This window comes from Colwellia sp. BRX8-4 (assembly GCF_014077345.1).
Taxonomy (GTDB): Bacteria; Pseudomonadota; Gammaproteobacteria; order Enterobacterales; family Alteromonadaceae; genus Colwellia_A.
Genome location: NZ_JACGVS010000003.1, coordinates 230,686 through 288,356, shown reverse-complemented (window position 1 = coordinate 288,356; position 57,671 = coordinate 230,686). Strand labels below are relative to the sequence as shown.

Here is a 57,671-nt window from a genome sequence, read left to right as displayed (position 1 = left end):
AGCAAGTTCGACTTTAGCGTGTTCACGTAGCTCAATAATTTTTAACATGCCAATTTTATATGCGGTTGCTTGTGACGGCATAACAACATGGCGCTCTACCATTTTTACAGCGTCAGACTTAGCATTTGGCGTATTTGCTACATAATATTCAATACCTTGAGCTCGCGTCCATTTTTGTGTATGGATACCGGTGTCAACCACTAAACGACAAGCTCTCCATAACTCCATAGCTAAACGACCAAAATCAGAATAAGGGTCTTGGTATAAACCAATTTCCTTCGGGATCATTTCTGAGTACAAACCCCAACCTTCGGTGTGTGCGGTATAACCACCAAATTTACGAAATTTTGGAATATTTGTTAGCTCTTGTTTTATCGCTATTTGCATATGATGACCAGGGATCCCTTCGTGATACGCAAGCGCTGCCATTTGATAAGTTGGCATCGCTTGCATATCGTAAAGGTTAGCGTAATAAACTCCTGGACGAGAGCCATCAGGTGCAGGCTGTTGATAAAAAGCTTTACCTGAAGATTGTTCTCTAAAAGCTTCAACCGCTTTAACCTTTAGCTTAGCTTTAGGTTTGGTTAAAAATAAACTGTCTAAACGTCCTTCCATATCATCAATTAAAGCAACAGCTTCATCTAAGTAACGTTGTTTACCCGCGTCATCAGCAGCGTAATAAAATTGTTTGTCATTTCGCATGAATTCAAAAAACTCACCAAGTTCGCCTTCAAAGCCAACCTTTTCCATAATTACGCGCATTTCACCGTGAATTCGAGCCACCTCACTTAAGCCAGTTTGGTGAATTTGGTTAGCGGTTAAATCTGTTGTGGTGGTGCGTTGTAATGCATTATTAAAGAATGCTTCACCTTCTGGAAATTTCCATGCGCCATCTCTATTGTCTGCTTTTTTTTCTAGCGTTTCTAAATAATTGACTAATTGTTGATAGCCAGGCTTTATGCTGGTTATTAATGCGGTATTAACCTCTGCTAAGAGCGTGCTTTTTTCAGCGGTACTGATCTCAAGTTTATTCACCTTTTTAGTGAAGTCAGCTAAAATCGTACTGTCTTTTCCGTCTTCAAATGGAGCACCTGCAAGAATATTTTGTGAGTCACGAATAACGTGAGGAAAAACAAACTTAGGGGCGATAATACCTAAGTCTTCACGCAATTTTAGTTGTGTCGTTAATTGTTCTAAAAGTACTTTAGCACCCTGCACTCGAGCAATATAATCTTGTGCTTCTTTGACATTGCTAATGGAATGCTGATTAATTAAAAATGCAGGTAAACTCGAGTGTAAGCCACGCATTTGATTTACAGGATAGTTATGAAAACGCCACTTATGGTCAGCAATTGTATTTTCTAATTTTTGTACCAATAAGTGATAGCTGATCATTGTCTGCTCATCGAGTTTTTGACTATCGATGGCTTTAACACGTTGGAGGTTTTCATGAGTAATCGCTAATTCTTTTAGCGTGTTTTCTTCTGAAATATCATCCCATTTATCATAATCTGTTTTTATGCCTAAATAAGTTTGCATCATCGGACTTCGTGCAACACCTTCATCAAAAATAGCATCAAATATTTGGTTAGCTTTTTCTGATTCAGACAGTGCTTTAATCGCACTTTTTTTCTCAGCTTCCTTTGAGCTTGTTTGTGGTGTATCAATACCTTTTTGTTCTGTGCAAGCGGCAAGTAATGAGCTAGAAATAGCCACTACCAGTAATGTACTTTTGAAAGTCATAAGTATCTCTTTTTATAGGAATATATAGTTACATTACAATAACTGTAAATGTTCTGAATTTAAAATGCTTTTATCTAGTCTTGATCAAAAATGATAGTGTTGGCAATAGCTGTTCGACAAATCGCATTGTAATTACGATAAAAGGAACTTTACCTTTTTTATTTTTTATAAGACATAAAAAAGAGCTTATACCGAGGTAAAAGCTCTTTTCAATTAGAGTAGAATTTATATTTTTATGATTAACAAAGGAAAATTTATTCTCAAGAATTACTGAATATAAATAACCACGCCTAAAACCTAATTTTTATAAATATCTGAAGGCTTAAGTTTTAACACTGTTCTTTTAGGTTTATCATCGTTATCTGTTGCTTTAGTGGCATTGGGGTTTATGTATATTTTGCTCACTTTAGGCTTAGCTGTTTGATAGTCTTTTTTTGGTAACTCAGGTTTTTTTACCGTTTCAACTTCACGCTTTGGGGTGAATTTTTCAGGTCGATTAACATGATATTTGGTATCAATGGCTTGAATAAAGTTTCTCAAAAACTGATCTTTACACTCGCGGTAATGTTTGTGATCGGGCTTACGAAAAAATGCACTTAATTCAGGTTTAGTCATACGTATACCTGAGGTAGACATCATATCGAGAACATCTTCTGCGCGCAGCGCTAATGCTATTTTTAATTTGTTGAGCACAAGATTGTTATTCATTCGTTTTTCAGCTGGCGGTGTTTCACCATCACGGGCGCCACGTTTGTCAATAATTAAACCGTTCAAAAAAGTTGCTAGCTGAACATCGGTGCAGTTAACAACTTGTGGATCATCTTCTTTTTTCAACCAATAACTGATTTGTTCACGACTTACCGTTAACTTTGCTAAATTAAATAGGTCGATCATCTTTTGATCATTAAAATTAAAGGTATATCTTAAACGACGTAAAACATCATTATTGGTCACGAAACTCTCCAAAAAACACAGCAGGCTCTACCCAATGTAAAGCTGGGCCTTATTATATCACTATAGTTTTTTAAACAAAAAAGTATTTACTCGTTCTTAAAATTTAACCATAACTCATGTTAAGATAATGCGCTGTTTTAGACGCCTTATTAACAATCATTATTTGATAGAGAAATCATGAGTAAAACTGCTAGCTTATTTGAACCTGTATTAACTAAACGTCGTGGCAAACATGCTGATAAAAAGCATTGGACTAATTTACTAGGTAGTAGTGACACGCTAGCTATATACCATGGCGCCCTCAATGCCGACGCTCCGATGTTGTTATTAACCAATGACACCCAGTCAGCATTGCGTTTCGAGCAAGAATTAAAAAGTTTAAATAAAAAGCGGCAACTGCCTATTTGCTTATTTCCTGATTGGGAAACATTGCCCTATGATACCTTTTCACCGCATCAAGATATTATTTCCCAGCGACTAGCAACGCTTTACCAATTATCAAATATGAAAAGTGGCATTATTATTGTGCCGGTTTCAACATTATTACAACGCCTTGCGCCAACGCAGTATTTGCGTACGAATAGTTTGATCGTAAAAGTAGGTGATAAAAAAGACTTACATCAAATGCGACAAAATCTTGAAGCCAGTGGTTATCGCTGCGTAGAACAAGTAATGGAGCATGGTGAATTCTCGGCACGTGGTGCAATTCTCGACATATTCCCTATGGGCTGTAAAACTCCGTTTCGCTTAGATTTTTTTGATGATGAAATTGATGACATTCGCTTGTTCGATCCTGAAAACCAGCGTTCAAGTGATAAAATAGATGAAATAAATTTATTACCCGCACACGAATTTCCGACCGACGAAGCAGCAATAAATTTATTTCGTCGTCAATACCGAGAAGAATTTCCTAACACCATTCATAAAGAGTCAATATATCATCAGGTCAGTGATGGTATTTTGCCGGCAGGTATTGAATATTACCTCCCCTTGTTCTTTGAAGAAACGAGCACTTTGTGTGACTATTTAGGCGAAAACACACGGATAATGCTCAGTGGCGATATTGATAAAGCTATTGAACAGTACTGGCTTGATATTGATTACCGATTTGAAGAACGTCGTTATGATCTGACTCGGCCATTATTACCCCCCAAGAAACTCTTTTTAAATAGTGAAGAGTTTTATCGTGCCTTAAAACCTTTTGACCGAATTTCAATAGAAAAAGTGCCGGTAATAAACGCGTTACAAGAAACTGACAGTGACGACATTGAAAAGTCAAAAGCCGGTCATATCCGTTTTGATGTCACTCCCTTACCTGATGTTACGGTTAATCATCAACTGAAACAGCCTTTTGAATTAATCAATAATTTTATTCGCGACAAAGAAACCCCAGATAAGATTTTATTTGTTGCCGAAAGCCAAGGCCGTCGAGAAAGCGTTTTAGAGTTATTAGAGCGTAACCATATCAAGCCACAATATTTTGACGATATTGAAAGCTTTGTCGCAAGCCCGGACAAACTTGGCATCACAGTGAATACCCTCAACAGTGGTTTTATCTTTCAAAGTAAAGGCACCGCTAAGAAAAATGCGATAGCCCTAATCACCGAAGATGAACTTTTAGGAGAGCGGATAAAACAAAGTCGCCGCCGTACCAAACAACAAACTATTCAAGCGGATGCTATTTTTAAAAACTTAGCCGAGCTTTCAATGGGACAACCTGTTGTCCATTTTGAGCATGGTATTGGTCGCTACATGGGCTTACAAACCATTGAAAACAGTGGCATAACCACTGAGTTTCTAGTTTTAATTTACGCAGGTGAATCAAAGCTTTATGTACCGGTTGGCTCATTGCATTTAATTAGCCGTTATTCGGGCGCCGACGCAGAAAGTGCACCGTTACATAAATTAGGTAACGATACTTGGAGTAAAGCAAAACAAAAGGCCGCTGAAAAAGTGCGTGACGTGGCGGCTGAACTACTCGATATATACGCCAGCAGAGCCAGTAATAAAGGTTATCAATTCAAACGTGACAAAGCTGAGTATCAAGCTTTTTCAGACAGTTTCCCGTTTGAAGAAACCTTTGATCAAGAGCAAGCCATTAAAGCAGTAGTGTCTGATATGCTCAGCGATAAGGCCATGGACAGACTCGTTTGTGGAGATGTCGGTTTTGGTAAAACTGAAGTTGCGATGCGTGCCGCTTTTGTTGCCGTTAACGACGGCAAGCAAGTGGCTATCTTAGTGCCAACAACCTTGCTTGCCCAACAACATTATGAAAACTTTCGCGACCGTTTTGCTAATTTACCGGTTGCTATAGAAGTATTATCACGTTTTAAAACAGCCAAAGAGCAAAACGTTGTTATTGCCGATGTTGAATCAGGCCAAATAGACATTCTGATCGGCACCCATAAGTTATTGCAAAATAGTATTAAATATAAAGACCTAGGTTTATTAGTGGTCGATGAAGAACATAGATTTGGTGTAAAGCAAAAAGAAAAAATCAAACAATTACGCAGCAATGTTGATATTTTAACATTGACCGCAACCCCTATTCCACGGACCTTGAATATGGCGATGGGCGGCATGCGCGATTTATCGATTATTGCCACACCGCCGGCAAAACGCTTAGCGGTAAAAACCTTTGTTCGCGAACGTGACGACGCCCTTATTCGTGAATCTATTTTACGTGAAATCCTTCGTGGTGGTCAGGTTTACTTTTTACATAACAACGTTGATACTATCGATAAAACCGCTGCAGATATTCAAAAACTGCTGCCAGAAGCAAAAGTAACCACCGCCCATGGGCAAATGCGCGAACGTGAACTTGAACGCATTATGGGCGACTTTTATCACCAACGTTACAATGTATTAGTTTGTACAACGATTATAGAAACAGGTATCGATGTGCCAACAGCTAATACCATTATTATGGACAGAGCCGACCATTTAGGTCTAGCGCAACTCCATCAATTACGAGGCCGAGTGGGTCGTTCACATCATCAAGCTTATGCTTATTTATTAACACCACATGTTAAACGTATTACTAAAGATGCGAAGAAACGTCTTGAAGCTATTGCGTCTCTTGAAGATTTAGGCGCTGGTTTTACCTTGGCCACACACGATCTCGAAATTCGTGGCGCAGGTGAATTATTAGGTGAGGGACAAAGTGGTTCGATGAGCCAAATCGGCTTTACCCTTTATATGGAAATGCTCGATCAAGCTGTTTCAGCGTTGAAGCAAGGCAAACAGCTTTCGCTTGAAAATATGACCGCTAAGCAAACTGAAATTGAATTGCGGGTACCGGCGTTACTACCAGACGATTATATTTTTGATGTCAGCTTACGGTTAAGTATTTATAAACGTATCGCCAGTTGCGGCAATAAAAATGAACTTGACGAAATTCAAGTAGAATTAATTGACCGTTTTGGCTTATTACCGCAGGCTGCTAAAAATCTAGTCCATATTGCGAAGTTACGTTTAAAGGCCCAAAAAATAGGGGTTTCTCGTATCGAAGCAGGTCCAGCAGGTGGCTCTATTGAGTTTAGCGATGAGACAAAAGTTGATCCTATGCTTATTATTGGTCTTATTCAGCAACAGCCAAAAGTTTATAAATTAGTTGGCGCTAATAAACTCCAATTTAAAATTGCCACTGAAGACAGTAAATCACGCTTTATTTTAGTGACATCTATGTTAAATGATTTAGTAAAAACAAAAAAATAACCGTAAGATAACAGAGTAGACTCAATGCCTTAGTTTACAATAACAAGGCAGGTTATAACTCTTTGGATGATTAATGAATTTAAAACATTTAGCGCTGCTCTGTGCAGCCTTAATATTTTCACAACAAACCAGTGCCGCTGATAAAGATAATGACGACCGCTGGTTTGAAGTGGAAGTGATCCTGTTTAGTCAACTGGGCGATAAAGCGCAATTAAAAGAGAAGTTTCCAAATAATACGCTTTTACCCCAATACCGAAATATTATTGACTTGTTAGGCCCCTACCTTAACCCTGATATCGCCAGCTTAAAACAGCAATTACCCCGTTGTGATAATCCTACTTATGCTCAATCACTCCTTGAGCAAGCTATAACGGCCATAAAAGAACAGCCTTACTATGTTGCTAAAAGCTTAGCTGAATTACAAACGCTTTCAGCCCAAACGATAGACGAGTCGTTAACCGATCCATCAATATCAAAATTTAGCGATGGCACACATAGACAAGTGGCTTTAGACAATATCGATGATAGCCCAGCGTCGATAAATAATTCATTAAAAGCGGATGACAACAGCAGCTTAGCTATGCCATTACCAAAACAAGTGATGAGTGAAAAAGAATTAACGCAACGCTTAATGTTACTTGAGCAAGCAGCGGCTGAATTTTCAACTTTGCCCTTAACTTATACCAACGAAACTGCCTCATTTACCGACGGTATTTGTACTATTTCTGTAGAGGAATTTCAGCACTTTAATCAATCAACCGATGCTTATGCTTATCAAAGTTATAACGCTTTTAATATTGAGCAAGTACCGCCTACTATTAATAATATTGAAAATATCTATAGTGATGAAGACTACTTACTTAATAAAGAATCATTACAACTTGACGATATTGTTAAAGAAATAGCCCGCAGTCGAAATTTCAAACCATTACTGCATTTTGGCTGGCGTCAAAAGACAAAAACTAAACAATTAGCTGTGCCACTGAAAGTTATTGCCGGTGAAAATTTTGCTGAACAATACCAAAAAGAATTGCAACAATTTCAACAGCAACGCAAACAAGCACAAAGGCAAGAAGAGACCCTGCATAGCGTATTATACAAAGATACTTCGGCCCAAATAGAAGGGTCAGATGAAACAGTAAAAGAAAAAATAATGGCAGAACGTTTACAAGAGCTGCTGATAAAGCTACCCAATTTACCTACTGAGACAAAAAGTTTACTCGCTGAAATAGAGCAAGATATAAACGACACAGCGGTAATATTGAATACTAACACAATGCAGGCAGCCCCAATAAAGCCTCCTCAAAATTGGACAGTAGAGGGTTTTATCAAGGTAGAAGTTGACTTTTATTTACATATTACCGCTGATCTTAATGTAATGAATATGTCGTTAGCCGAACAAGCAACGCAAAAGTTATTACCTGGTGATAAACAAAAGTCATCGGCAATTTTAAAAACGATAAACTTTAAACAAGACAGACGAGTCAGAAGCACAGAAATACACTATTTTGATCATCCTTATATCGGTATGATTATTCGTATTCTGCCTTATGACAAACCCACTAAGGAAGTTGAACAGTCAACTCCACTTAACTAAATAAAGAGATGAATATGGACAAAGAAATAGAAATACAAGCTGCTGTTTTTCGTCGATTACTGGCTCACTTAGACAGTAGAAAAGATGTACAAAATATTGAGTTAATGAATTTAGCGAGTTTTTGTCGTAATTGTTTTTCTAAATGGACCGTTGCTGAGGCTGAGAAGTTAGGTGTTGAAGTAGATATCGAGACCGCTCGTCAGCAAATTTATGGTATGCCCTATAGCGAATGGAAAGAAAAACATCAATTGCCAGCAACAGCAGAGCAAATGGAAAAATTTAATCAGTTACAAAAGAAGTAAACAATTTAGCGCAATTAAATTTTCACTGATATTGCATATTGAGTCGTTCGGCGATCATTTCTGTCGCGTGACTCTAACCAACGTCCGCGTTTATTTTTTAAATGACGTCGATCAGCAGATGAGCGGCGTTCAGGTCCTGTCCAAAGCACTTTTTTTATTCCCACTCCATTTTTCACATCATCTGCTACATCGGGCAGACTTGCTGCTGAGTTCATTTGACGATTATATTTATTAGCTTGGCGCTTATCTTTTTTTGATTGAGCGATTTTTACTTGATTGGCCGCAGGCAATAAATCTATCAGTACATCCACTTTACTTGTCCGTTCATCAGTAATTGTCTTGTTGTACATTTAATCGGCAACTAAGAATAAAAGTTTAATCTTTTATATAAATAGTACTGCTAGGCTAACTGACGATTATTTTCAGCCATGGTTTTGATACAAATCAAATAGATGTTCTTCAGCAAGCCATTTAAAAATATGCTCAGGTAAAATGCTGTTATCGTTATAAATAAGTAAAGACTCAGTATTATGGATAAAGCCACGCCATCAATAAAAAAATGGTTAGCATTTGGTTGGTCAAGTTTCATCAAAACTAAAACCATCAGTATAGTATTTAGCAGCTTTTTTTGCATTATCGCCGGTCTACTCTATTGGTTATTATTACGCATTGGTGCCGATTTAGTTATCTTTCCTTTTATCGCCGGTTTTTTCATTGTTGCTCCTATTCTTATTATTGGTTTTCAGCAAGTTGCAGGTCTATTAGAAAAAAATAAAATACCTACATTTAAAGACTTAATTGCGATTAAGGGACAAAAAGATAAAGGCATTTGGTTTTTAATCTTTATTCTATCCTTGTGTTATTTTATTTGGATAACCGATGCTTTAGTGATTTACGGACTGTATTTTGGCATAGAGCCCTTACCTTTAGACCACACTTTCATTACTGATCCAGCGTTAAGAGAATCATTACTTTGGTTTTTACTTTACAGCGGTTTAATCGGCTGGGTAACTGCAGTGATTGGCTTTTTACTCGGTGTGTTTTCTATACCCTTGATTATTCACCAACAGTTAAATTTTGTTGATGCGGTAAGTATCAGTGTTAAAACCGTATTTAAACATAAAAAATTAATGTTTAAATGGGCGCTAACCTTAGTCATGATAACGTCTTTAACTTTAGTGGTAGCACTACCGCTAGTAATTATTGTCTTTCCTGTGTTGGGTTATGCAAGTTATGCGGTTTATGCTGACTTGTTAATCAACAAGGATAATAGCCCGTAATATTGTCAACACTCGAAAACAATACCTTGATAATTCAAGTAAAGCTATTTACCTCAGCATTCGCTAAATAGCGCCACTTGCCCACTTCAATACTCAATTAATTTTACCTGTTAATTGACGAACTAAACCAACCCCTTTATTAGCAACACCGGCAAATATTTGTTTAAGCTAATGGTGTTTACCTTCGGTGATAGTCGTTAATACTTATTTTTCATTTCCCCTTTATAGCTCGACATCTAAGTTAGTTGCTCATGTTTTTCAAGAGGCTTCAAGGTAAAGTGGTTAATTGGCTAAGCTGACTTGTCTGACCATATGGCCTTACGTAAATTGTTTGTCTTATAGTGAATAAGTAAAATAACGATGCTGCAGTTAATTGTTGATGCTAGGATATATGACACCCCATCAGAATTGTTTAATATAAAATAAAAATTCATAAAAATTAAATATTTTAAGTGTTTATTATGAAAGACTTAAAATTGTGTCTATACTTCTCAGGACATTAACTAACGGCGCGGTAATATCACTTGAGTCTCCTATCAAAGAATAAGAATCAAACTCATATTTTAATTATTCTCATTCTTATCTTCGTTGCCATTGGCTTTACCCAATTTTTAATTATGCAGTTCTTGCCTTGGATACAAACCTTATTTCCATTTTTACCTGAAGCGTTATTGAACGCTATATTACTGAGCCTATCGATTACACCGATTATTTATTTATTAATTAGAAAGCATATTATCGATGTATCATCTGACGAATCAAACATTCGTAAAAAGCTTATAATTTCTGCCGGCTTACCTCTTATTATTGCTATTACATTAATGCTAAATATTGTTCACAATAAACAACAAGATATTTCAATTTTACACAATACTGAAAGCATAATAGCGTTGGATAGTAATATTGCTAAGCTCATTGATGCCCTCAACAAAGAATTAGAACTCAGTGCGCTTTTTTTAATTAGTCTTGATGAAAAATCAGCAAAAATTTCGTCAAATACTCGATCACTAGATGACTTGAAAGTACTCCGTATCGCTGTTGATACATTGCTGTTGTCAATAAAGAAAAGCATGACATCTGAAGACATTGTTGTTGGCGAATTTAATCAACAATATGTTGCTGAGCTAAAGTCAGCGTTAATAACTCTTAGAGAAGGGATTGATGCTAACAATATATCTTGGCAGCAAATCATTGATTTTCATATTGATTGGAAAAATGATTTTTTATCAAAATTACAATCATTTTCAGATCAAATAAGAAATAAAAATATTGCAAAGATGCACAGTAATTTCCTTATTTTATTGAAGTTGAAATCTTTAAACCTGCTCAATAGTACTATTTTAACAGTGACCCTTGAAAATGAAGAAACAAATGATAATACCATTGACATACGTCCACTTAAGCTAAGTATCCGCCAACAAAATAGTCAAGAAAGACTGTATAATAATATATTTATCTCTTCACTATTTAAAGACAACGAAAGCCATGTAATTCAATTACTTGATAATAAAACAATAAGTGAAGCTAATCGACTTCAAAATGTTTTGCTCGAACGGAATACTGAGGAGCTTGTCGCTCAACTAAAAACTTCTATAGGCTATAATGGACTGATACATCAATTTAAAAATTATCTACTGCGTGATGATGAAAAATATCGAATCGCTTTTTTAACGCTTCATAGTGATGTAGAACAACTTATCAGTAAGTTACGAACGCTTAAACAATATAATCGTAAAGCCTTGTATCAGCTTGACAGTTTTTCAGCTGTATTGAATCAATATAAACAAACGTTGTCAGATATTTCTCAATATAGACAGCAAGGAAAATCGGCATCAGAGATTGACCAATTGGTTATTATTAATGATGACCCCGCCAATGAAGCATTAGAGTATTTGCAAAACCATTTATGGGAGAATGATCCTTTATACACCTTAGGGGTGCTTAAAAATAAAAACCTAATATTACAAAGTATTGAAAATCATCTCTCTGCACAAATACAAAAAACGCTCACCCATTTGTTGGTAGAAAAGCGAAATGATTCTTACATATCCGCAGTAACTGCACTTTTACTCAGCCTTTTCGTTATTGCACTTTTATTGCTTATTAGCCGAAATATTAATGACTCATATCAAGAAAGAATTGCTGCACTTAATAAAGCGGAAGAAGGCGCGAAATTAAAGTCAGAGTTTTTAGCAAATATGAGCCATGAAATACGCACCCCCATGAACGGTGTATTAGGCATGCTAGGTTTATTACTTAATAGTAAACTTGATGATGAACAAAAACACCGAGTTAATATCGCAAAATCTAGTGCTGACTCCTTATTAACTTTAATTAATGACATTCTAGATTTTTCAAAAGTTGATGCGGGTAAACTCGAACTTGAATACTTAGATTTTAATTTAAGAAACTTATTAGGTGACTTTGCTGAAGCTATGGCCTTACCTGCTCAAGATAAAGGTTTAGAAATAATCCTAGATCTTACGGGTATAAAAGAATCGATGATCAAATCAGATCCGGGCAGAATTAGACAAATACTGACGAATCTTGTCGGCAATGCAATAAAGTTCACAAATCATGGAGAGATAGTTATTACCGTAAAACTCATCACTAAAAAGAGTAATTATGGTGATGAATTAATATTACATTGTCAGATATCTGATACAGGAATCGGCATTCCGGCAGATAAAAAAGAAGGGCTTTTTTCAGCATTTAGTCAAGTAGACTCATCGACGACACGTAAATATGGGGGCACAGGGCTTGGGTTAACAATAACGAAAAAACTCTGTAATTTAATGCACGGCGATATTAATGTAGTTGATAAAATGGGTGAAGGTAGTTGTTTTGAATTTAGCTTATTAGTTGAGAAAAGTAAAAATTCGACCCTAGTTATACCCGAAATAGATATTTCGGCATTGCACATTTTAATTGTTGATGACAATAAAACCAATCGCGATGTCCTTCGCTCACAGTTACAGCTGTGGGGGGCAAATATTGAAGAAGCTGATAGCGGTGATGCAGCATTGGCTCTATGTAAAAAGCGATATGAAGATACCGGCACACCCTTTTTTGATATTGCCATACTTGATATGCAAATGCCTAATATGTCAGGAGAAACCTTAGCGAAAAAATTAAAAAACCAACAAGAATTTAAAGCAATGAAACTCGTTATGATGACCTCTATGGGTGAAAGAGGTGACGCAAAACATTTTGCAGATATTGGTTTTAGTGCTTATTTCCCTAAGCCAACAACAACATCAAATCTATTTAAAGCCTTATCTGTAGTTGCTCATGGCGGAGAAATACTAAAGCAAGCGTCACCATTAGTTACTCATGATTATGTTAATGCAATGAAAATAGTAACAACAGAGGATAAAAAACCATTATTCGTTTCATCTGCCAAAAATATAAGAATATTAATTGTTGAAGACAATCGCATAAACCAAATGGTCGCTTTGGGTGTTTTAGAAGAATTAGGATTCACAGCTGACGCAGTAGCAAACGGCTTAGAAGCACTGATAAGCTTAAAAGAGTCATTAAAAAGCCACCCCTACTCTTTGGTCATAATGGATTGCCAAATGCCAGAAATGGATGGCTATGAAGCAACACGACTTATTCGCAAAGGAGATGCAGGCCAAAAGAATAAAGTTATTCCTATCATTGCGATGACAGCAAATGCAATGCAAGGAGATAAAGAGAAATGTTTAATAGCAGGCATGGATGACTACTTAACAAAACCTATAGAAATAAATAAAGTTAAAGCTAAATTAAAGTTATGGCTTGGAGTAACAGCTGATAAAGAAGAGCGTTTCGATACTGATACCTTAAATTCAGACCACCTCACCTTAAGTAGTCAATCAATTGAAAAATCTAAAAGTGAGCATGATAGCCCTTGGCACAAAGCTCATTTATTAAAACGGCTGGGTGGAAACCCTAAAAAAATGACATTATTGGTAAAATGTTACCTAGATGATAGCGAAGAAAAAACACGCGAACTGCAAGAGTCAATAAAGGCAGAAAATTGGCAAAAGATAAATTATAACCTGCATTCAATTAAAGGTGCAGCAGGTAACTTAGGTGGAGCTCAAGTACAAAACTTAGTCACTAAGATAGAAATACTATCAAAAGAAAAGAATATAACGGCATTGAATGAGAGCATAAGTGAATTATATACCGCATTGGAGACGTTTAATTCATTACTTGCTGACCACTTAAAAGCGCATTAAATTTTCATCACTTAACTTGGTGAGAAGCACCATGAAAACTTTATCAGCTTGACTATTAATCAGAACAATTGATTACTGAGTTTCTGTATCACTAGTGGCTAAATCCGCTTTTTATGTCTCAATAAATATTAAGCCAAGATAAGTCACTGTTTTATATAAATATATAAAAATCAGTTGCAGCCCTGATAGATAATTAATATGGAAAACGCTCAAAAAACGCCTAGATATCTTATTGCATTCTTATACTGTAAAACTTCCGGTGATGGCTATTTGGCTGACTTTTTTTTCATTTGAGATAGCTTTGTTACTCGAGGCAAAGACAAAGATAACAGTCAGTGAGGGTCACAACACCAAAGTAGCCAACTAAAAGCTATTTACCTCGGCATCCGTTAAGTAGCGCCACATGCCTAATTCAACATCTAAGTTAATTTCGCCGATTTGCTGGCGATGTAAACCAATCACTTTATTACCAACAGCAGCAAACATTCGCTTAACTTGATGGTACTTACCTTCGGTGATGGTCAGTAATACTTCTTTTTCATTGAGTATTTCTAATTTAGCGGGCAGAGTCAGTTGATCTTCTCCTTGTAACTGTAAGCCAGCTGTAAAGCGCTCAATTAGCTCCGCTGACTTTTCAGATAATATTGCATTACGTAAATTAACGCGGTAAACCTTGGCGCAGTTTTTTTTGGGTGAAATAATATTATGCGACCAACGGCCATCATCGGTAACTAATACTAAACCTGTGGTATCTGCATCTAAACGTCCAGCAATGTGAAGATCAAACACTTTATCCACTTCAATATAATTGAGTAAAGACGGATAAACTTCATCGATATTACTGCAAATAGTATCTAAGGGTTTATGCATCATGATATAACGAGAGGTGCGCGCCGTGAGCGCTTCACCGTTAACAGTAACGCTGTTATTTTCATGCACTTGTGTTGCTGCGTTCTTAATCACCTCACCATTAACTAGAACATCCCCCATTTTTAGCAGTTTCTTCGCTTCACTTCGGGTCAGTTCAGTGCTCTTACATATAAATTTATCAATACGCATGGTTAATTAGGTCAGTGTTTAGTCATTATAAGTATCGCTATTATCCTTCATAGCCAGTAAGAATCAACAAAGAAAAATAAAAAGCCAGTAAGCGAAATCAATTTAACTGATTTTAAAAAGCACTTGTCAGGTTAATAAATCAATATTGCTTTTTTATAAGCTTAAAAAGTGAGCTCAACTCATTAAACACTTACCCTTTTTTATCAGTATTGAAGGTTACGATTTACAGCATAAGATCAGATATCATGCTAACGACATGCCTGCAATTTTATGCCAGTAACCATTACATTCTTCAACACCATTTAGTGGATAATGTTTAGCTTGATTAAGCTGTTCTCTAAAGGTAGATATTTTAGTAAAGGCGTTCACACTGTCTGCACTTATACGGACAATATCGACGCCTATTTCCGCCATATTCGGTACTTCATTAATTAAGTTATATTGATAGCCCGACATTGTTTGTATGCCATTTAGTACAAAAACACGTTCACCTTCACGACTGTTCATTTTCCTGCCTAATGGGTATTTAATACAACAGAGCTCGCAATTGTCTTTAGCTTTGTCTTCAGAACGAGCGGTAAAACAACGAGCAGAATAAGCCAATGGCATATAACCCCAAGCAAAGACTTCACACTCAAATTGTGAACGAACATTATCTTCCTCTGCCTGTAGTAATAATGTTTTTAGCCAATCACCTGATAACTCAACAGGCATAACCCAACGACTCATCCCTTGCTTAATTAAGACTTTCAATGTTGATAAGTTATAACAATTGATTGCTGGACCCACAACAAATGGCATTTTCAACTGATGCATAATTTGTACAGCGCTAAGGTCATTCGCTTCAATAAGCAGGTCGCCATTATCACAAAGTTTTCGCATGGTTTGGATTTCAGCAGGTGACTCAAGTAGGGTCATGGTTGATAGAACGATTTCTTTATCAAGGTCACACGCCAAGTCTTTTGCTAAGCCAATCCAATCTTTGGCACGCAACTGGCGGCGTTTAGAGCAGACTGTTTCACCTAAATAAATAATATCCGCTGCGCTATCTTTAGCTTGTTGATAATAAGCTTCAACTTCAGCTTTGGGCCAAAAAAACTGACTAGGTCCAAGAGAAAATTTCATAGTATTTCCAATTTTTATTATGCTGTTTAAAATAAGGCTATCGTGCAAAGTAAGTTCGTTTAACTGCCGTCATTAATACCTATGCAAATAATGGCAAGCTACGAGCATGGATAAACAAATATTTAGCGTTTACCTTATTGCCATTTACGATGGTAAGCGCCAAGTGTCGTCTGCGTGCCTTCTGAAAGGTTCGCTAAGGTGTTCATCCACGCACCTTCAACAGCAAAATTGTCTGGGTTTTGTTTAAATCGGTCAATGGCACTACGCCATGTTTTAGTAACCTGTTCAACATATGCAGGGCTTCGCTGTCGTCCTTCAATTTTAACTGAAGCGATCCCCATTTTACTGAGATCAGGAATAAGCGCTAAAGTGTTCAAACTGGTTGGCTCTTCAAGCGCATGATAAATATTATTATCAACCTCAAAACGTCCTTTACACAATGTTGGATATCCTGCTTTTTCATTGGGTTGATAACGGTCTATTAGCACACCATTTAAACGACTCTCTAAACCTTTTGTTGTTTCTTGCCAGCGAACATATTTTGCTGGTGAGCAAGCGCCCGCAGTATTTGGTGACTCACCCGTCATATAAGAAGACAAATAGCAGCGCCCTTCCGACATAATACATAAGCTACCAAAAGCAAAGACTTCAAGCTTTACCTGGCTTATTTTTGCTAATTGTCTAACTTGCCCAATCGAGAGTACGCGTGGCAAGACCACGCGTTCAACGGCGAAGTTATTGGCAAAAAAGTTTATTGCTTCAATGTTAGTGGTTGAGGCTTGCACAGAAACATGACGTTCAACATCAGGGTACTTATTCGCAGCATAATCAAGCACGCCCAAATCGGCGATAATCAAAGCATCCGTTCCAATAGCCACGGCGTTATCAACAGCTTTTCGCCATCGATGTTCACCGCCAGCATGAGCAAAAGTATTAATGGCAACGTGTAATTTTTTACCATGACGATGTACATAATCAGCAGCCTTTTCAAGCTTGCCATCATTAAAGTTTAATCCAGCAAAATGACGGGCATTGGTATCATCTTTCATCCCAATATAAACGGCATCAGCGCCATTATCTATGGCAGTTTTAAGTGCAGGCAGGTTACCTGCTGGGCATAAGAGTTCCATAAGGTAGACAATATAATTAATAAGAATAAATGTACGCGAAGTGTAGCGCTAAAAAATTTGTACTTTTTTGACCTGAAATAACTTCTTTGTTTTTAATGCTGTTTGATAATATTTGTCCCTAAACTTGATCTACCCCCAAATAATAAATAAACAATTAGGTAAACTTCTCTTATGACTCCTTTTAAATGTTGCCTCAATTTTGCTTAATATTACTGAATGTTCAAACTTACTTAGCGCTGTAAATATTAAAAGAATCCCGCTAGCCTTTAGGGCTACTGTAGTTACTTTAGTGCCTAAAATATTAAAACCAACGTTAGGTGTCGTACCTTACAGCCTTCAAAAAAAGTTATTGTTGACCGCACTACAATCGGTATTTAAAGAAGCCTTAGCCGACAATGACTTCGCGTTTTTAGAAGATAAATGGCTACATATTTCAGTAACCGACTTGGCATTAAATTGGTTACTCAGCTGTAACAACGGTCAATTAATTATGACCGAAGATAACCAAAGACAAACAGCTGACGTAAGCTTTTCAGCCAGTAGTGATGACTTACTATTAATTGCTGGGCGTAAAGAAGATCCCGATACCTTATTCTTTCAACGACGATTAAAAATTGTCGGTGACACTGAGCTAGGGCTTGAAATAAAAAATTTGATTGATGCGCTTGATCTTGAACATTTGCCCAGTATCGTTCATAACGTGGTTAACTGCCTTGCTATTATTGTCCAACAGACAAAGCAAGAAAGTGATTTAATATAAAGACAAAAACCTCACGTCAATGCCGAATACTCAAATACTGATCCAAGATTAACTTTAAAGATACGGGTAAGTTTTTTCAGAAACTAAATAAACCTTAGTTACACGGCAATTCATTACTTGCTGAACACGTCAAAGAACATTAAAGTTTCACTAATCATATCAATGAGAAACACTATGGAACTTTTACAAGGTTTACTGTTAATTAGTTCAATTCATTTATTAGCTGCCGCTTCACCTGGGCCTGATTTTGTTTTGGTGTCTCAACAAACACTAAGCCATGGCAAAAAAGCCGGTTTTATGTGCAGTATTGGCATTGCACTCGGTTTATCGATACACATAATTTATTCTGCTTTAGGATTAGCTGCTGTTATCGCTAACTCAGCAACAACGCTATGGGTAATTAAGATCTTGGGGGGCTGTTACTTATTATATTTAGGTATTCAGGGACTCCGTGCAAAAGCCTCGACACAAATCAGTAACAAAGCGGATTCAAAACCCTCGGTGAAACGTTCATCTCTCAAAAATATCGGTGTTGGTTTTCTATGTAATGCTTTAAACCCAAAAGCACCGATTTATTTTGTCGCGCTTTTTACCGTGGTACTTTCTCCTGATTTACCGTTATTACACTTAGTTATTTATGGACTTTGGATGATGGCTATTCAACTCGCTTGGTTTTCGTCTGTGGTCGTTTTGCTATCTCAGCCAATAATAAACGAAAAATTTCAACGCTTGGGTCATTGGATAGACCGAATTTTAGGCGGAGCAATGATACTTATTGGCTTAAAAATATTGACCAGTAAAATTAATTAACATCACTGACGAGAGGAATAACTGATGGCGGTAAAAAAATACCAGTCCTTTAGCGAGTTTTATCCATTTTATTTAAGCCAACACCAAAATATTATCTGTCGACGCTTACATTTTATCGGTTCGTCGTTAATAATATTACTGATTATTTATTGTATTAGCTATGCGCTATGGCAAGGCTTATGGTTTATTCCCGTGATAGGTTATGGATTTGCTTGGCTGGGACATGTTTTCTTTGAAAAAAACAAACCTGCCACATTTACCTATCCTTTCTATAGTTTACTCGGCGACTGGGTGATGTTTAAGGATATGTTGACAAGAAAAATTAAATTTTAACTGAATTAAGGCATAACGATAAACACTTGCATTCAAAAAATGCGATAACAAAACCTTAACAATCAGTTAAAACAGCGACTTAGCTATTTTAACTTTAATGTCTACTCCATATTAACCAAGAGTGAAATAGCCAATAACACTAATAACCTGCCTTTTATCGATATTGAACGAGAAGGCAGAAAGTTTTTTGAATGCACTTTATTATATCGCTAACTACCCTATTATAATTATCAAAAAATTAAATTAAGATCCGCTAAGATCACTGCTGCCCTTCTCTGTATATAACAAAATGTAAAATAAACCAATCATGATGTAAAAGATATTTGACACTGGGTGTATTAAATCTTATGCTAACTCATGTCAAATATAGTAGACACAGTGTCAAAATTATCAACCTAGGAAAGCTTATGTCTTACAGAGAAACCAGTATTTTAGTATCACTTTTAATTACCCTCGGTATTTGGAGCAATTATGCATTGGGTGTCGTCAATTTATATCAGCGGCAATTATTCTCGGTAGAGGCTATGTATGGCTTATTGTTTACTGCAGTAATTTATACGATTTTTTTAGAAGTTGTTTTACAAACTATTCTCGCTATTTTTAAGTATAGAGAAGCAAATGATAAAAGTGATGAGCGTGATAAAATAATTTCAAGGCGGGCAAACTCATATGCTTATAAGATATTGTCCTTGGGTGTTTTCTGTGTGACCTTCTATATTCTATTTCCCGCACTATCCAAATTTACTTTTTCAATGCCTGGTTTAGCTAAAGAGTATGAAATTATGCATTTAATTATTGCCTTTTCTTTGCTTGCCGAAATTGTTTGTTCGTCAGTTAAATTAGTTTCTTATCGTCGAGGCTATTAATATGGCTAAAGTTATTACCAATAACATTAGAAAATTGCGCTTTGAACATCAAGAAATGACTCAGCAAAAACTTGCTGATAGCGTTTCAGTCTCTAGGCAAACCATAGTAGCCATTGAAAAAGGAAAATACTCTCCCTCTTTAGAAGTTGCTTTTAAAATTGCAGATATATTTGAACAACCGATAAACCAAGTGTTTATATATCAAGAGCAGCGTTAGCGGATGAAGACTAAGTGGAATAATCCTACCAAAGCACTTGGTCTATTTCATTAAGTAGGTTTTGCGCCGCTTCACTGATCAGCTGAGAAGAGCCAGTTTTAATATGTTTTTCTAATTTTATCGCACTCATTGAAACCAGTGAAAAACCAAACATTTGTGCGGCGCCAGCAATACGATGAGCCAATTCAGCAAGCTTCTCTAATTCATTATTTTTAATATGAAGAATGATATCTTGCTGCTCTAACACTAAATTCGATTTAAATTCTGTCACTAAATCGGACATATCTACGCTTGAAATGGCTTGTTCAGCTGCGCTTTCATCCATTTGTTCACCAAAATATTTAGCTATGGTCGCAATAAATAATTTTCGCTCAATAGGCTTTTTTAAATGTCCATCGAAACCAAGCGCTAAATATTTGTCGACTTCATGAGACATGGCATTGGCAGTTAATGCGACTATGGGGCTAGCGCATCCTTTTTGTCGCAATACTTTAAAAGCCTCAATACCATCCATTTCTGGCATTTGTATATCCATAAGAATGAGTTTAGGTTTGTTTTTTAAACAAAGCTCAACTGCTTCTCGACCATTTTTAGCTGACAATACCTCTAAGCCTAGCGATGTTAATAAACGAGCGATTAATCGGCGATTATCATCATGGTCATCGGCCAGTAATACTTGCCCTTCAAACTTAATATCACTAGCATCTGCAGTGAATGCAGAGGCGATAATTTTAGTGGGAGGAAACTCGGCTAATTGAATCGATTCGAGTTGCTTGCAAGGTAAGACTAAAGTAAAAGTACTGCCCTTATTTAGCGTACTGATAACGGTGATTTTTCCTGACATTAATTTGGCCAATTGCTCTGATAGACATAGACCTAAACCTGATCCACCAAATCGTCGGCTAATGCTGCTGTCGCCTTGAGTAAAGCTGCTAAAGACTTCCTGCAATTGTGTTTCACTCATACCAATACCGGTATCGCTAACCGCAATAGTTAACGCGGCGTTTTTGACCGATATATCAAGAGTAACTGAGCCCTTACTGGTAAATTTAATGGCATTGGAGCATAAGTTAATTAAGATTTGTTTTAAGCGAAAGCCATCAATGGTGAGCATAAACTTGTTTGGCAAGGTGTGTACTATCTGAAATTGTAATCCTTTGACTGTCGCTGATTTAATAAAAATATTAGCAATGTCATGCAAAATAACGTGTAAGTCTTGCTCGACAAGTTCTAACTCTAACTTATTGGCCTCAACGCGACTTAAATCTAAAATATTATTAATAAGCTCTAATAAATGTAAACTATTACCGTGAATTATTTTAACTTCTTTTTGCAGGTAACTTTCATCAACATCACCATTTATTATTGCCTCTGCTTGGCCAATAATTGACGTTAAAGGGGTCCTTATTTCATGGCTCATATTGGCAAGAAATTGACTTTTAATGGCATTAGCTTTGACCAACTCACTGGTTAGAAGCTCTAGCTCTTGAGTACGGTTTTTAACTCGCTCAGATAACTTTAATTTGGCGCGTCTTTCAACATTTCGGTTGAAAATAAATAAGGCCAAAACAATGATAAAACAAGCGGCTACTAAGCTAAAATTACGTTGTTGATCGGCTTGCTCTGTCTCTAATGCCTGAAGTTGCTCATTTTGCTTGAGCTGGCTAACTTCTTGTCTTAATTTGTTAGATTCAAAGTCTGACAATTGACTATTGAGCTGATTGTTCGCTATTTTTCTTGTTCTTTTAATATATTTTTGATGTGTTTCAAAGGCCGCACTTTGCTTGTTTTGTGCCGAATAAATCAACGCCAGCAGCGCCATATTATTCGTCATTTGTTCTTCATGACCAGATTTTTTAGCTATTTCATCAGAGAGCTGTAAGCTTTCATAGGCTTTTTCAACATAGCCCAACGAAAAATCTGCTTGCGCTAGACTATACAAGCCACCCGCATAAGCGGTGTTATGATTTGAAGCTTTAGCCAAGTTTATCGCTTGTGTTGCATACTTAATGGCATTTATTGGCTGGTTCATCATATTATAAAGACCGGCAATATTATGACTAAAAGCCGCTAAATAATAGTCGTTCTTAGATTGTTCAAAATACGCTATTGCCTGTGACAGAAATTTAAGAGATTGCTGATACTCTCCTGAATATTTATAAACAGTGCCCAATTCTCCCTTGGCTTTAGCTAAGGTGAGCTTGTCATCGACAAAAGCAAGCTGTGCAATAACATCGAGATAGAGTTCAATCGCGATATCGTATCTTTTTAAAGTTAAATATAAACCGGCAATGTTATAACGCACATCTATTTTATCTTGCTTAGTACCCAATTTATTGTAGATGCTTTCGGCTAGTTGAAAATTGACTAAGGTTTTACTGGAATTACCCAGATTAATATAAGCCAAGGCAATATTATTATATATCCCAGCCAATGTAAGCGGCTCAAGTGAGTTTATATAATAACTTAATGCGGCTTGAGAAGCGGCTACAGACTCTGGATAATCACCAATTAAATAGTGATATATACCGATCATTTTATTAGCATTAGCGGCTATTTTTTTTAAGTTATTTTCAGTGGCAATTAATTGTATTCGTTGAGCGCTAGCTAATCCTAATCGAAGCTCGGTTAACTGATAGTAACGTTTTTGTTGAATATCTAAGATGTCAATAATTTGCTTGGGAATTAAAGCTGAGCGCGTTAATAATAAAATTGAGTAATCAACCGCTTGCTGATCATCTTCAATTTTTTTAAGAATTTCAATTTCTTGTGATATCTTTTGCTCATCACTGAGCAGGGTATTTTGATCAGCGGCAAGCGCCGCAGACGAAAAAAATGAAGCTTGAACAATAATAACGATAAAAAAGTAGAAAATTCGCTTGAAAGCAATCATTAAGAACAACCAAAACACTTGAATTAAATATGATTTTTATTTTATACCATCTTATTTAATTAAATCCCACAAGTGTTCGGTTATCTATAAAAATTAATCTCAGCGATGGTTGAGTTTTTCTTTGAGTAAAGTCTTAATTTCGGCAAGCTCACGCTCAAGGTTTTCAATTTGTGCTCGGCTAGCCGGCTCTCCACCTTCACCTGATTCGCCATGTTGTTCGGCGCGATAAATTTCATTTTCTTTGCCCATAACTTCTAGAATAGTACCGACCATCATGTTTAAAAAGATAAAAGCCGTTAAGAAAATAAAGGTCAGGTAAAAAATCCAGCTAAGCGGATAAATCGCCATCGTTTCATACATCACATCCGTCCAATCTTCAAAAGTGGCTATACGAAAAAGGGTCAACATCGATATTGAAACATCGCCCCAAAGCTCTTTATTAATATTATTAAAAACCATACTGCCAACTGCAGCATAAATATAAAAAATAACAAACATGAGTAAGGCGATATAGCCCATACGAGGAATAGCTTTGAGCAGCGAATTAATCAGCAGGCGTAATTCAGGTACCATAGAAACTAGACGTAACACCCGAAACACTCTCAACAGCCGTGCTAATAAGACACCTGAGCCACCTGTTGGTATTAAACTACCAATAACAATTAAGGTATCAAAAATATTCCAACCACTTTTGAAGAAATTCTTTTTATCTTGAAAAGCCATAAAACGTATTGATAATTCGATGACAAAAAATACCGTGATAACACTGTCTAAAAAAACCAATATTCTTAATGCTTGCGGGGGCAAGTTATGGGTTTTTGCGCCAATAAGTAATGCTGACATAATAATAACGGCAATAATTGACCATTGAAAAAACGGGCTAGCGTCAATTTTTTTTAGCCGTTCTTGGACACGCACCACATAGGAATTCATAAATAAAGTTCTCTCAAAATAACATTCAACCGTGTTAACGCCGACAAACGGGTTATTACAACGTTCTTATTAAAATAAACGTAGCTTCGGGGGATAATGTCCAAGCTTATCTTGATAACTTTAACAACACCCACACTTTTCATACGTATTTATAATGACATTAATTTAACTTCAACCTATATAGGGGTAATATTTTTGAAAGCAAGTTTATCAGCCATTAGTTGCTAGGTTTACAGTGTTTATATTTTATCAGAAACAAATTTTTAAAAAACCGTTGCTATATGATCTGAACTCGGTAAGCTCATCACCAAATAAAAATAATTTGCATTCAATACTATATGACACACACTAGAGATTCTTTTCATTCCCGTATCGGGTTTGTCTTGGCCGCTGCAGGATCAGCCATTGGTTTAGGCAATATTTGGGGATTTCCAACCCAAGCCGCTAATAATGGCGGTGGTGCTTTTTTATTCGTCTATTTACTCGTGACACTTTTACTCGCCCTCCCCGCTTTGTATGCAGAAATATATATTGGTAACCAGGCGCAAAAAAATCCGGTAGCCGCATTAAAAGAGGCCTGTAAAGACACTTGGCCCAATGTAGGTAAGTATGCCGGCATAATAGGCCTATGTGGCGCTATAATGATGTTAAGCTTTTACACTATCGTCGCTGGTTGGATGTTAGCGCATGCTCTATCAGCATTTACTGAGCTGTTAGGCCTAACTAATATTTCACAGTGGTTAGCCACATCAAGCACCGAACGTAATTTATTATTTACGCCACTTTTTATCTTACTCGGCGCCGCCATTATACATCAGGGCGTTAATGCCGGCATTGAAAAATGGTCAGGGCGTTTAATGCCGTTATTGTTAGTGATGCTAATTGGTTTAATCATTTATATTTTACGCCAACCCGGTGCAGAAAAAGGCTTAGCGTTATATTTAATTCCTGACTTTTCACAGGTGACTAACCCTAAACTCATCATATCAGCAATGGGACAAGCCTTCTTTTCATTGTCTATTGGCGTAGGCGGTATGATGGTGTACGGCTCGTACATGCAAAAAGGTAAAGATATCGGTAAATTAGCCATCTCTATCACCGCACTTGATACTTTTATCGCTTTTATGGCCGGTCTGTTAATCATACCGGCACTTTTTGTTGCTCAAGAAGCCGGAGTTGAAGTTTTCAGTAATAACGAGTTGATTGGTGAAGGACAGTTAATCTTTAAGATATTACCTGAGCTGTTCAATTCAATGGGTAATGTGGGCTTGATTGTCTCAAGCTGTTTCTTCTTGTTGTTATCCATTGCGGCATTAACTTCAACTATTTCTTCAACTGAAGTACCTGTCTCTTATTTAATGGAAGACAAAAGCTTTACTCGTTCAAAAGCGACATGGCTAGTCTCCTTCGTGGTGCTTTGTGCCAGCATGTTGTTAATTGCTTTTTTTGACGAATTATTTGGTTTAGTGATTCGAGCATTAACAACCATATTGCAGCCATTAAGTTGTTTATTCTACTTTATTGTGGTCGGTTGGTTATGGAATAGAGGTAATAAATTACGTGATAAAGCGCTACAAGAAGGCAGGAAGTGGCTACCCATTTGGGGAAATTACCTTCGTTTTGTCTGCCCACTATTGTTAAGTGTGGTTTTTGTTAACGTTGCGATATTAAATTAAGCGTTAATCACTGGCTTACTCCGCATTAATAGAGCCTTTTAACATCAGCCCCTGAAGCAAGTTCAGGGGAGCCGGTACTTTGTGCTCGGTGGCGATTAATAATATCACTGGTCACGTTAACGTCAATAAACAATGCAAGGTTTGCTCAATAATGATGCTTTGCATGAGCGTGGTTCACCTTGCTTGTGAACGATGATTTTTACTGGTCCAGTCTTATACTTGCAAACAATCATCATATTTAGCCCGCTTTAAACACTAACGTTGTTTCGCCCTTTGCTCTTAGCTTTGTATAACGCTTGATCCGAGCACTTTAACGCTTGTTCAAAGCTTTGTTTACTTTCCCGTACTGCAACGCCAATTGAAATAGTGACATTGACCGTTTTAAACTCACTATTTTTGCTTACTTTTTTAGCGTTTCGTTGTTGTTTTGTTTTTCTTTGTGGTTGACGAATGACAATTTTATAGGTTTCAATAGCTTGACGTACCGCTTCTAACTCAGTTAAGGCTTGCTCAATAGTTTTACCAGTAAATACGATGGTAAACTCTTCTCCGCCATAGCGAAATGCTTTCCCTCCCCCTTTAACGTTGCCAATTTTTTTTGCCACTAGTTTTAATACTTGGTCGCCAATATCATGGCCATAGGTATCATTAAACTTTTTAAAATGATCAATGTCTAGCATAGCAAGGGTGTAGTTTCGTCCAAGTGATAAGGCTAACTGATTGAGCGCCCGACGCGATGGTAAGCCCGTTAAGTCATCTCGATAGGCAATAAAATAAGCGTCGACAACAATGACTAACACGAAATACAAACTGAGTAATGCCAGCGTTAAACTTAGCGGTAGCTCAATTAATTGATATTGATAACATAGCCAAAACAGTAAAGAAAGCGCAACGGCTGAAGTCACTAAATCCGCTTTAATCACTGCTCGCCAAACAATAACCATAGTGCATAAAGCTAGTGGTAACTCTAAACGAATAACCTTACTAAAGCCTGCAATATGGGGAAAGGTTTGTACAAAAATGATAATTGGCTCACTCATCGTTAACCAAGCATAACTAATGATAGCCACTAAGGCGATAGCGACTAATCGATAAAGACCATGAATTGAGATAACGCCACGGTCTTTTATCAAAGACAATAAAAGTAAAACACTACAGCCAAATAACGTTAACCAATCACCCTGCTGCAGTAACCAAGTTGACCAAGGCGGTGAAAAAGTAATACTGGCGTAATATAAAAGCCACAATAATGATAAGTAGGCTAACCTGCTACGATTAAAATAACTGGCAAAGACGATCACAACAGCCAAGAACACCACTAATAATTGTTCGACAATCACTACTTGCTTTAGCCAAAAAGCTTGGCTTTTCATCATCAAAAAATAAACTAAAGCAACTGTGCCTAAACTAATAAACAGAGTTTTTAGTCCTTTAATTCTTTGCAACAAGATTAACTCCTTAGATTAAGTTATCGCTAAAGGGTAGAGAAGCAATCAGGTTAAACAACAGGTAGAGCTTGCTCATTATCTATTTTACTGTCTGTACCAGTGGGCTTTTCATCACTTTCATTTTTCAACTCAACCTGTTCAATTTTATCAAAGCGTGACGATATTTTATCTGCAGAGGTATGGATTTGTTTTACGTCACTCGCCGCTTGGTCTATGTGCTTTGCTAAATTGGCAAAACGAGATTTAAAACGACTAAAGTCCTGAGATAAGTGTGAGAGATGCGCTTGAATAACATGTATTTGCTTACGGGTTGCTTCATCTTTTAGTACCGAGCGTGACGTTGTTAATATAGCCATTAACGTGGTTGGCGATGCCAGCCATACTCGTTTTTTATTGGCGTAATCAACTAAATCACCTTGATGTGCATGAATTTCAGCAAAGATAGCTTCTGCAGGAATAAACATAATAGCGCCGTCGGCGGTTTCTTTTTCAATTAAGTATTTAGAACTAATATCGTTAATATGTTTTTTTATGTCGAGTTTAAATTGACGCTCTGCCGATTTTCGATCATGTTCCCCTAATTGGTTATCCAGCATTTTCTTATAGTTTTCTAAAGGGAACTTAGAGTCAATAACGACATTACCGGTTGGCTCAGGTAAAAATAAAATACAATCAGCAATTTTTCCATTTGATAAAGTGTGCTGTAAAGAAAAGTTTTGCTCGGGGATCACGTTGCGAATTAAACTGTTAAGCTGAACTTCGCCAAAAGCCCCCCGCGAACGCTTATCACTTAATACTTCTTGTAAGCTGACGACGTTTGAGGAAAGTTCCGTTATCTTCTTTTGCGCGTCATCAATCAAGGCAAGGCGTTGCAAAATATCATTAAAGGTTTTTGTTGTTTTCTCAAACCCTTCCGCTAAACGTTTCTCTACTTGCCCGCTAATTTCTTTCAAGCGGTTATCGGTAGAGACGGTTAATCCATCAATACGTTTAGCCATTTGCTCACTCGATGCTTGCAATGACTTCGTTAACTCTTCGCGGCTAATGTGCGTCACTCGATTTAGGTGTTCAACAAGTTGATCAACCGATTTTAGCTGATTCTGATTGAAAACGACTTGGTGCTCGTGTAATGCGCGGTGTAACTTTTCACTACTTGCATGTAAACTCGATGACTGCTTCTCACCTTGCTCAGCATGTTGATACAACAGCTTAATTTTAAAGTCAGAGATTTGTTGTTCAAAATAAGTCTTTAACTCAACTTGTTGGTTTGCCAATTGTTGATGATTAAAGCTAGTTTGCTGCTGTTGTTGCTGTTGATATTTATTTGAGACTTCACTATCAACGGTTAATTTTTCAAACAATAGCTGTAACTTTTCATGTTGCAAAGACAACTGTAGTGACATTTTTTTTATTTTAAAAAATACTATAAAGCTGATTAAAAAACACAATACCAATAGAATAACGCTAAACAGCATAAAAATTTCGGTAGGGATTTTCTCTAAAAAAACAAGGAGTTCATCGATAGGCATAAAGTCACATCAGTAACACTGTAAATATTATCAGTATTAAACCATAGAAATATACTCAGGTTAAGTTTATTCTAAGCTTGTTCATTAACAAGTCCATATTTAATAATCATTGATAAGATGAATGCGATCGCCAACTTTATTAAGAATGGTTATTTCTCCATCACACACAGCAACAATCGATTTATCTTCTTTAAATTTTTCCGGAATAATGACCCGCCCACTGGCATTTTCTGCAAATTTTCCAACAAAGTGCATTAACTCAAGTGAATCTTCAATATAATAAATAATAGTAACAGTGCGCAGGTTAGTGTTAGTCATAGTTAATGTTTTCAAAACTTAATTTTATTAATGTTCTTTTAGTATAGACAAAATTTTCAACTTATTATCGTCAATAAAAAAGCGCCCTAAGGCGCTTGTTTTAAAATTATTTGCTTACACAAGCATCAATTAATTTTTTGATTTGGCATCTTGCACTTCAATCTTAGCTTTCCAAATAGCAGGACCCGTGACATGAGCCGACTCTCCTTGGCTATCAACAGCTACAGTGACTGGCATATCTTCAACTTCGAATTCGTAAATAGCTTCCATCCCCATATCTTCAAAAGCAACAACTCTTGCTTTTTTAATAGCTTTTGATACTAAGTATGCAGCACCACCGACGGCCATTAGATAAACTGACTTATGGTTTTTGATGGTTTCAACGGTCTCGGCACCACGTTCAGCCTTGCCGATAGTGCCAAGTAACCCTGTTTCAGAGAGCATCATTTCTGTAAATTTATCCATACGTGTTGCTGTCGTTGGGCCAGCTGGGCCAACTGCTTCATCGCCAATAGCATCGACAGGACCTACGTAGTAAATAAACTTGTCAGTAAAGTCTACTGGTAACTTTTCGCCCTTGGCTAGCATATCTTGAATACGTTTATGGGCAGCATCACGTCCGGTTAAGATAGTCCCGCTCAATAATACAGTTTCACCGGTTTTCCAGCTACTGATATCAGATTTTTTCAAGGTATCAACATTAACACGACGTACGTTTTCACCGACTTCCCAAGTTATTTCTGGCCAATCTTCTAATTTTGGTGGTGTTAAGTTAGCCGGACCAGAACCATCTAAGTGAAAATGAACATGACGCGTTGCCGCACAATTGGGTATCATCACCACAGGTTTTGATGCCGCGTGGGTTGGTGCTGACATAATTTTAATGTCTACAACCGTCGTTAAACCGCCAAGACCTTGTGCGCCAATACCTAATTTATTAACACGTTCGAAAATTTCTAGACGCAGTTTTTCTTCGGCTGTTTCAGCACCACGGTCAATAAGGTCTTGAATATCTACCGGTTCCATTAAACTTTCTTTGGCAAGTACCCCTGCTTTTTCTGCTGTTCCGCCGATACCTATGCCTAACATTCCCGGTGGACACCAACCTGCGCCCATTGATGGTAGTGTTTTAACTACCCAGTCAGCGATTGAATCACTAGGATTTAACATCACCATTTTAGATTTGTTTTCACTACCGCCGCCTTTCGCTGCGATCATGATATCAACGCCACCACCGGCAACCATATCGATATGAACAACCGATGGTGTATTATCTTTAGTATTAATACGCGCGCCAGCGGGGTCTTTTACAATAGAAGCGCGCAATGGGTTGTCTGGATTTAAGTAAGCTCTGCGAGTACCTTCATCAACCATTTGCTGAACTGTTAAGTCAGTTTTGTCCCACTGAACATCCATACCCACTTTAACAAAGCAAGTCACTATGCCGGTATCTTGACAAATAGGACGCTGGCCATGGGCTGACATTCTAGAATTAATTAAGATCTGAGCAATAGCGTCTTTAGCTGCGCTGCTTTCTTCTTTATGATAGGCTTTTTCAAGCGCTTGAATAAAGTCTAAAGGGTGATAATAAGAAATGTACTGTAATGCATCGGCAATACTTTCAATTAAATCTTGTTGTTTAATGATAGTCATGAGGGTCTCTTTTTATGCAGATCGACAGATGTAGTTCAACGGCATTTACCTACTTACCTGAAATTATAGATAAACTAGGGAAGCTGAAAATGGTTGAAAGTTATAAATTTGCAGATATCATACCCTTCTTGTTAACGAGCTTCCACAATATTATCGAGTAAAACCTGTCATGTTCACTATTTCTGCCCAGCATTTTACTGTAGAAAAATCTATCGATGTAAAAGCTTTATTTTCAGCTTTTAGTCATCAACCTTGGGCGATGTGGCTTGACTCTTGTGGTGAACAACAGTCACCTGCCCACGTTGATAGCAACTTTGATATTCTGGTTTGGCAACCCGAAATTACGCTAACTACTCGCGGCGATCAAACTGAAGTACGCTGGTTAAAAGAGGACAAAAAACAAATCAGTCATCAAAATCCATTAACGCTGTTAAAAGAAATTCAACAACAATGCTTCAACAACATAACCGTTGCCACCAGCCACTTACCTTTTAATGGCGGCAGTGTCGGTTACTTTTCTTACGATTTAGGCAGACGTTTTGAGAACTTGCCTCATCAAACAACGCAAGATATAGATTTAGCCGACATGTCGATAGGGCTTTATTTTCAGGCATTAATCTTTGATCACCAAGCTCAACAGTTTTGGTTGGTTTGCCCACAACCACAACGAGAAAGCCTAACAAAAGCAATAAATCAGCAGTTAGCTTTGATAAAGAAAGCCACACAAGTAAAAGAAAAGTTTTCATTAATGACCGACTGGCAGTCGAATATGAGTAAAGCGCGTTATGATGAAAAATTTAAGCGCATACAAGACTACTTATTGTCTGGAGATTGCTACCAAATTAATTTAGCACAACGCTTTAGTGCTCAGTATCAAGGTGATGAATTCGAAGCTTATTGCGCGTTACGTGATAAAAATAAAGCACCGTTTTCTGCTTTTTTACGTTTTGAAAAAGCCAGTATTCTCAGTATTTCTCCTGAACGATTTTTACAAAAAGCAGGGCGTAAAGTACAAAGTAAGCCGATAAAAGGCACTAAACCACGAAGTGATGATGCCGTCATAGACCAACAAAACTCAGTTGATTTACAGCACTCAGAAAAAGACCGTGCCGAAAACTTAATGATTGTTGATTTACTGAGAAATGATATCAGTAAAGTCTGTATTGCTGGCTCGGTAAAAGTTCCTAAGTTGTTTAATATTGAAAGTTTTCCTGCGGTTCATCACTTAGTTAGCACCGTTGAAGGTGAGTTAGCACAACCTTATCAAGCGACTGATTTATTAGCGGCTTCATTTCCTGGCGGTTCAATTACTGGCGCTCCAAAAATAAGAGCCATGGAAATAATTGATGAATTAGAGCCTCATCAACGAAGTATTTATTGTGGTTCTATTGGTTATATTTCTGCTTGTGGCAATATGGACACTAGCATTACTATACGTACCCTACTGTGCGAAAAAAATAACGCGACCAAAGCGAGTATCATTTATTGCTGGGCCGGTGGTGGCGTAGTGGCTGATTCAAAAGTTGACGCTGAATATCAAGAAACCTTTGATAAAGTAAACAAAATATTACCTGTGTTATCAGCGCTTTAACTTATTGTAGTTTTGGTTTTCGCCATTGATGGATTTATAATGAACAAGCATGATTTTTTACAAAACTTTCAATTTTCAACACTTGATGTTTCCCTCCATCAATACCAGCACCTTGGCGCACTAAAACCTGCAGCCGTGTTAATCGCGCTAATAGAAGAGAATAAACAACTCTCTGTTGTGTTAACAAAACGTGCTAGTCATTTAAAACATCATCCTGGGCAAATCAGTTTTCCCGGTGGAAAAATGGAAGACTTTGATACAAGTTTTATTAGCACCGCCATAAGAGAAGCTGAAGAAGAGATTGGTTTAAATAGTAACAACATTAATATTGTTGGCCAATTACTTCCTTATGAAACAATCAGTGGTTATGTGGTTACCCCCATCATTGCTTTTATTGATAAAAAACAAAATTATGTGATCGATAAAAATGAAGTTGCTGAAATATTTCAGGTGCCATTACAACATTTTCTAGATTTTAATAATCACTACATGGTGACCATTGAACGTCATCGCAAACCCTTTTCAATTCACTTTATGCCTTTCGAGCACCATAATATATGGGGCGCAACCGCGGTAATGCTGAAAGATTTGGCCATTCAATTATCTTGACCTTTAAGTTTTTAGTTAATATCAACTATAATTAAACTATTATTGTTTTTCATGGTGGTAGCTTTCAGTTACAATTACCGAAGATAATTCCATCTTTTGATAATTTTATCAAAATAAATTCAGGTTTTAGTATGATTAGTGTATTTGATATGTTTTCTATTGGCATTGGCCCGTCAAGCTCTCACACTGTAGGTCCAATGAAAGCAGCGAAATTGTTTGTTGAACAACTTAAAGATGAGCATAAATTAACCCAAACAACACGGGTGAAATGTGAACTTTTTGGTTCGTTAGGGCAAACAGGTATTGGCCATGGTACCGGCAAAGCGGTAATTTTAGGTCTGTCTGGCGAAAATCCGGATACGATTGCCGTCGACGCTATTGATTCAATTCTAGAAGCCGTAGTGGCTAGCCAAAAAATTTCGCTTAATGGCGAGCACTTAGTATCATTCCCTAAAAATGATGCAATTATTTATCATCGCCGTAAAACGCTACCTGCTCATTCAAATGCCATGACTATTTTTGCCTTTGAAGATATCCCAGGAAAAGAAAGTACGTTATTACTAGAGCAAACATATTATTCAATCGGTGGCGGCTTTATTGTTAACGCCCGCGACTTTGAAAAAGAAAAAGATAAAGCATTATCTCTGCACAACAATATCAAACGTCCTCATTATTTCTCATCAGCGACTGAGCTTATCAACGAAGCTAATGAGAAAAATCTCAGGATCAGTACCATCATGATGAATAATGAGAAGTGCTTAGCCGATGAAGCCACGGTTAGGGCTAAACTAGTTAATATCTGGCAAGCAATGAAAGATTGTGTTGACCGTGGTATTAAAACAGAAGGTATTTTACCCGGTGGCTTAAAAGTTGCGCGCAGAGCCCCTGCCCTTTATAAAGCATTATCAGTTGAAAATAACAACGATCCGCTTATAGCGATGGACTGGGTTAACTTATTTGCTCTTGCAGTTAATGAAGAAAATGCCGCAGGTAGTCGTGTTGTAACGGCGCCAACCAATGGTGCAGCCGGTATTATACCTGCCGTATTATGCTACTACGATAAGTTTGTTAGACCTGTTGATGAAGATACCTGTGTACGCTATTTATTAACTGCCGCAGCCATTGGTATTTTATATAAAACTAACGCGTCAATTTCTGGTGCTGAAGTGGGCTGTCAAGGTGAGGTTGGCGTAGCTTGTTCTATGGCAGCTGGCGCATTAACTGAAATTATGGGTGGTTCGCCAAGTAAAGTAGAAAACGCGGCAGAAATCGGTATGGAGCACAATTTAGGATTAACCTGTGACCCTGTTGGTGGCTTAGTTCAAGTTCCTTGTATCGAACGTAACGCTATGGGCTCGGTAAAAGCGATCAACGCATCGCGTTTAGCTTTACGCGGCACAGGTAATCAAAAAGTCCCGCTGGATAAAGTGATTAAAACCATGTGGGAAACCGGCAACGATATGAAAACCAAATATAAAGAAACTTCTCGTGGCGGCTTAGCGGTCAACATTACTGAATGTTAAGACGTTTTTAATCCCAAAGCTGCAACGGACAAAGGGTTAATGGCTGAACATTTGTCGTTCCTTGCTATCGCCGTGCAGCGAAACACTTATGCTTTGAAATACAGGATGTCTGAGAAAGGCCATCCTGAACATTCGTCTTTCCTTGCGATACTTGCCATACTTGCCACCACGACATATCCTTCGTCCTGAACATTCGTCGTTCCTTGCCATACTTTACATAATTGGCATCACGACATCCCCTTCATCCTGACATTCGTCGTTCCTTGCCATACTTGCCATAATTACCATAATTGCCACCACGACATACCCTTCATCCTGAACATTCGTCGTTCCTTGCCATACTTTACATAATTGCCACCACGACATACCCTTCGTCCTGAACATAAAAAAGCGACTGATATCAGTCGCTTTTATGTGGTTATTGATTTATATCGCAGCTGCTTTAACGAACAGGCAACTTAATATTTGCAAACATCTCATCTATTTCAGCATTATTTTTCAATAAAACAGCTTTAGTGACTAAATCACGATTTAAATGAGGAGCAAAACGCTCAATAAAATCAAACATGTAACCACGTAAGAAAGTACCGCGTCTAAAGCCTATTTTAGTGGTACTTGAATTAAATAAATGACTGGCATCAATAGCCACTAAATCACTATCAATTCTAGGGTCGATAGCCATAGTAGCAATTACACCAACGCCAACACCTAAACGCACATATGTTTTAATTACATCAGCATCGGTGGCAGTAAAAGCAATTTTAGGCTCTACTCCAAGACTATTAAAAGCAATATCAAGCTCTGAACGGCCAGTAAAACCAAACACATAAGTCACTAATGAATACTTGGCTAAGTCTTCAATAGTAATGCCTTGTTTTTTAGCTAAGGGATGATCGGGTCGCACTATTATACTGCGATTCCAGTGATAGCAAGGTAACATCACTAAATCGTTATATAAGTGTAATGATTCCGTCGCAATGGCAAAATCAGCGTCACCTTTGCCTGCGGCATCACTAATTTGCGCTGGCGTTCCCTGAGACATTTGCAAAGAAACTTTTGAATACTTTTTCATAAAGCCTTTGATCACTTCAGGCAATGCATATCGCGCTTGAGTATGCGTGGTTGATATACGTAATTTACCTTCATCGGGTTGAGTATGCTCACGCGCAACCGCTTTAATCGCTTCAACTTTAGAGAGAATTTCTGTGGCAATATTAATAACTTCATTGCCAGGGGCAGTAACATGGGTTAAATGTTTGCCACTGCGGCCGAATATTTGAATACCGAGTTCATCTTCTAGCATGCGAACTTGCTTGCTTATGCCCGGTTGAGAGGTGAATAAACTTTCTGCTGTTGCAGAGACATTTAAATTATTGTTGAGTACTTCAACAATATAGCGCAGTTGTTGCAGTTTCATAATTATACTTCAAAATTTTTTATGCTGATTGCTTATGCAAAAAATATATACTTAAATGAAGACTTATTCCATATTAATTTTCATTATTCTGCTTATATGCGAGATTTAATTTAAAAATGTAGGATTATTACAACAAAAACCACATAACTAAGTTAAAAATGGCTTTTATAGGAAAAAATGAAGTTTTTTATTCAAAATAAAAAGTTATATAAATAGCCTTCATTAGTATCAGAGATAAAAGGTTGATATAAGGCTATGCTAATGTGTCCATTTTTTGTAGACTGCATAAAAGATATTTCTATTTTAACAGACGAGTAGTTAACATTATGGGCATTATCATTGCTTTAATTATCGCATTAATCATTATAGTTGTGAGTGTTGGCGCAATTCAACAGCACAAAGAAAAACAAGAAAAAGACAAACGCACAAAAGCGGCTAAGCAAAAAGCAATTATAGATGAAAGTGAAGACCTTATTCTACATCTTGCTAACCTGCCCAGTAATCCTGGCATCGTCAACATTCTTAATCGACGCAGTTTAACCGCAGCAAAAGCGATGAGATCAATTTTACCTGATTCAAAACAAATTAAAGGTAAAGTGAATGAAATTGAGGCAAGGTTGAAGGCGTCACAAGAACTTGCGGCTTCAACTTCAGGACAAGAGGAACCATTCCTTCTCCCTGATAATGAACAACAACTCGTCAGTATTTTGCAATGTATTAAAAAATTACGAGCTACACTTAAGTCAGAGCAAGTAAAAGGAGCTTTAGACGCACAAACATTTACCCATGAAGATAAAAAGCTTGATGCTATGCAACTACAGATTGGTGTTGAAAGCCTGCTAAAACGTGGCAACATGGCTTACCAAAAAGAAATGTTGGGTTCAGCGCGCCAATATTTTGAGAAAGCTTTGCAAACATTGTCCGCTCATCCTTCGCAAACAGAATATACCGTCAGTAAAAAAGCTGAGGTTGAGATCCAACTTGAAGAAATAACCGATGCACTTAAAAGCACTAATGCTAAAGATGCGGCGAAAAAAGCCAAAGATCAAGAAGATGATTTAGACTTATTATTTCAACCGAAGAAAAAATGGTAATCAACTATTATTAGTAAACTGAAACCAGCATTTTGCTGGTTTTTTTATTCTCTGTTAACGTTACTCGCTCCTTATGAAAACATCGCCAAATCATATACCTGTCATTAATCTGCCCTCATTGCTTAGAAAAGTAATAAAAGCTTATGCGTTAAAAGCAGGAATAAGAGCTAGTGGCTGTGAACTTTATAGAATTGGCCGTTCACGCAATTGGCAGCTCAAAGCTAGCTTTGAACAACTAGAACACGTTGTCGCTTTTATACAAGACTCAGAAGAGCCGAGTTGGCAGTGGCTAGTTAATTACTTAATGAGTCAAAGGCAGGCACTTAGTCACGATGAACTTATGCGTATTGCTAAATTAAAGTCAGACATTACTGTTAACCAATTGATGGCTCGCACTGATTGTACGATTGCTGAAGCCAGAAAAGTCATTGATGAATTAGAGTGGTTGGTCGAATAAAAGCACTTACCTGCTGTATTCCTTGATGTTATACGAGTATTATAAGCTTAATTAGCATTTCTTACTTTACGGATAATCATGGCACTAAAAGCAACAATAAATAAAGCCAGTATACAACTGTCAGATATGGACAGAAATTACTACGATACCCTCAATTTAACCATCGCCCAACATCCTTCAGAAACAGATATTCGTATGATGGTGCGCTTGTTAGCTTTTATTTTAAATGCAAATGAACATTTGCAGTTTGGTAAGGGTGTAAGTGACGAAGAAGAAGCGGCTCTGTGGCAAATTAATTACTCTGAAGTGATTGAGCTATGGATAGAGCTTGGGCAACTGGATGAAAAACGTCTCAAAAAAGCCTGTAATCGTGCCCAAAAAGTGATTCTTTATGCTTATGGCAGCAGTGCTGAAACCTGGTGGAAACAGTCGCAAAACAAATTACGTCTACTCAATAAACTTTCCATTGAGCTCATTAGCCAAGAAACCTGTGATGCATTAGCAAAACTTGCTGGTCGCTCTATGGACTTTCAGTGCAGTATCCAAGATGGCCAATTATGGTTAACTGCCGGTGATGAAACACTGTTAATTGAGACAACAAAATTACAATAATTAATACCAACATGGATAGGGAAATAATAAGCATGAAAAGTCACCTTACTAAAAGCCGCTTAACTTTAGCTCTTTTTACTGGCATTACACTCCTTTCTGCATGCAGTGAGCCTGAAGCACCTAAAGCCAAAATTGCTGAAATGTCATCGGAACAAGTTATTAAAGATATTACTTATCTCGCAAGTGACGATTTAAAAGGCCGAGCCAGCTTCTCTGTTGGTATTGACCAAGCGGGTGATTATATTAGCCAAAGGTTTACCGAAATTGGACTAAGCCCAATGGTAGGCAATAAAGATTTCAAACAAACATTTAATGTAACCAGTATTATGCCAACAGCATTAACGGTGACCTTAAATGGTAAGACTATTGCTGACGCTAACTTAGGCATGGCAAGTACTATGGCCACGCTTTCATGGCAGAGCCTTGAAAATGTTAACACCCATATTATTGCTGAAGCGGATGATATGCGCGCGGCCCTTGGTAAAATGAATAATGACGGTGGCCAGCATCTGGTTATTATCCATAGCGCTCACGCTAAAACCTTTGCCGGTTACCGAGGTTACTTTCAACGAGGCTTAACTAAGCTTAACCTTGAGCACCAAGGGGCTATTGTTATGGTTTTAGCCGATGATAATGAAATTACCACGGTAGACGTTAACGCGAGTACTTCGATAACTGAAAAAACCTTAACCAATATTGTTGCGATACTACCGGGTAAAGATAAAAATCCAGCGACAGCAAAAGAAGTGGTTTTATATTCATCACACTATGATCATTTAGGTGTAACGGCTGATGGTAAAGAGGTTTTTAATGGTGCTGATGACGATGCGTCGGGCACCTCTGCTGTTATTAATCTGGCACAACACTATGCCCATCAAGGTGAGAACAAAAGAACCTTAATGTTTAGTGCTTTTACCGCCGAAGAAATTGGTGGCTTTGGCTCTAAATATTTTTCACAACAATTAGATCCTAACAACGTTGTGGCAATGATAAACATTGAGATGATAGGTAAACCTTCAAAGTTTGGCGCTGGTTCAGTTTGGATGACAGGAATGGAGCGTTCAAATTTAGGTGAATTACTTAACGTCAGCTTAGCGGCTAAAAACAGTGAGATTTACCAAGACCCTTACCCTGAACAGGGTTTATTTTATCGTTCAGACAATGCAACACTTGCGCGTTTAGGTGTTCCAGCTCACAGTTTTAGTAGTACCCAACTTGATAAAGACCAGCATTATCATAAAACGTCTGATGATATTAGCAGCCTAGACTTAGCGTCGATGTATCAGGTTATTGAGTCGTTATCAGTCGCTACGCAAGGACTAGTTGATGGCAGTATTACCCCAACACGTATTGATGTAAACACCGTTCGAGCGAGTGGTAAAATCTATTAAGTTTGATCGTTCATCCTGAACATCGTCACTCCTTGCCATCCGTGGCATCGTGACATACCGTTCATCCTGAACATCGTCACTCCTTGCCATCCATGGCATCGTGACATACCGTTCATCCTGAACATCGTCACTCCTTGCCATCCATGGCATCGTGACATACCGTTCATCCTGAACATAAGGTCAGTGATTTTAATTACTGGCCTTATTTTATTGTAACCAGCACATTTGATATTCAACTTCATTCTGGCCAGTGACAACAAAACCATGGCGTAAATATAAAGAAATAACCGGATTTGCTAACAAAACATTTAATGTTATTGGTAGTTTTAACTCTTTTGCTTTTCTTTTAATTAAGGCTAAAACCTTACCACCAATTCCTTTTCCTTGATGTATTGGTATGATTTGTAGCTGCCTGATGTGTAACTTATCCGCTAAAACTGCTATTTTTATTAAGCCTATCGGGGCATTGTTCATCAAGATAATAGTTGAATCTGCAAAAAATTCATTCACTCGTGCAAGGTGTTGCTGATCAGATAAATCCAAACCTGCGGCAATAAGATGTTCACCCATTGAGGCTTTTCTTAATTGTAATAAATAGCCTATATCACTCTGCTGGGCTTGTCGAAATCCTATGGTTACTTTTTCATCAGTGAGCATATTTATTACGATGGTGTTTAATCACTAAATCGCCCCATTGATAAATAGCTAAACCAGCAATGATAGCTAATGCGCCAACGATTAAATTAATATTAATTGTTTCATTATTTAATAGTAACCCCAGTGAAATGGCAATCACTGGGGTGATCATAGTGATCAATGCCACCGTACTCGCTTTTAGGCGTTGTAATATATAGAAATAAGCAATAAAGCCCACTAAAGAGCCAATAACACCAAGATAAACGACACTTAATATTGATTTGTTACTCCATGTTTGATGCGCAATATTGCCATCGAAAATAAGCCAAACTAAGATAAATAAAGGCAGACTTAATAATAGTGAACCTAGGGTTGTTGCCATAGGGTTTATAGCAACTTCAACACTTTTTACCAATACACCACTTAAACTAAAAAATGAAACAGCAATCAATACCGCGATAATGCCAATATATCCATCATCTTTAAGTGATATTTTATCAAAACATACCGTAGCTAAGCCGCAAATAGCGATCGCCAATGCTATTTTTTTTGCTGGTGATAATGCAGACTCAGCCAAAATGCGCTGACTTAGTACCCCAGATAAAATAGGTGCCAAGCCGAACATTAACGACATCAGCCCAGAAGAAATGTAGCCAGCGGCTAAATACGCAAATAACATCCCGCCAAAAATACCTATCGCTGAAAAACTATAAAGTTTAAGCGCACTTTTATGCCAAGGAAGCTCAATACGAAAAGCCTTCAGTATTAACCAGCCAGGTACAACCGCAATCAGCATCCGCAACAAAACCGCTAAGGTTGGATGAATAGTTTCACTGCTCCACACTATCGCTAGTGGTGTTGTTGACCAGATAAGAATAACGGCAAAATAAGCGATGGGGACTGACATTTCATAAATCCTTTATCGGTACTATATTGAAAATTTAACAGGAAGAAAGCTAAATAAACATAACGAGTATACAAATGAACAATGGCGATATTATCTGACTACGTCAATAACACCTAAAAATAAACTTATCGAATAGTGTGCTTAATAACCACTAATACCTGCTAAAATAACAGCCAATAAACTTTTTAAGCTTAAGGTAAATCATGGAGTTAAAAGTAATACCCGTTGTGCAGATATTAATAGCCGTGTTATTAATGATGATTTTTTATAAAATATCACCCGATCTCACCTTGAGCTGGCCGGCTCATGTGCCAGTTGCCCTCGCGCTGTTATTTATCGCGATAGTTGTGGGCCTTTGTGCAATAGTCAGTTTTAAAAAACACAAAACAACTGTTAACCCCACTAAACCAGAAACAAGCTCAACCGTGGTAAGTTCTGGTATATATTCATTTTCAAGAAATCCAATGTATTTAGCCATGCTGATTTCACTGATCTCGCTCGCTTATTACTTACAACATTTAGCATCTTTACCTATTATTTTAATATTTATTGGCTACATGACACGTTTTCAAATAATCCCCGAAGAAAAAATGTTAACAAAAATATTTGGTCAACAATACCGTGATTATCAGCTAAAAGTAAGACGTTGGTTATAAACGATATGAGTAAGACAGTAAAACCGCAATGTTGGGGCTTTACTGACTTACTTTGATGCTTTTTTTGACTTTACATAGCTTTTTAAGGCGATTATGAACAGCAAGTTTTGCTTAAGCTTTTTTCAGATACGCCGAGACTAAAACAATACGTGTACCGTTAACTTTTCCTTCAATATGCTCAGGATTATCCGTTAAGGTAATGCCACGCACCATAGTGCCCTGCTTAGCCGTAAAGTTAGCGCCTTTAACTTTTAAATCTTTAATCAAGGTAACATCGTCGCCGTCTTGTAAATCAGTGCCATTACTGTCTCTTGTTGGCCCCTCTCGCTCAGCAGCGGCAATGCCTTGCTCAGCCCAAGTTTTAACATCATCTTCCATGTAAATCATTTCTAAAGCGTCTTGTGCCCAACTCTCTGCTGACAGTTTATGAAGCAAGCGATACGACATAACTTGCACAGCAGGTTCTTGATTCCACATACTGTCGTTCAAACAACGCCAGTGACTTACATCCATTGCAGTGTCACCATTAATTTGTGCTGTGCATGTAGCACATAGATATACACATTGCTGAGCACTTAAGTCGCTAGTTGGTGGCACAGGAAACACCGCTAATTGTTCAGTTGACGTACATAATTCACAGCTAGCATTACTGCGTGCTTTTAAGGCATTTTCGGTAGGCATAATATTAATTCACTAATTTTTGAAGAAGATTTTTCGCTATTATGCTCCTAATTCAGTGATTTAAAAAGTGCTGATTAAAAACGGGGAATAATTGACCTGAGCCATTATTTAAAGGCTGCACTTTACTCTGGCTAAAACGTGACCATATAGCTTAGTTGCTGAATACTAAAGTGGCGGTATAGCTCTGTTGCTGAATATTAAAGTGAAAGTATAGTTTTGTTGAGGGCTATAAAGTGGCAAAAAAGCTATCCCCTGAATTAGCTTCAGGGTCTAAAATCAACCACCTCTATATGAGGTGGTTAACGAAGACTTCATTTATTCTAGATTTTTAGTGATGTGATGCGAAGCGGCTGCGGTGAAAATAACATCGGTAGAGCTATTTAAGGCTGTTTCGGCAGAGTCTTGAATAACACCAATAATAAAACCTATCGCGACTACTTGCATAGCAATATCACTGTCTATACCGAATAAACCACAGGCTAATGGAATAAGTAACAATGAACCACCTGCAACACCAGAGGCACCACAAGCTGATACTGAGGCGATGACACTCAATAAAATAGCAGTTGCAAAGTCAACTTCAATATTTAAAGTATTGGCCGCAGCCAGCGTTAATACCGTAATGGTGATCGCCGCACCAGCCATATTAATGGTGGCACCTAAAGGAATAGAAACCGAATAGGTATCTTCATGTAAATCAAGTTTTTCACACAGTTCCATGTTAACCGGAATATTTGCTGCAGAGCTACGCGTAAAGAAAGCGGTAATGCCGGATTCTTTTAAGCAAGTAAAGACTAGCGGATAAGGGTTTTTACGCGTAATAAAATAAACAATCAGCGGGTTAACCACTAAAGCAATAATAACCATAGAACCCAAAAGTAACAGTACTAAGTGTCTAAACTCACCTAAGGTATCAAAGCCTGTGGTCGCAACCGTATTAGCGACTAAGCCCATAATACCTAAAGGTGCAAAACGAATAACCAATTTAACAACACTTGAAATTGCTTCGGCTAAATCATGAACCATAACCTTCGTTGATTCACTGCCTTTTTTCAACGCAAAACCTAAGCCTAAGCCCCACGCTAAAATGCCAATAAAGTTTCCAGTAACAACTGCATTGAACGGATTATCAACAATTTTAAACGCTAAGGTTGATAAGACTTCACCTAGTCCTTGTGGCGGATTAGCACTTGCGCCAACAATATCTAATGTTAATTGCACCGGGAACGCAAAGCTTAGTGCTACAGCAACCAGCGCAGCACTTATTGTGCCGAGTAAATAAAGCCCAACAATCGGTTTTAAGTTAGCATCGCTATTTTGTTTTTGGTTAGCAATAGATGAAGCGACTAAAACTAACACCAAAATAGGAGCAACCGCTTTTAGTGCACTAACAAATAAACTGCCGAGTATTGAAAATGACTGTGCAACTTCAGGTAAAACAAGCGCTAAAACAATACCAACAACAAGTGCAATAATGATTTGATTGACGATGTTAATAGCTTTTAGCTTACCAAAAAGTGATGTTTTTTCTACAGAGGTATTTTGTGTTGTCATAGTTTGTCTTATTTTAGTTATTGTTTTTGTTATTAAGATAACGCATCGATGAAAGATTTTTACCACTTATGCACCGACACTGTCTAGTTTATTCGTTACACGGTACCTTTAAAGAGGCAGTTGACCATGCCATGATAGCGTAAATGCTGAGTCACTGTTCTCGGCTAGATAGCGCTGACAAACAAACTGTCCGACTACCGCAACCAACTCATTATCATAAAAGATAAAAGGTAACCTTTTTCTCTGCCATGTTGGTATAGCAAGCTCTTGTAAGACTTTCTTTAATGGTCTTGAATGCTGTCGATATTGTGGCAAACACCTTGGGTTTTCGTGAGAAAAACTAATCGTCACTTTTTGTTGCTCTGCCGGTTTTTTTATCACCGACTGCCAGTCACTGTTTTCTTGTACTTGTGCTGATAAATTCGAAAAACTTAACCAACCTAATTGATCGGGAAGACAAACATCTAACGGTTTATCATCGGCTAACAGCGCTAATGCTAGGTTTTGTTGCCACAGCGACAGGTCCTGATAGATACCCGTTAGATGTAACTCACCTTGATAACGTCTGATGCAACACTCAGCTAATTGCACAACTGGCGACTTATCCGCTTGTGCATTAAGCTGCTGGCATATTTGCATTAGTTGCTTTTGGCTTGGCATTAAAAATCCATGGCAAGATAAAAAATAGCGCAATAGATTTTTAAGACGTGCTTCGCTGAGCTTATTTAAATCAACAACACTCAGCTTATTAGCTGAAGACTGGCAAGCAATTAAATCTTGCTGCGCTAATTCATCGAGTAATTGTTGTGCTTCAAAGCAATGTTCAGCACTGCGTGCAATCGTCTTATTGATGCTTGGCCAACGTTGATTTAACTTAGGTAAAATTTGATGGCGGAGAAAGTTTCTGTCGAAACGCTCATCCGTATTCGATTCATCTTCTATCCAAACTAAGCCATACTCTTTCGCATAGGCTTCAATATCGGCTCGTGAAATAGTTAATAACGGTCTGACCAGTAATTGCTGCCCCAACATCATTTCACTTTGCATCGCTGAGAGCCCTTTCAAACCTGCGCCTCTTTTTAGGGCGAGTAGAAAAGTTTCAGCCTGATCGTCACTGTGATGACCAGTAACAATTAAATCACCTGCTTTAGCTACTGATTTTAGTGCTTGATAGCGGGCATCGCGCGCAAGCGCTTCTAAGCTTTTTTGGGCAACAGCTTGCACGTTTACTTCAATAATGTCTAACGGCAGGCCAAATAGTTGGCATTGAGCTTTAGCAAAGGCTTGCCATTTAACGGCATGAACACTCAAGCCATGATTAACATGACAAACACGAATATCGCTATTAATAGCATGTTGTGTTTTTAAAGCACCAAGGCAATGTAACAGCACTTGAGAGTCGATACCGCCACTGTAGGCAATAAGCAGTGATTTTTGAGGGTGGTTGGAAAAAAAATCTATTAAGGTCTGTTTAATCATAGAATACTTGGTTAATTGACACTGAAAACAAAAACTGTAGCCTTAACTTAGAGATAGAATCAGTAAGATAAGGCTACAACTTCATCAGCAAAGCATTCAATACTACTTTGCTCGTGTCGATTTATAACAACTTAACAATAACCGAAAGACATTAATCTGTCATAACGTTTTTCAATTAATTCTTCTTTTGACAAGCCTTCTAGTTCGGCAAGATTTGATTTTAATTCTTGCTTTAAGTTAGCCGCCATAATATCCATATCACGATGTGCACCACCTAATGGCTCTTCAACGATATTATCGATAAGTTCTAATTCTTTAATACGCGTAGCGGTAATACCCATAGCGGCAGCGGCAGTAGGTGCTTTTTCAGCAGTTTTCCACAAGATTGATGCACAACCTTCAGGAGATATTACCGAGTAAGTAGAATATTTCAGCATGTTGACACGGTCACCAACACCAATCGCTAATGCACCACCAGAACCACCTTCACCAATAACCGTACAAACAATCGGCACGGTTAAACGTGACATAACCTTTAAGTTCATCGCTATCGCTTCACTTTGGCCGCGCTCTTCTGCACCTATTCCCGGGTAGGCACCAGGAGTGTCAATAAAGGTAATAATGGGCATATTAAAACGTTCAGCCATTTGCATTAAGCGTAAGGCTTTACGGTAACCTTCTGGACGAGGCATACCAAAGTTACGTTTAACTTTTTCTGCTGTTGAACGCCCTTTTTGATGACCAATAATCATCACAGGTTTACCGTCTAAACGCGCAGTACCACCAACAATGGCTCTATCATCCGCATAGTGTCTATCACCGGCAAGCTCGTCGAATTCAGTAAAAATGCGTGGTATGTAATCAAGCGTATAAGGACGCTGTGGATGACGTGCCACACGAGCTGTTTGCCAAGGGTCAAGATTTGCAAAAATCTTTTTGGTTAACTCAGCGTTTTTACCGCGTAATTGAGTAATTTGATCTTCAAGGTCAAGATCTAATTCTTGACCGTTATTGACTAATTGTAGCTCTTCAATTTTGGCATCAAGCTCAGCAATAGGCTGCTCGAAATCTAAAAAATTTAATGACATATGATTATTCTTACCTATGTTCTATGCCGTTTTATAACAACAGCATGATTATTCAAATAGAGTACTTAATAATTTTAATTTGATTATTAAGTTGCTAACAAAGCCGTTATCGACCTTGTTATAAATTTTTTATAATGGTTAACAATAAATAACCCTTTAATGCGCCCTAAATTATTTAAACCTTAAAGTAACGTCGCCATCACCTAATAAGGTTCTTAATTCATGTAATAAAGGGTCTGCAGGCGTAACGCGCCATTGTACGCCTAATTCTAGCATAGCTTTTGCTTCATCTCTTTGATAAAACAACCGAACAGGACACGTACCATCCTTATAAGGTGTTAATACCTCGGTAAATTTATCAATAAAACCTGCGCCTGCCTTGTTTTTATTGACATTAATATCTACTGAAGAGACATAGTTTTCACGAGCATCACCAACCGTCATGATATCTCGAGCGGTCATTGTAATGCCTCCGGAGTATTCATCAAAGCTGACCTGTCCGCTACAGACCAAAATAGCATCACTTACCAGCAATTCAGCAAAATTATCATAGTCATCGGGAAAGAGTCTAATGTCCATGCGAGCGCTTTTATCGTCAAGCGTAACTAAGGCCCATCGTCTGCCGCGCTTATTGACCATAACTCTAACACCTAACACTAAACCAACCGCAACCGTGGTTTTGTCTTTACTGGTCGGTTGCAGACTTACTAACCGTCCAGTCGCATAATGCTTTATTTCACTTAAGAAACGATTAATAGGATGACCGGTTAAATATAAACCTAACGTTTCTTTCTCTGCATTGAGCCAAACTTCTTCAGCCCACATCGGCACATCTTTAAAGGCTTGTCGCGGCTCTGCTGACGCTTCATTAATTAAGCCGAATAAATCATTCTGTCCAACTGCCTGTGCTTTTGCATATTGGTCTGCAGCCTTTATTGCTTCAGGTAATGTTTCAAATAAAACAGCACGATGTGGTACTTCTTTACCGTTGATAATTTTTTTAGGCCCTAAACTGTCCATGGCCCCAGCTTTAACTAATTTTTCTAAAACACGTTTATTAATTTTTTTAAGATCGAGTCGCGCGCAAAAATCAAAAAGATCGGTAAATTCACCGCCAGCTTCGCGTGCGGCAATAATGGCATCAATAGGACCTTCACCCACACCTTTTACTGCGCCAATACCGTAGACAATTTGATCTTGCTCGTTAACGGTAAATTTATATTGACCGGCATTAACATCAGGAGGCAGTAAATCTATCCCCATATTGCCACATTCATCAACTAGGGTAACAATTTTATCGGTGTTATCTATGTCGGCTGACATTACCGCTGCCATAAATGGCGCAGGGTAATGTGTTTTCATCCATAAGGTTTGATAAGAAACCAAGGCGTAAGCCGCTGAGTGCGATTTATTGAAACCATAACCCGCAAATTTCTCCACCAGATCGAAGATCTTCATCGCAAGTTCGCCGTCAACACCTCGGTTGATCGCGCCTTGCTCAAAGCCATCACGCTGTTTGGCCATTTCTTCAGGTTTTTTCTTACCCATAGCGCGGCGTAGCATATCCGCGCCACCTAACGAGTAACCCGCCAATACTTGCGCAATCTGCATAACCTGTTCTTGATATAAAATAATACCGTAAGTCGGTTCAAGAATAGGCTTTAAGTCAATATGTTGCCAAGTAGCATCCGGATAGCTTACTTCTTCACGACCATGCTTACGTTCAATAAAGTTATCAACCATGCCAGACTGCAATGGCCCCGGTCTAAAGAGCGCAACCAAGGCGATAATATCTTCAAAGCAATCAGGTTTTAATTTGGCAATAAGTGATTTCATACCACTAGATTCGAGCTGAAACACTGCCGTCGTCTCAGATCTTAATAACACTTTAAAACTGGCTGGGTCTTCTAAATTAATCCGGGTAATATCAATAGGCGCTTTGCCTTGTTTTAACAATTTTGCATCAGCCATTTCGATGGCCCACTGCAAAATTGTTAACGTGCGAAGTCCCAAGAAATCAAACTTAACTAAACCGGCATCTTCAACATCATTTTTATCGAACTGAGTAACCGGGTTTTTACCCTCTTCGTCACAGTAAAGTGGCGCAAAGTCGGTAATGGTGGTTGGTGATATAACCACACCACCGGCATGTTTACCGGCATTACGTGTTGTGCCTTCTAAAATACGGCACATATCAATTAAATCTTTGACTTCACTGTCTTGTGCGTAAGCTTCTGGCAACTTAGGCTCTTCTTCAAAGGCCTTGGCTAGTGTCATGCCTGGTGTTGGCGGTATAAGCTTAGAGATGCGGTCAACAAAACCATAAGGGTGACCGAGTACTCGACCAACATCTCGGATAACCGCTTTGGCTGCCATGGTGCCAAAGGTAATAATTTGCGACACGGCATCACGGCCATATAGTTCAGCAACGTGATCAATAACTTCATCACGCCTGTCCATACAGAAATCGATATCAAAATCTGGCATGGAGACACGTTCAGGATTCAAAAAACGTTCAAAGAGCAAATCGTATTCAAGGGGATCTAAGTCGGTAATTTTTTGGGCATAAGCAACCAGAGAGCCTGCACCAGAACCACGACCAGGACCAACAGGAATATTATTATCTTTACTCCACTGAATAAATTCCATCACGATTAAAAAATAACCGGGAAAGCCCATATTGTTAACCACTTTAAGTTCAATGGCTAAACGTTCGTCGTAGGGTTTACGCTTTTCAGCAAAATCTGCTGCGTCTTTATCAAATAAGGTCTCTAAGCGGTCTTGTAAACCTTCTTCAGACACTTTAACCAAGTAATCTTCTATCGATAAACCTTCTGTTGGAAAATCAGGGAGAACATACTCTCCAAGCCTAACCGTAACATTACAGCGTTTGGCGATTTCAACCGTATTCTCAATCGCTTCAGGGATGTCTGAAAATAACTCACACATTTCCTCTTCAGTTCGAAGGTACTGCTCTTTAGAATATTTTTTCGGGCGACGTTTATCGTTGAGGGTAAAACCATCATGTATGGCAACACGTATTTCATGGGCATCAAAGCGCTTAGGAGAAATAAACATCACTTCGTTCGTCGCTACCACAGGGAGTGACGCTTTTTCTGCCAGCTCGACTGCCAAATGGATATAGTTTTCTTCGTTTTCTCTGTTGGTTCTGATCAGTTCAAGATAAAAGCAATCAGGAAAGTAGCTTTGGTAGAAATCGACCATTTTATTGACCAGCTCGAAATTTCCCTTAATCAGCGCTTTACCAATATCACCTTCGCGACCCGCCGACAATAAAATCAAACCCGGAGCATAGTCAATTAACCAATGCTTATCAATAACCGCCTTGCCTTGAACATGACCCCGAAGGTAGGCTTTAGAAATGAGTTCAGTGAGATTTTTGTAGCCGACATTATTAGTGGCTAAAACAACAATGCGGGAAAGTTCATTCTCTAATTCATCACTTTTAACCCAGAGATCGCAACCAATAATTGGTTTTATACCCGCGCCGTGAGCGGCATGATAATATTTAACCAGACCACAAAGGTTTGTTTGGTCGGTTAGCGCGATGGCTGGCATCCCTAAAGCTGAGGCTTTGGCGACAATAGGTTTTACTTTATTTAAACCATCACATAATGAATAGTCACTATGCACTCGCAAATGAATAAATTTTGGTTGAGCTTTGACTGACACTAATTCGGCTGCATCAACTAATACTTGCTCTGACATTAACACTTCACCTGAGAGTCTTCTTGTTTAGTTTTTGTTGGTAAAACACCCTGCATAGCAATAACTTGTGCTACTGGCTTAAAGCTTGCTCGGTAGCAATCAAGTACACCGTGCTCTACTATTTTTTCTAAATGGGCTTTGGTTGGGTAACCTTTATGTTTTGCAAAACCATACTCGGGATGTAATTCATCTAAAGCGAGCATTTCATCATCTCGAACAACTTTTGCAAGAATTGATGCCGCACTTATTTCACTAACCCGATCATCGCCTTTAACCACAGATTGGCTAGCAATGTTGCCGTTCACCTGCATAAAAATAGGGCAACGATTACCATCAACTAAAACATAATCAGGTGTTACTGATAAATCTTGTACTGCTCGCTGCATCGCTAACATAGTGGCATGAAGAATATTTAAGGTGTCTATTTCTTCCGGGCTTGCTCTTCCAACAGCCCAAGCAATAGCTTTTTCTTTGATTTCCACCGCAAGTAACTGACGCTTTTTATCTGATAGTTTTTTTGAATCCATTAAACCTTCAATAGGGTTTTCGGGATCAAGAATAACCGCCGCGGTAACAACGTCACCCACCAAAGGTCCTCGCCCAACCTCATCGACTCCTGCGATACAGTAAGCAATAGGGTATTCAAAAGGTGGGAAAATCTTTTTAGCTTTTGCCACTTTCTTACGGGGGGTTAAACTGGTATCGCTTACCGCTTCATTACTCATTTTGACATTAGATCCATTACAGCTTTCGCCGCTTCTTGACTGGCATTTTGTTTTAAAGCGAGATGAATTTTCATATATTCATCTTCAAGTGACGATTGGTCTTGGTATAAACGTTCTTTAACTAACGGCACAATGTTATCAACGCTGACTTTACCTTGCAGTAATTCAGGTACCAGTGTTTTTTTCGTCAATAAATTAGGTAGTGAAAACCATTCTAATTTTACTAGGCCTTTAAACATGTGATAAGTAAAAGCATTGAACTTATAGCAAATCACCATGGGGCGTTTAACTAACGCAGCTTCCAGTGTTACCGTACCTGAGGCCATAAGTAAACAATCACTGGCAGCCATCACTTGTTGGGTTTTATTAGTAATAATTGTTACCGCTAAATTTGGCGCTATCTTTTCTTTCAATTGGCTAAATTGTTCGGTTCTCTTATCGCTGATCATCGGCACAACAAAATGTAATTGTGGGTCTTGTGCTAAAAGTTGTACCGCAGAAAGTAAGAAAGACTCGGTTAATCGAGATAACTCACCACCACGACTACCAGGCATAAGCGCAAGTATTTTTTTATCAAGCGGTAAGTTGAGTGCTTGTCTCGCTTCACGCTTATCCGAATAAAATGGAATGTCGTCTGCTAGCGGATGGCCGACAAAAGTACAGGGCACTTCATATTTATCATAGAAATCTTTTTCAAAAGGCAATAACGACAGCACCATATCGGTAGCCGCTTCAATGGTAAAAATACGCTTTTCACGCCAAGCCCAAACAGATGGGCTAACGTAATGAACTGTTTTAATACCCGCTTTCTTTAGTTGTCTTTCTAGCCGTAAATTAAAATCGGGTGCATCGATGCCAATAAACACATCGGGTCTATTATTTATAAACTGCGCGGCTAAACAGTCTTTGACATGAAATAAGCGTTTGAGGCGGCCCAATACTTCAAAAATGCCCATCACGGAAAGCTCTTCCATTTCAAACAAACTTTCGAAACCCAAAGCTTGCATTTTTGGACCACCAATACCGATAAACTTGGCATTAGGATAGACAGATATTAGAGAGCTCATAAGACCAGCGCCGAGCGTATCGCCAGAATGCTCGCCAACAACAAGCCCAAACACGGGCGATTGTTGAGCAGTTGAACTATTTATAATGGGTGATGTTTGGAGAATAGCCTGTTTTTCTACTGTTTTTGTCATTAACCTTTACTCTATACTTTTAACAATCGTGTTTAGCGGGCAATGCCACGGCTAGAGTTTTTAATAAACTCAGCAAACAAGGTTAACTCTGGCATATCATCGGCTAATGCGGCAACTTTTTCTAAAGCTTCGTTAACGTTTAAACCTTTACGATAAACTTCTTTATAGGCTCGTTTGATCGTTAAAATAACCTCTTTGTCAAAACCTCGGCGTTTTAACCCTTCTGAGTTTAAACCAAAAGGAGAAGCCGGTTGACCAGACACCATCAAATAAGGCGGTATATCTTTTAAAATCAGCGAATTTGCCGCAACAAAGCTGTGCGCGCCAATATGACAAAACTGATGAACGCCTGTCATACCACCTAAAATAGCGTAATCACCTACATGAACATGGCCAGCAATAGAGGCATTATTTGCAAGAATACAGTGACTGCCAACAATACAATCATGGGCAACATGGGTATACGCCATAAACAAATTATTACTGCCTATTTGCGTTAGGCTGTTATCTTGAATCGTGCCGCGATGGACTGTACAAGATTCACGAAAAACATTATTGTCACCAATAATCAATTCGGTTAACTCGCCGGCATACTTTAGATCCTGACAATCTTCACCAATACTGGCAAATTGAAAGAATTTGTTGCCTTCGCCAATTTTTGTTGGGCCTTTAATGACAACATGAGAATTAATCACACAGTTGTCACCAATAACGACATCTTTAGAAATATAACTCCAAGGGCCAATACTAACATTTTTGCCAATGCTAGCGCCTTCTTCGATAATCGCCTGAGGGTGAATTAAGCTCTGCTTATTGGAAGTCACCATTTATACCACTCTTCTTGCACACATAAGTTCAGCGCAGCAAACAACTTTACCTTCAACCCTAGCTTCGCCATAAAATTTCCACATACCACGACGCTCTTTTAAGAACTCGACATGCAAATGCATAGTATCGCCTGGCACAACAGACTTTTTAAATTTTGCCTTGTCAATTGAAGCAAATAAGTACATTTCATTTTTATCTCTGCCATCTGTACTTTTAAAGCCTAAAAGCCCAGTTGCTTGTGCTAAAGCTTCGAGGATCATCACACCAGGAAAAATAGGGAGATCAGGGAAATGGCCATTAAACACAGGTTCGTTAATACTAACATTCTTAATAGCATGCAATGTTTTCATTGGCTGATAATCTAAAACGCGATCGACCAAAAGCATGGGGTAACGATGTGGCAGTAATGCTTTTATTTCTGCAATTTCAATGGTGTTTTTTGGTAATTCCAACGGACTATTCCTTTTCAATAATATTGTTTAAGTGCTCGATGTCATGCTCTGCACTCTTAATGCGCTTAAGTATACTTTCTAATTTGCGAATTCTGGCATTATTTTTATTCCATTCTTTATTTGGTTGGCACGGCATGCCCGAAGAATAAACACCGGATTCATTAATATCTTTGGTCACCATGGTCATGCCGGTAAAAACACAACCATCAGCAACTTCAATATGACCATTAATACCAACAAGGCCCGCTATCACACAATTTTTGCCAATAACGGTACTGCCTGCAATAACACTACAAGCTGCCATCGCGGTATTTTCACCAATAACAACATTATGAGCAATTTGAATTTGATTATCTAAAATAACACCATCTTTAATCACTGTATTTTCTAGCGCGCCACGATCGATAGTCGTGCTGGCACCAATTTCGACTTTGTTACCAATAATAACGCTTCCCAGCTGAGGTATTTTCAACCATTTACCTTGGTCATTTGCATAACCAAAGCCATCAGAGCCAATAACCGTATTCGCTTGAATTAGACAATCTTGGCCAATTTCAACACGATGATAAATGCTAACATTGGACCATAATTTAGTACTTGCGCCGATTTTTGCTTGAACACCAATAAAACAGCCCGCACCAATGGTAACATTATCACTAATAACTACGCCCTGCTCTATCACAGTATTAGCGCCGATGGCGACATTATCACCTAAAGTAACATCCGCTGAAATTTGAGCCGAGGGATGAATACTGTTAGCCGGTTTTGGAGTGGTATCAAGTAATTGTGCGGTAAGTGCATAACCCAAATAGGGGTTATTCATCACTAGCGCATGGGTATTACAGTCATTAAGGTGTTGAGAAGAAATAATAACCGCACCAGCTTTAGTATCAGCAAGCTGTTGGCTGTATTTTTTATTGGCTAAAAATGCAATTTGTTGTGCATTAGCTGTTGATAATGTGGCAAGTGAATGAATGATATATGTTTCATCACCATGAACCTCAGCACCAATTTTTTCAGCTAGCTGTTTGAGAGTATAAGACATAAACACTTAATATTTTTATGGATGCTCAATGAGCATAACTGGAAAAGACGCTAAAACCAATATGATTTTATTAGGCTAGAAAAAAAACTTGCAACTAATATTATTAATAATAGTTGCAAGTTTTATAACGGTAAGGCTTAAATTAACCTTATATCTACTACTTAGCGGTAGACTTAGTTAAGTTTACTAACCTGTTCAACAACCTTATTAGTGATCATTGCATCTGGCTTAGCAAAAATAACGGCTTGCTGTTCTAAAACAAGGTCATATTTGTCTTTTGCAGCAATGCTGTCGATAGCTTGACGAACCAAGGCTATAATTTTGTTTGTTTCTTCGTTCTTACGCAAGCCAGTTGCTTGTTGGAACGCTTTACCTTTAGCTTGGTAATCTTGATATAATGTTGCGATTTGAGTATCAAGTTCTTCGATATCTTTAGCGCTCATTAATGAACCGTCGCGCTGTTTCTTTTCTTGGTAGTACTTAATGTCTTTTTCTAACTGAGCTAAAATAGCTTTATCATCTTTAAACTCAGCTTCTAGTACCTGCATTACTGCCGTTGTTTGTGGGATTTTACTCATCACTTCTTGGAAATTAACCACGGCGATTTTTTGATCAGCAGCCATTACAGAGCTTGCTAATAACAACGTTGACGCTACTGCAGAGCAAGTAACTGTTTTAATGAATTTTTTCAATTTTATCTCCAAAATATTATTACTTCACAACTTTGATATAAGTTGCATTAATTTTTATAATTGTCATGTAATAGCTATGGGGGCTAACTATAAGAATTAAACCCCCTTAGTAAATTTATACGCACTATGCCTGAAAGTTCTCTTTATTAAAATGTTTTACCTATATTAAAACTAAAGAACTCTTTATCATCGTCTTTTTCTGATTTTAGTGCTTTCGCGAAACTAAAGATCATTGGGCCCATAGGAGATAACCACTGCACTGATAAACCGGCAGAGCTTCTATAACGACCAACATCTGAATAATCATCAATCTTTTCAAATTCAGAGGTTACTAAATCGTTGTAGTCTTCTAAGTTGAACTCTGTATCCCAAACATTACCAACATCGACAAAAAAGCTGGTACGAACACTGTTCGAGAAACCTTCATCAAGTAATGGTGTTGGTACAATAAGTTCGATACCCGCGACAATAATGGCATTACCACCAACAGAACGCTGTGAGACGTTAATAAAATCGTGATCTTGCCCTAAACAACAACTACTTCCACCCTCGACCGGATCAGGAGTACCTGTGATTTGTGTTGGATAGCGAAATACCGCACGTGGGCCAACAATGTTATTTTCAAAGCCACGTAATGTATCAGAACCGCCCGCTCTAAAGTTTTCCCAGAAAGGCAATATCTGGTCATTACCATCTATGGTGCCATAACCATTACCGTAACCGGCGTTTAAACGTGCTAGCACTGTCCAACGTTGATCTTGTGTTAATGGGAAGTACCATTTAGTGTCTAAGTTAATTTTAAAATAATCAACATCTGAATTTGGCGTTGTCATTTTATAAGTCAAACTTTGACTTGAGCCGTCTGTTGGAAAGGTACCACGGTTTAATGTCGTGCGAGATATAGCCATCGATAAATCGAAACTTTCAAATTCTAAACCACCATCAGGATTATTAGGATCAGAATATATCTCGTAAAATTGTTGAATTTGTTCATAAGTTTGTAAACGTGTAATACCGTTACTTTTGTAACCTACGCCAAAGTTTAAACGAACATATTCATTAATAGGAAAGCCTAAGTTAAGCCCAACACCATAAGTTCTATTGTTGTATTCAACTAAGTTCGCATTACCCGCATTAAACTCGCTGTAATATATTTGCCCGCCTAAAGAAACAGCATCTACAGTAAAGTATGGGTCGGTATAAGAAATACTCGCACTTTGCTGATAACTCATAGTATTAACATTAAATGCCAAGCGGTTACCCGTTCCTAAAAAGTTGTTTTGCTGTATACCTGCACTTAAACTTAAATTAGTCGTAGAACCATAACCAATACCGGCAGTAAAAGACCCTGAGGGTTGCTCTTTAACCGTAAAGTCAATATCAACTAAGTCATCATCACCTGGTAACTGTTTAGTTTCGTATTCAACATCTTCCAAATAAGGTAAACGCTGTAGCCATGCTTTTGAACTTTCGGCAGCATTATTCGATAACCAAGCACCTTCCATTTGACGCATTTCACGGCGTAGTACTTTATCGGCAGTAACATTATTACCTTCGAAGTTAATACGGTTAACGTAAACACGTTTGCCAGGGTCAATAGAAATAGTCAGTTTAACCGTTTTTTCTTCTTCATTAATTTCAGGAATAACGGTTACTTTCGGGTAAGCATAACCATAACGGCCTAGATAACGGCTGATAGTTTCTTCGGTATACGTTACCTCTGCACCATTATAAAGTTTACCTGGACGTAATGGGTTAATAGCTCGGATCGTACGTTCAAACCCAACCATATCACCAATAAAATCTATTTCACTGACTTTAAATTGTTCACCTTCAGTGATATTCAAGGCAATATAAACCGCTTTTTTATCAGGGGTCATTGACACCTGAGTCGAGTCTACTTTGTATTGCAGATAACCACGGTCTAAATAGTAACTTTTAATCGTTTCTATATCACCTTGTAAGGTTTGTTTTTGATAGCGGTCTTGCGCCATAAAATCCCACCAAGGAGAATCAAAGGTAAGTTCTATGCGTTCAAGAAGCTCAACATCAGAAAATATCTCGTTACCAACGACGTTAATCTGCTCTATAGCTGCAGCATCGCCTTCGGTGAAAACAAAATTTATGTCAACACGGTTACGAGGCAAGTGAATAATTTCAGCTTTTACATCGGCATTATATTTACCAATACTGTGGTAGAAATCTTCTAAGCCTACCTCAATACCGGAAATTATAGTCATGTCGAGTGTTTCACCGACTCGAATATTACTGCCGTCAAGACTCTCAGTTAGTTGCTCTGCTTTTAAGTCTTTATTGCCATCGAAGGTGATTTCACTGATCGTTGAACGCTCATGAACACGATAGATAACTCTATTACCTTCACGATAAACGACAACATCATTAAAATGTCCTGACTTGTAGAGAGACTTTATCGACTGAGAAATACGGAATTCATTGAGCGTATCTCCCGTATTAAAAGGGATATGAGTCAAAGCAGCGCCGAGTGCGACACGCTGTAACCCTTTTACTTCAATATCTTCTACTTGAAATTCTTCAGAGGCTTGTGCTGTTGTACCTAAGGCACCTAATAATACCGCAAGGGCAATTTTTTTAATTATCATAAATGCTAACTTTTATTACTTCTTTTGTTATAACCGCGAAAAATCGTTAAATAATGCGATACTCATTAAGCCTAAGAGGGCTAGTGTACCAAACTTAAAACCTATTTCTTGTATTT

48 protein-coding genes (2 of these 48 only partly in view) are annotated in these 57,671 nt (G+C 38.0%); 19 read left to right on the top strand and 29 right to left on the bottom strand.

Annotation, left to right across the window (positions count from 1 at the left end):
- A protein-coding gene (locus tag H4J56_RS04690) for a DUF885 family protein (protein WP_182230089.1) crosses the window boundary here: on the bottom strand, positions 1 to 1,743 show its 5' portion. Its footprint begins 108 nt before the window's first position; only the first 1,743 of its 1,851 coding nucleotides appear in the window; it begins with the start codon at positions 1,741 to 1,743; the stop codon falls past the left edge of the window.
- A 297-nt stretch (positions 1,744 to 2,040) separates the two neighbouring features.
- Positions 2,041 to 2,697: a DUF1456 family protein gene (locus H4J56_RS04685; RefSeq protein WP_182215710.1), complete on the bottom strand. Its 657-nt coding sequence runs from the start codon at positions 2,695 to 2,697 to the stop codon at positions 2,041 to 2,043.
- 177 nt (positions 2,698 to 2,874) lie between these two features.
- On the opposite strand from H4J56_RS04685, the gene mfd reads away from it, so the two are divergent.
- From mfd to H4J56_RS04670, 3 genes are all read left to right on the top strand, one after another.
- On the top strand, positions 2,875 to 6,414 hold the full coding sequence (gene mfd, locus H4J56_RS04680; protein ID WP_182215708.1) for a transcription-repair coupling factor: 3,540 nt from the start codon (positions 2,875 to 2,877) through the stop codon (positions 6,412 to 6,414).
- Positions 6,415 to 6,487: 73 nt separating this feature from the next.
- Positions 6,488 to 8,011: a CsiV family protein gene (locus tag H4J56_RS04675; protein WP_182258940.1), complete on the top strand. Its 1,524-nt coding sequence runs from the start codon at positions 6,488 to 6,490 to the stop codon at positions 8,009 to 8,011.
- Between the two features lie 14 nt (positions 8,012 to 8,025).
- Entirely contained in the window at positions 8,026 to 8,313 is a 288-nt protein-coding gene (locus H4J56_RS04670; protein ID WP_182244405.1) for a DUF1244 domain-containing protein, read from the top strand.
- Positions 8,314 to 8,327: 14 nt separating this feature from the next.
- On the opposite strand, the gene H4J56_RS04665 is transcribed toward H4J56_RS04670, so the two are convergent.
- The gene (locus tag H4J56_RS04665; RefSeq protein WP_182215703.1) at positions 8,328 to 8,663 is read right to left on the bottom strand and encodes a hypothetical protein; all 336 of its coding nucleotides are present in this window, start codon (positions 8,661 to 8,663) and stop codon (positions 8,328 to 8,330) included.
- A gap of 180 nt (positions 8,664 to 8,843) precedes the next feature.
- On the opposite strand from H4J56_RS04665, the gene H4J56_RS04660 reads away from it, so the two are divergent.
- Positions 8,844 to 9,593, top strand: coding sequence for a DUF2189 domain-containing protein (locus H4J56_RS04660; protein ID WP_182258939.1), 750 nt, complete (start codon positions 8,844 to 8,846; stop codon positions 9,591 to 9,593).
- 524 nt (positions 9,594 to 10,117) lie between these two features.
- Positions 10,118 to 13,819, top strand: coding sequence for a response regulator (locus tag H4J56_RS04655; RefSeq protein WP_182215700.1), 3,702 nt, complete (start codon positions 10,118 to 10,120; stop codon positions 13,817 to 13,819).
- Between the two features lie 363 nt (positions 13,820 to 14,182).
- Here H4J56_RS04655 and H4J56_RS04650 read toward each other — a convergent pair whose 3' ends face one another.
- From H4J56_RS04650 to H4J56_RS04640, 3 genes are all read right to left on the bottom strand, one after another.
- On the bottom strand, positions 14,183 to 14,878 hold the full coding sequence (locus H4J56_RS04650) for a pseudouridine synthase (protein WP_182215698.1): 696 nt from the start codon (positions 14,876 to 14,878) through the stop codon (positions 14,183 to 14,185).
- A gap of 243 nt (positions 14,879 to 15,121) precedes the next feature.
- The gene (locus H4J56_RS04645) at positions 15,122 to 16,003 is read right to left on the bottom strand and encodes a U32 family peptidase (RefSeq protein ID WP_182221558.1); all 882 of its coding nucleotides are present in this window, start codon (positions 16,001 to 16,003) and stop codon (positions 15,122 to 15,124) included.
- A gap of 134 nt (positions 16,004 to 16,137) precedes the next feature.
- Positions 16,138 to 17,133, bottom strand: a complete 996-nt coding sequence (locus H4J56_RS04640) for a peptidase U32 family protein (RefSeq protein WP_182258938.1) — start codon at positions 17,131 to 17,133, stop codon at positions 16,138 to 16,140.
- Positions 17,134 to 17,422: 289 nt separating this feature from the next.
- Between H4J56_RS04640 and H4J56_RS04635 the strand changes: the two genes are divergently transcribed.
- From H4J56_RS04635 to H4J56_RS04615, 5 genes are all read left to right on the top strand, one after another.
- Positions 17,423 to 17,893 (top strand): SCP2 domain-containing protein, encoded by a 471-nt coding sequence (locus H4J56_RS04635; protein WP_182221559.1) that lies wholly within the window; start codon positions 17,423 to 17,425, stop codon positions 17,891 to 17,893.
- A gap of 174 nt (positions 17,894 to 18,067) precedes the next feature.
- Positions 18,068 to 18,703, top strand: a complete 636-nt coding sequence (locus H4J56_RS04630; protein WP_182244400.1) for a LysE family translocator — start codon at positions 18,068 to 18,070, stop codon at positions 18,701 to 18,703.
- A gap of 24 nt (positions 18,704 to 18,727) precedes the next feature.
- Positions 18,728 to 19,036 carry a DUF962 domain-containing protein gene (locus tag H4J56_RS04625; protein ID WP_182244399.1) on the top strand — a complete coding sequence of 103 codons (309 nt, stop codon included), beginning with the start codon at positions 18,728 to 18,730 and terminating at the stop codon, positions 19,034 to 19,036.
- A gap of 407 nt (positions 19,037 to 19,443) precedes the next feature.
- A complete protein-coding gene (locus H4J56_RS04620) occupies positions 19,444 to 19,902 on the top strand; it encodes a hypothetical protein (protein ID WP_182221562.1) in 459 nt (152 codons plus the stop codon).
- A 1-nt stretch (position 19,903) separates the two neighbouring features.
- A complete protein-coding gene (locus tag H4J56_RS04615) occupies positions 19,904 to 20,119 on the top strand; it encodes a helix-turn-helix transcriptional regulator (protein ID WP_182221563.1) in 216 nt (71 codons plus the stop codon).
- A 25-nt stretch (positions 20,120 to 20,144) separates the two neighbouring features.
- Here the strand turns inward: H4J56_RS04615 and H4J56_RS04610 are convergent, their stop codons facing one another.
- Together H4J56_RS04610 and H4J56_RS04605 are read right to left on the bottom strand one after the other, a co-directional pair.
- Positions 20,145 to 23,012 (bottom strand): response regulator, encoded by a 2,868-nt coding sequence (locus H4J56_RS04610; RefSeq protein WP_182244398.1) that lies wholly within the window; start codon positions 23,010 to 23,012, stop codon positions 20,145 to 20,147.
- Between the two features lie 99 nt (positions 23,013 to 23,111).
- On the bottom strand, positions 23,112 to 23,945 hold the full coding sequence (locus tag H4J56_RS04605) for an ion transporter (RefSeq protein ID WP_182215682.1): 834 nt from the start codon (positions 23,943 to 23,945) through the stop codon (positions 23,112 to 23,114).
- 338 nt (positions 23,946 to 24,283) lie between these two features.
- On the opposite strand from H4J56_RS04605, the gene H4J56_RS04600 reads away from it, so the two are divergent.
- Positions 24,284 to 25,621 (top strand): sodium-dependent transporter, encoded by a 1,338-nt coding sequence (locus H4J56_RS04600; protein WP_182215680.1) that lies wholly within the window; start codon positions 24,284 to 24,286, stop codon positions 25,619 to 25,621.
- 248 nt (positions 25,622 to 25,869) lie between these two features.
- On the opposite strand, the gene H4J56_RS04595 is transcribed toward H4J56_RS04600, so the two are convergent.
- The 4 genes from H4J56_RS04595 to H4J56_RS04580 form a co-directional block, all read right to left on the bottom strand.
- Positions 25,870 to 27,069, bottom strand: coding sequence for a diguanylate cyclase (locus tag H4J56_RS04595; RefSeq protein ID WP_182258937.1), 1,200 nt, complete (start codon positions 27,067 to 27,069; stop codon positions 25,870 to 25,872).
- A gap of 50 nt (positions 27,070 to 27,119) precedes the next feature.
- A complete protein-coding gene (locus tag H4J56_RS04590) occupies positions 27,120 to 28,472 on the bottom strand; it encodes a DNA recombination protein RmuC (RefSeq protein ID WP_259366327.1) in 1,353 nt (450 codons plus the stop codon).
- Between the two features lie 225 nt (positions 28,473 to 28,697).
- The gene (locus H4J56_RS04585) at positions 28,698 to 28,916 is read right to left on the bottom strand and encodes a TIGR02922 family protein (RefSeq protein WP_182258936.1); all 219 of its coding nucleotides are present in this window, start codon (positions 28,914 to 28,916) and stop codon (positions 28,698 to 28,700) included.
- 129 nt (positions 28,917 to 29,045) lie between these two features.
- Entirely contained in the window at positions 29,046 to 30,569 is a 1,524-nt protein-coding gene (locus H4J56_RS04580; RefSeq protein ID WP_182215677.1) for a fumarate hydratase, read from the bottom strand.
- A 169-nt stretch (positions 30,570 to 30,738) separates the two neighbouring features.
- Between H4J56_RS04580 and pabB the strand changes: the two genes are divergently transcribed.
- From pabB to H4J56_RS04565, 3 genes are all read left to right on the top strand, one after another.
- Positions 30,739 to 32,160, top strand: a complete 1,422-nt coding sequence (gene pabB, locus H4J56_RS04575; RefSeq protein WP_182215675.1) for an aminodeoxychorismate synthase component I — start codon at positions 30,739 to 30,741, stop codon at positions 32,158 to 32,160.
- 39 nt (positions 32,161 to 32,199) lie between these two features.
- Entirely contained in the window at positions 32,200 to 32,769 is a 570-nt protein-coding gene (locus H4J56_RS04570; protein WP_182215674.1) for a CoA pyrophosphatase, read from the top strand.
- 131 nt (positions 32,770 to 32,900) lie between these two features.
- Positions 32,901 to 34,292: an L-serine ammonia-lyase gene (locus H4J56_RS04565; RefSeq protein ID WP_182215672.1), complete on the top strand. Its 1,392-nt coding sequence runs from the start codon at positions 32,901 to 32,903 to the stop codon at positions 34,290 to 34,292.
- A 213-nt stretch (positions 34,293 to 34,505) separates the two neighbouring features.
- Here the strand turns inward: H4J56_RS04565 and H4J56_RS04560 are convergent, their stop codons facing one another.
- Both H4J56_RS04560 and cysB read right to left on the bottom strand, forming a co-directional pair.
- Entirely contained in the window at positions 34,506 to 34,676 is a 171-nt protein-coding gene (locus H4J56_RS04560; protein WP_182258935.1) for a hypothetical protein, read from the bottom strand.
- 58 nt (positions 34,677 to 34,734) lie between these two features.
- Positions 34,735 to 35,709, bottom strand: coding sequence for an HTH-type transcriptional regulator CysB (gene cysB / locus H4J56_RS04555; protein WP_182215670.1), 975 nt, complete (start codon positions 35,707 to 35,709; stop codon positions 34,735 to 34,737).
- Positions 35,710 to 36,035: 326 nt separating this feature from the next.
- On the opposite strand from cysB, the gene H4J56_RS04550 reads away from it, so the two are divergent.
- The 4 genes from H4J56_RS04550 to H4J56_RS04535 all read left to right on the top strand — a co-directional run bounded on the left by H4J56_RS04550 (position 36,036) and on the right by H4J56_RS04535 (position 39,263).
- Positions 36,036 to 36,803: a hypothetical protein gene (locus tag H4J56_RS04550; protein ID WP_220465241.1), complete on the top strand. Its 768-nt coding sequence runs from the start codon at positions 36,036 to 36,038 to the stop codon at positions 36,801 to 36,803.
- A gap of 73 nt (positions 36,804 to 36,876) precedes the next feature.
- A complete protein-coding gene (locus H4J56_RS04545) occupies positions 36,877 to 37,260 on the top strand; it encodes a ribosome recycling factor family protein (protein ID WP_182215669.1) in 384 nt (127 codons plus the stop codon).
- 78 nt (positions 37,261 to 37,338) lie between these two features.
- Positions 37,339 to 37,872, top strand: a complete 534-nt coding sequence (locus H4J56_RS04540) for a YaeQ family protein (protein ID WP_070374034.1) — start codon at positions 37,339 to 37,341, stop codon at positions 37,870 to 37,872.
- A 32-nt stretch (positions 37,873 to 37,904) separates the two neighbouring features.
- Entirely contained in the window at positions 37,905 to 39,263 is a 1,359-nt protein-coding gene (locus tag H4J56_RS04535) for a M20/M25/M40 family metallo-hydrolase (RefSeq protein WP_182221567.1), read from the top strand.
- A 207-nt stretch (positions 39,264 to 39,470) separates the two neighbouring features.
- Here the strand turns inward: H4J56_RS04535 and H4J56_RS04530 are convergent, their stop codons facing one another.
- Complete coding sequence (locus tag H4J56_RS04530; RefSeq protein ID WP_259366328.1) at positions 39,471 to 39,920, bottom strand: GNAT family N-acetyltransferase; 450 nt, start codon at positions 39,918 to 39,920, stop codon at positions 39,471 to 39,473.
- Complete coding sequence (locus H4J56_RS04525; RefSeq protein WP_182221568.1) at positions 39,910 to 40,806, bottom strand: DMT family transporter; 897 nt, start codon at positions 40,804 to 40,806, stop codon at positions 39,910 to 39,912. The genes H4J56_RS04530 and H4J56_RS04525 overlap by 11 nt, the downstream gene beginning before the upstream one ends.
- Positions 40,807 to 41,009: 203 nt before the next feature.
- On the opposite strand from H4J56_RS04525, the gene H4J56_RS04520 reads away from it, so the two are divergent.
- Positions 41,010 to 41,462 (top strand): isoprenylcysteine carboxylmethyltransferase family protein, encoded by a 453-nt coding sequence (locus H4J56_RS04520; protein ID WP_182215663.1) that lies wholly within the window; start codon positions 41,010 to 41,012, stop codon positions 41,460 to 41,462.
- A 111-nt stretch (positions 41,463 to 41,573) separates the two neighbouring features.
- Here H4J56_RS04520 and H4J56_RS04515 read toward each other — a convergent pair whose 3' ends face one another.
- The 13 genes from H4J56_RS04515 to rseP form a co-directional block, all read right to left on the bottom strand.
- Positions 41,574 to 42,143 carry an alkylphosphonate utilization protein gene (locus H4J56_RS04515; RefSeq protein ID WP_070374039.1) on the bottom strand — a complete coding sequence of 190 codons (570 nt, stop codon included), beginning with the start codon at positions 42,141 to 42,143 and terminating at the stop codon, positions 41,574 to 41,576.
- 315 nt (positions 42,144 to 42,458) lie between these two features.
- Complete coding sequence (sstT, locus tag H4J56_RS04510) at positions 42,459 to 43,697, bottom strand: serine/threonine transporter SstT (RefSeq protein WP_182221569.1); 1,239 nt, start codon at positions 43,695 to 43,697, stop codon at positions 42,459 to 42,461.
- A gap of 108 nt (positions 43,698 to 43,805) precedes the next feature.
- Complete coding sequence (gene tilS, locus H4J56_RS04505) at positions 43,806 to 45,176, bottom strand: tRNA lysidine(34) synthetase TilS (RefSeq protein ID WP_182230099.1); 1,371 nt, start codon at positions 45,174 to 45,176, stop codon at positions 43,806 to 43,808.
- Positions 45,177 to 45,307: 131 nt separating this feature from the next.
- Positions 45,308 to 46,264, bottom strand: a complete 957-nt coding sequence (gene accA, locus H4J56_RS04500; RefSeq protein WP_070374042.1) for an acetyl-CoA carboxylase carboxyl transferase subunit alpha — start codon at positions 46,262 to 46,264, stop codon at positions 45,308 to 45,310.
- A gap of 171 nt (positions 46,265 to 46,435) precedes the next feature.
- Positions 46,436 to 49,993: a DNA polymerase III subunit alpha gene (gene dnaE, locus H4J56_RS04495; protein WP_182215657.1), complete on the bottom strand. Its 3,558-nt coding sequence runs from the start codon at positions 49,991 to 49,993 to the stop codon at positions 46,436 to 46,438.
- Positions 49,993 to 50,718, bottom strand: coding sequence for a ribonuclease HII (gene rnhB, locus H4J56_RS04490; RefSeq protein ID WP_182215656.1), 726 nt, complete (start codon positions 50,716 to 50,718; stop codon positions 49,993 to 49,995). The genes dnaE and rnhB overlap by 1 nt, the downstream gene beginning before the upstream one ends.
- A complete protein-coding gene (gene lpxB / locus H4J56_RS04485; protein WP_182258934.1) occupies positions 50,715 to 51,917 on the bottom strand; it encodes a lipid-A-disaccharide synthase in 1,203 nt (400 codons plus the stop codon). Before lpxB ends, rnhB begins: the two co-directional genes overlap by 4 nt.
- Positions 51,918 to 51,949: 32 nt before the next feature.
- On the bottom strand, positions 51,950 to 52,744 hold the full coding sequence (gene lpxA / locus H4J56_RS04480) for an acyl-ACP--UDP-N-acetylglucosamine O-acyltransferase (protein WP_182215653.1): 795 nt from the start codon (positions 52,742 to 52,744) through the stop codon (positions 51,950 to 51,952).
- Positions 52,745 to 53,197 carry a 3-hydroxyacyl-ACP dehydratase FabZ gene (gene fabZ, locus H4J56_RS04475; protein ID WP_070374046.1) on the bottom strand — a complete coding sequence of 151 codons (453 nt, stop codon included), beginning with the start codon at positions 53,195 to 53,197 and terminating at the stop codon, positions 52,745 to 52,747.
- Between the two features lie 4 nt (positions 53,198 to 53,201).
- Positions 53,202 to 54,242, bottom strand: a complete 1,041-nt coding sequence (gene lpxD / locus H4J56_RS04470) for a UDP-3-O-(3-hydroxymyristoyl)glucosamine N-acyltransferase (RefSeq protein WP_220465242.1) — start codon at positions 54,240 to 54,242, stop codon at positions 53,202 to 53,204.
- 173 nt (positions 54,243 to 54,415) lie between these two features.
- Positions 54,416 to 54,934 (bottom strand): OmpH family outer membrane protein, encoded by a 519-nt coding sequence (locus H4J56_RS04465; RefSeq protein WP_259364978.1) that lies wholly within the window; start codon positions 54,932 to 54,934, stop codon positions 54,416 to 54,418.
- 146 nt (positions 54,935 to 55,080) lie between these two features.
- Positions 55,081 to 57,555, bottom strand: a complete 2,475-nt coding sequence (gene bamA, locus H4J56_RS04460) for an outer membrane protein assembly factor BamA (protein WP_182243469.1) — start codon at positions 57,553 to 57,555, stop codon at positions 55,081 to 55,083.
- A gap of 27 nt (positions 57,556 to 57,582) precedes the next feature.
- On the bottom strand, positions 57,583 to 57,671 hold the final stretch of the coding sequence (gene rseP / locus H4J56_RS04455; protein WP_182244093.1) for a sigma E protease regulator RseP. Its footprint extends 1,267 nt past the window's final position; 89 of the gene's 1,356 nt are visible here — the last part of the coding sequence; the start codon falls outside the window, past its right edge — the gene reads right to left on this strand; it ends in the stop codon at positions 57,583 to 57,585.

Excerpts from the sequence above, each read along its gene's own strand:
- mfd (WP_182215708.1), top strand. The coding sequence starts at position 2,875 with ATGAGTAAAACTGCTAGCTTATTTGAACCTGTATTAACTAAACGTCGT.
- H4J56_RS04675 (WP_182258940.1), top strand. The coding sequence starts at position 6,488 with ATGAATTTAAAACATTTAGCGCTGCTCTGTGCAGCCTTAATATTTTCA.
- H4J56_RS04670 (WP_182244405.1), top strand. The coding sequence starts at position 8,026 with ATGGACAAAGAAATAGAAATACAAGCTGCTGTTTTTCGTCGATTACTG.
- H4J56_RS04665 (WP_182215703.1), bottom strand. The coding sequence starts at position 8,663 with ATGTACAACAAGACAATTACTGATGAACGGACAAGTAAAGTGGATGTA.
- H4J56_RS04660 (WP_182258939.1), top strand. The coding sequence starts at position 8,844 with ATGGATAAAGCCACGCCATCAATAAAAAAATGGTTAGCATTTGGTTGG.
- H4J56_RS04650 (WP_182215698.1), bottom strand. The coding sequence starts at position 14,878 with ATGCGTATTGATAAATTTATATGTAAGAGCACTGAACTGACCCGAAGT.
- H4J56_RS04645 (WP_182221558.1), bottom strand. The coding sequence starts at position 16,003 with ATGAAATTTTCTCTTGGACCTAGTCAGTTTTTTTGGCCCAAAGCTGAA.
- H4J56_RS04640 (WP_182258938.1), bottom strand. The coding sequence starts at position 17,133 with ATGGAACTCTTATGCCCAGCAGGTAACCTGCCTGCACTTAAAACTGCC.
- H4J56_RS04630 (WP_182244400.1), top strand. The coding sequence starts at position 18,068 with ATGGAACTTTTACAAGGTTTACTGTTAATTAGTTCAATTCATTTATTA.
- H4J56_RS04625 (WP_182244399.1), top strand. The coding sequence starts at position 18,728 with ATGGCGGTAAAAAAATACCAGTCCTTTAGCGAGTTTTATCCATTTTAT.
- H4J56_RS04620 (WP_182221562.1), top strand. The coding sequence starts at position 19,444 with ATGTCTTACAGAGAAACCAGTATTTTAGTATCACTTTTAATTACCCTC.
- H4J56_RS04615 (WP_182221563.1), top strand. The coding sequence starts at position 19,904 with ATGGCTAAAGTTATTACCAATAACATTAGAAAATTGCGCTTTGAACAT.
- H4J56_RS04610 (WP_182244398.1), bottom strand. The coding sequence starts at position 23,012 with ATGATTGCTTTCAAGCGAATTTTCTACTTTTTTATCGTTATTATTGTT.
- H4J56_RS04605 (WP_182215682.1), bottom strand. The coding sequence starts at position 23,945 with ATGAATTCCTATGTGGTGCGTGTCCAAGAACGGCTAAAAAAAATTGAC.
- H4J56_RS04600 (WP_182215680.1), top strand. The coding sequence starts at position 24,284 with ATGACACACACTAGAGATTCTTTTCATTCCCGTATCGGGTTTGTCTTG.
- H4J56_RS04590 (WP_259366327.1), bottom strand. The coding sequence starts at position 28,472 with ATGTCACTACAGTTGTCTTTGCAACATGAAAAGTTACAGCTATTGTTT.
- H4J56_RS04585 (WP_182258936.1), bottom strand. The coding sequence starts at position 28,916 with ATGACTAACACTAACCTGCGCACTGTTACTATTATTTATTATATTGAA.
- H4J56_RS04580 (WP_182215677.1), bottom strand. The coding sequence starts at position 30,569 with ATGACTATCATTAAACAACAAGATTTAATTGAAAGTATTGCCGATGCA.
- pabB (WP_182215675.1), top strand. The coding sequence starts at position 30,739 with ATGTTCACTATTTCTGCCCAGCATTTTACTGTAGAAAAATCTATCGAT.
- H4J56_RS04570 (WP_182215674.1), top strand. The coding sequence starts at position 32,200 with ATGAACAAGCATGATTTTTTACAAAACTTTCAATTTTCAACACTTGAT.
- H4J56_RS04565 (WP_182215672.1), top strand. The coding sequence starts at position 32,901 with ATGATTAGTGTATTTGATATGTTTTCTATTGGCATTGGCCCGTCAAGC.
- H4J56_RS04560 (WP_182258935.1), bottom strand. The coding sequence starts at position 34,676 with ATGTTCAGGACGAAGGGTATGTCGTGGTGGCAATTATGTAAAGTATGG.
- cysB (WP_182215670.1), bottom strand. The coding sequence starts at position 35,709 with ATGAAACTGCAACAACTGCGCTATATTGTTGAAGTACTCAACAATAAT.
- H4J56_RS04550 (WP_220465241.1), top strand. The coding sequence starts at position 36,036 with ATGGGCATTATCATTGCTTTAATTATCGCATTAATCATTATAGTTGTG.
- H4J56_RS04545 (WP_182215669.1), top strand. The coding sequence starts at position 36,877 with ATGAAAACATCGCCAAATCATATACCTGTCATTAATCTGCCCTCATTG.
- H4J56_RS04540 (WP_070374034.1), top strand. The coding sequence starts at position 37,339 with ATGGCACTAAAAGCAACAATAAATAAAGCCAGTATACAACTGTCAGAT.
- H4J56_RS04535 (WP_182221567.1), top strand. The coding sequence starts at position 37,905 with ATGAAAAGTCACCTTACTAAAAGCCGCTTAACTTTAGCTCTTTTTACT.
- H4J56_RS04530 (WP_259366328.1), bottom strand. The coding sequence starts at position 39,920 with ATGCTCACTGATGAAAAAGTAACCATAGGATTTCGACAAGCCCAGCAG.
- H4J56_RS04525 (WP_182221568.1), bottom strand. The coding sequence starts at position 40,806 with ATGTCAGTCCCCATCGCTTATTTTGCCGTTATTCTTATCTGGTCAACA.
- H4J56_RS04520 (WP_182215663.1), top strand. The coding sequence starts at position 41,010 with ATGGAGTTAAAAGTAATACCCGTTGTGCAGATATTAATAGCCGTGTTA.
- H4J56_RS04515 (WP_070374039.1), bottom strand. The coding sequence starts at position 42,143 with ATGCCTACCGAAAATGCCTTAAAAGCACGCAGTAATGCTAGCTGTGAA.
- sstT (WP_182221569.1), bottom strand. The coding sequence starts at position 43,697 with ATGACAACACAAAATACCTCTGTAGAAAAAACATCACTTTTTGGTAAG.
- tilS (WP_182230099.1), bottom strand. The coding sequence starts at position 45,176 with ATGATTAAACAGACCTTAATAGATTTTTTTTCCAACCACCCTCAAAAA.
- accA (WP_070374042.1), bottom strand. The coding sequence starts at position 46,264 with ATGTCATTAAATTTTTTAGATTTCGAGCAGCCTATTGCTGAGCTTGAT.
- dnaE (WP_182215657.1), bottom strand. The coding sequence starts at position 49,993 with ATGTCAGAGCAAGTATTAGTTGATGCAGCCGAATTAGTGTCAGTCAAA.
- rnhB (WP_182215656.1), bottom strand. The coding sequence starts at position 50,718 with ATGAGTAATGAAGCGGTAAGCGATACCAGTTTAACCCCCCGTAAGAAA.
- lpxB (WP_182258934.1), bottom strand. The coding sequence starts at position 51,917 with ATGACAAAAACAGTAGAAAAACAGGCTATTCTCCAAACATCACCCATT.
- lpxA (WP_182215653.1), bottom strand. The coding sequence starts at position 52,744 with ATGGTGACTTCCAATAAGCAGAGCTTAATTCACCCTCAGGCGATTATC.
- lpxD (WP_220465242.1), bottom strand. The coding sequence starts at position 54,242 with ATGTCTTATACTCTCAAACAGCTAGCTGAAAAAATTGGTGCTGAGGTT.
- bamA (WP_182243469.1), bottom strand. The coding sequence starts at position 57,555 with ATGATAATTAAAAAAATTGCCCTTGCGGTATTATTAGGTGCCTTAGGT.